The sequence below is a fragment of the Sorangium sp. So ce726 genome (assembly GCF_051521405.1).
GTDB lineage: Bacteria > Myxococcota_A > Polyangia > Polyangiales > Polyangiaceae > Sorangium.
The window spans coordinates 5,890,493-5,947,971 of sequence record NZ_CP150349.1 but is presented as its reverse complement, the minus strand read 5'-3'; the positions used below and the strand labels follow the sequence as shown (position 1 = coordinate 5,947,971).

The 57,479-nt window shown below is 71.7% G+C and carries 46 protein-coding genes (1 of these 46 cut by a window edge); 30 read left to right on the top strand and 16 right to left on the bottom strand.

Annotated features, from left to right (window positions below; genetic code table 11):
* The first annotated feature begins 248 nt into the window (after nt 1-248).
* Nucleotides 249-1,328, top strand: a complete 1,080-nt coding sequence (locus tag WME79_RS22210) for a hypothetical protein (RefSeq protein ID WP_437538710.1) — start codon at nt 249-251, stop codon at nt 1,326-1,328.
* 81 nt (nt 1,329-1,409) lie between these two features.
* Here WME79_RS22210 and WME79_RS22205 read toward each other — a convergent pair whose 3' ends face one another.
* Complete coding sequence (locus WME79_RS22205; RefSeq protein ID WP_437538708.1) at nt 1,410-2,915, bottom strand: serine/threonine-protein kinase; 1,506 nt, start codon at nt 2,913-2,915, stop codon at nt 1,410-1,412.
* A 310-nt stretch (nt 2,916-3,225) separates the two neighbouring features.
* Between WME79_RS22205 and WME79_RS22200 the strand changes: the two genes are divergently transcribed.
* The gene (locus tag WME79_RS22200; RefSeq protein ID WP_437538706.1) at nt 3,226-5,757 is read left to right on the top strand and encodes a hypothetical protein; all 2,532 of its coding nucleotides are present in this window, start codon (nt 3,226-3,228) and stop codon (nt 5,755-5,757) included.
* A 25-nt stretch (nt 5,758-5,782) separates the two neighbouring features.
* Nucleotides 5,783-7,984 (top strand): ATP-binding protein, encoded by a 2,202-nt coding sequence (locus WME79_RS22195; protein ID WP_437538704.1) that lies wholly within the window; start codon nt 5,783-5,785, stop codon nt 7,982-7,984.
* Nucleotides 7,985-8,024: 40 nt separating this feature from the next.
* Here WME79_RS22195 and WME79_RS22190 read toward each other — a convergent pair whose 3' ends face one another.
* The 4 genes from WME79_RS22190 to WME79_RS22175 form a co-directional block, all read right to left on the bottom strand.
* A complete protein-coding gene (locus WME79_RS22190) occupies nt 8,025-9,239 on the bottom strand; it encodes a phosphodiester glycosidase family protein (protein ID WP_437538702.1) in 1,215 nt (404 codons plus the stop codon).
* 135 nt (nt 9,240-9,374) lie between these two features.
* The gene (locus tag WME79_RS22185) at nt 9,375-9,866 is read right to left on the bottom strand and encodes a hypothetical protein (protein WP_012236568.1); all 492 of its coding nucleotides are present in this window, start codon (nt 9,864-9,866) and stop codon (nt 9,375-9,377) included.
* The gene (locus WME79_RS22180) at nt 9,863-10,369 is read right to left on the bottom strand and encodes a hypothetical protein (protein WP_012236567.1); all 507 of its coding nucleotides are present in this window, start codon (nt 10,367-10,369) and stop codon (nt 9,863-9,865) included. Before WME79_RS22180 ends, WME79_RS22185 begins: the two co-directional genes overlap by 4 nt.
* A 244-nt stretch (nt 10,370-10,613) precedes the next feature.
* Nucleotides 10,614-11,396 carry a hypothetical protein gene (locus WME79_RS22175; protein ID WP_437538700.1) on the bottom strand — a complete coding sequence of 261 codons (783 nt, stop codon included), beginning with the start codon at nt 11,394-11,396 and terminating at the stop codon, nt 10,614-10,616.
* Between the two features lie 154 nt (nt 11,397-11,550).
* Between WME79_RS22175 and mutY the strand changes: the two genes are divergently transcribed.
* The gene (gene mutY / locus WME79_RS22170; RefSeq protein ID WP_437538698.1) at nt 11,551-12,864 is read left to right on the top strand and encodes an A/G-specific adenine glycosylase; all 1,314 of its coding nucleotides are present in this window, start codon (nt 11,551-11,553) and stop codon (nt 12,862-12,864) included.
* 381 nt (nt 12,865-13,245) lie between these two features.
* Complete coding sequence (locus tag WME79_RS22165) at nt 13,246-13,401, top strand: hypothetical protein (RefSeq protein WP_020736650.1); 156 nt, start codon at nt 13,246-13,248, stop codon at nt 13,399-13,401.
* Nucleotides 13,402-13,479: 78 nt separating this feature from the next.
* On the opposite strand, the gene WME79_RS22160 is transcribed toward WME79_RS22165, so the two are convergent.
* Entirely contained in the window at nt 13,480-14,043 is a 564-nt protein-coding gene (locus WME79_RS22160; protein ID WP_437538696.1) for a hypothetical protein, read from the bottom strand.
* Nucleotides 14,044-14,232: 189 nt separating this feature from the next.
* Between WME79_RS22160 and WME79_RS22155 the strand changes: the two genes are divergently transcribed.
* The 3 genes from WME79_RS22155 to WME79_RS22145 are packed head-to-tail and all read left to right on the top strand — an operon-like array spanning nt 14,233 to nt 16,345.
* Nucleotides 14,233-14,907, top strand: a complete 675-nt coding sequence (locus WME79_RS22155; RefSeq protein WP_437538694.1) for a hypothetical protein — start codon at nt 14,233-14,235, stop codon at nt 14,905-14,907.
* Entirely contained in the window at nt 14,904-15,314 is a 411-nt protein-coding gene (locus tag WME79_RS22150; RefSeq protein WP_437538692.1) for a hypothetical protein, read from the top strand. The genes WME79_RS22155 and WME79_RS22150 overlap by 4 nt, the downstream gene beginning before the upstream one ends.
* On the top strand, nt 15,311-16,345 hold the full coding sequence (locus tag WME79_RS22145) for a hypothetical protein (protein WP_437538690.1): 1,035 nt from the start codon (nt 15,311-15,313) through the stop codon (nt 16,343-16,345). The genes WME79_RS22150 and WME79_RS22145 overlap by 4 nt, the downstream gene beginning before the upstream one ends.
* A 45-nt stretch (nt 16,346-16,390) precedes the next feature.
* On the opposite strand, the gene WME79_RS22140 is transcribed toward WME79_RS22145, so the two are convergent.
* Nucleotides 16,391-17,803 carry a sulfatase gene (locus tag WME79_RS22140; RefSeq protein ID WP_437538688.1) on the bottom strand — a complete coding sequence of 471 codons (1,413 nt, stop codon included), beginning with the start codon at nt 17,801-17,803 and terminating at the stop codon, nt 16,391-16,393.
* A gap of 248 nt (nt 17,804-18,051) precedes the next feature.
* Here WME79_RS22140 and WME79_RS22135 point away from each other — a divergent pair, with 248 nt between their 5' ends.
* Together WME79_RS22135 and WME79_RS22130 are read left to right on the top strand one after the other, a co-directional pair.
* The gene (locus tag WME79_RS22135; RefSeq protein ID WP_437538686.1) at nt 18,052-19,068 is read left to right on the top strand and encodes a hypothetical protein; all 1,017 of its coding nucleotides are present in this window, start codon (nt 18,052-18,054) and stop codon (nt 19,066-19,068) included.
* A 24-nt stretch (nt 19,069-19,092) separates the two neighbouring features.
* Nucleotides 19,093-21,180: a hypothetical protein gene (locus WME79_RS22130; RefSeq protein WP_437538684.1), complete on the top strand. Its 2,088-nt coding sequence runs from the start codon at nt 19,093-19,095 to the stop codon at nt 21,178-21,180.
* An 87-nt stretch (nt 21,181-21,267) separates the two neighbouring features.
* Here the strand turns inward: WME79_RS22130 and WME79_RS22125 are convergent, their stop codons facing one another.
* Nucleotides 21,268-23,154 (bottom strand): aconitase family protein, encoded by a 1,887-nt coding sequence (locus tag WME79_RS22125; RefSeq protein WP_437538682.1) that lies wholly within the window; start codon nt 23,152-23,154, stop codon nt 21,268-21,270.
* Between the two features lie 599 nt (nt 23,155-23,753).
* Here WME79_RS22125 and WME79_RS22120 point away from each other — a divergent pair.
* From WME79_RS22120 to WME79_RS22100, 5 genes are all read left to right on the top strand, one after another.
* Nucleotides 23,754-24,101, top strand: coding sequence for a roadblock/LC7 domain-containing protein (locus tag WME79_RS22120; protein WP_437538681.1), 348 nt, complete (start codon nt 23,754-23,756; stop codon nt 24,099-24,101).
* Entirely contained in the window at nt 24,098-24,565 is a 468-nt protein-coding gene (locus WME79_RS22115) for a type II 3-dehydroquinate dehydratase (RefSeq protein ID WP_437539907.1), read from the top strand. Before WME79_RS22120 ends, WME79_RS22115 begins: the two co-directional genes overlap by 4 nt.
* 39 nt (nt 24,566-24,604) lie before the next feature.
* Nucleotides 24,605-25,135 carry an acetyl-CoA carboxylase biotin carboxyl carrier protein gene (accB, locus tag WME79_RS22110; protein ID WP_437538679.1) on the top strand — a complete coding sequence of 177 codons (531 nt, stop codon included), beginning with the start codon at nt 24,605-24,607 and terminating at the stop codon, nt 25,133-25,135.
* A 21-nt stretch (nt 25,136-25,156) separates the two neighbouring features.
* Nucleotides 25,157-26,503, top strand: a complete 1,347-nt coding sequence (accC, locus tag WME79_RS22105) for an acetyl-CoA carboxylase biotin carboxylase subunit (RefSeq protein ID WP_437538677.1) — start codon at nt 25,157-25,159, stop codon at nt 26,501-26,503.
* A 317-nt stretch (nt 26,504-26,820) separates the two neighbouring features.
* Nucleotides 26,821-30,660: an FAD-dependent oxidoreductase gene (locus WME79_RS22100; RefSeq protein ID WP_437538675.1), complete on the top strand. Its 3,840-nt coding sequence runs from the start codon at nt 26,821-26,823 to the stop codon at nt 30,658-30,660.
* Between the two features lie 130 nt (nt 30,661-30,790).
* Here the strand turns inward: WME79_RS22100 and yhbY are convergent, their stop codons facing one another.
* The gene (gene yhbY / locus WME79_RS22095; RefSeq protein ID WP_437538673.1) at nt 30,791-31,093 is read right to left on the bottom strand and encodes a ribosome assembly RNA-binding protein YhbY; all 303 of its coding nucleotides are present in this window, start codon (nt 31,091-31,093) and stop codon (nt 30,791-30,793) included.
* A 382-nt stretch (nt 31,094-31,475) separates the two neighbouring features.
* Here yhbY and WME79_RS22090 point away from each other — a divergent pair, with 382 nt between their 5' ends.
* The 3 genes from WME79_RS22090 to meaB all read left to right on the top strand — a co-directional run bounded on the left by WME79_RS22090 (nt 31,476) and on the right by meaB (nt 33,736).
* A complete protein-coding gene (locus WME79_RS22090) occupies nt 31,476-32,270 on the top strand; it encodes an arginyltransferase (RefSeq protein ID WP_437538672.1) in 795 nt (264 codons plus the stop codon).
* A gap of 62 nt (nt 32,271-32,332) precedes the next feature.
* Nucleotides 32,333-32,605, top strand: a complete 273-nt coding sequence (locus WME79_RS22085) for a hypothetical protein (RefSeq protein WP_437538670.1) — start codon at nt 32,333-32,335, stop codon at nt 32,603-32,605.
* Nucleotides 32,606-32,671: 66 nt separating this feature from the next.
* Entirely contained in the window at nt 32,672-33,736 is a 1,065-nt protein-coding gene (gene meaB, locus WME79_RS22080) for a methylmalonyl Co-A mutase-associated GTPase MeaB (protein WP_437538668.1), read from the top strand.
* A gap of 51 nt (nt 33,737-33,787) precedes the next feature.
* On the opposite strand, the gene WME79_RS22075 is transcribed toward meaB, so the two are convergent.
* From WME79_RS22075 to WME79_RS22065, 3 genes are all read right to left on the bottom strand, one after another.
* Nucleotides 33,788-34,069, bottom strand: coding sequence for a hypothetical protein (locus tag WME79_RS22075; RefSeq protein ID WP_437538666.1), 282 nt, complete (start codon nt 34,067-34,069; stop codon nt 33,788-33,790).
* Between the two features lie 157 nt (nt 34,070-34,226).
* Nucleotides 34,227-34,865, bottom strand: a complete 639-nt coding sequence (gene nth / locus WME79_RS22070) for an endonuclease III (RefSeq protein ID WP_437539905.1) — start codon at nt 34,863-34,865, stop codon at nt 34,227-34,229.
* A 304-nt stretch (nt 34,866-35,169) separates the two neighbouring features.
* On the bottom strand, nt 35,170-36,342 hold the full coding sequence (locus WME79_RS22065; RefSeq protein WP_437538664.1) for a Fic family protein: 1,173 nt from the start codon (nt 36,340-36,342) through the stop codon (nt 35,170-35,172).
* Between WME79_RS22065 and WME79_RS22060 the strand changes: the two genes are divergently transcribed.
* Nucleotides 36,323-37,132, top strand: a complete 810-nt coding sequence (locus WME79_RS22060; protein ID WP_437538662.1) for a hypothetical protein — start codon at nt 36,323-36,325, stop codon at nt 37,130-37,132. The two genes, WME79_RS22065 and WME79_RS22060, sit on opposite strands and share 20 nt — an antisense overlap.
* 166 nt (nt 37,133-37,298) lie before the next feature.
* On the opposite strand, the gene WME79_RS22055 is transcribed toward WME79_RS22060, so the two are convergent.
* Nucleotides 37,299-42,596: a tetratricopeptide repeat protein gene (locus WME79_RS22055; RefSeq protein ID WP_437538660.1), complete on the bottom strand. Its 5,298-nt coding sequence runs from the start codon at nt 42,594-42,596 to the stop codon at nt 37,299-37,301.
* Between the two features lie 301 nt (nt 42,597-42,897).
* Between WME79_RS22055 and WME79_RS22050 the strand changes: the two genes are divergently transcribed.
* The 5 genes from WME79_RS22050 (at nt 42,898) to WME79_RS22030 (ending at nt 48,681) form a co-directional block, all read left to right on the top strand.
* Entirely contained in the window at nt 42,898-43,197 is a 300-nt protein-coding gene (locus tag WME79_RS22050) for an FtsB family cell division protein (RefSeq protein ID WP_437300928.1), read from the top strand.
* A gap of 304 nt (nt 43,198-43,501) precedes the next feature.
* Entirely contained in the window at nt 43,502-45,151 is a 1,650-nt protein-coding gene (locus WME79_RS22045) for a hypothetical protein (RefSeq protein ID WP_437538658.1), read from the top strand.
* A 490-nt stretch (nt 45,152-45,641) separates the two neighbouring features.
* Nucleotides 45,642-47,213, top strand: coding sequence for a pre-peptidase C-terminal domain-containing protein (locus WME79_RS22040; protein WP_437538656.1), 1,572 nt, complete (start codon nt 45,642-45,644; stop codon nt 47,211-47,213).
* A gap of 132 nt (nt 47,214-47,345) precedes the next feature.
* Nucleotides 47,346-47,519, top strand: coding sequence for a hypothetical protein (locus WME79_RS22035; protein WP_437538655.1), 174 nt, complete (start codon nt 47,346-47,348; stop codon nt 47,517-47,519).
* A gap of 46 nt (nt 47,520-47,565) precedes the next feature.
* Nucleotides 47,566-48,681: a DUF1566 domain-containing protein gene (locus tag WME79_RS22030; protein ID WP_437538653.1), complete on the top strand. Its 1,116-nt coding sequence runs from the start codon at nt 47,566-47,568 to the stop codon at nt 48,679-48,681.
* A 96-nt stretch (nt 48,682-48,777) separates the two neighbouring features.
* Here the strand turns inward: WME79_RS22030 and WME79_RS22025 are convergent, their stop codons facing one another.
* Nucleotides 48,778-49,656 carry a class I SAM-dependent methyltransferase gene (locus WME79_RS22025; protein WP_437538651.1) on the bottom strand — a complete coding sequence of 293 codons (879 nt, stop codon included), beginning with the start codon at nt 49,654-49,656 and terminating at the stop codon, nt 48,778-48,780.
* A 45-nt stretch (nt 49,657-49,701) separates the two neighbouring features.
* Nucleotides 49,702-51,270, bottom strand: a complete 1,569-nt coding sequence (locus WME79_RS22020) for a protein kinase domain-containing protein (RefSeq protein WP_437538649.1) — start codon at nt 51,268-51,270, stop codon at nt 49,702-49,704.
* Between the two features lie 175 nt (nt 51,271-51,445).
* Here WME79_RS22020 and WME79_RS22015 point away from each other — a divergent pair, with 175 nt between their 5' ends.
* Nucleotides 51,446-51,625: a hypothetical protein gene (locus tag WME79_RS22015; RefSeq protein WP_437538647.1), complete on the top strand. Its 180-nt coding sequence runs from the start codon at nt 51,446-51,448 to the stop codon at nt 51,623-51,625.
* Between the two features lie 27 nt (nt 51,626-51,652).
* On the opposite strand, the gene WME79_RS22010 is transcribed toward WME79_RS22015, so the two are convergent.
* Entirely contained in the window at nt 51,653-54,055 is a 2,403-nt protein-coding gene (locus WME79_RS22010; protein WP_437538645.1) for a DEAD/DEAH box helicase, read from the bottom strand.
* A 596-nt stretch (nt 54,056-54,651) separates the two neighbouring features.
* Between WME79_RS22010 and WME79_RS22005 the strand changes: the two genes are divergently transcribed.
* From WME79_RS22005 to WME79_RS21985, 5 genes are all read left to right on the top strand, one after another.
* Nucleotides 54,652-55,005 (top strand): DUF4398 domain-containing protein, encoded by a 354-nt coding sequence (locus tag WME79_RS22005; RefSeq protein ID WP_437538643.1) that lies wholly within the window; start codon nt 54,652-54,654, stop codon nt 55,003-55,005.
* A 26-nt stretch (nt 55,006-55,031) separates the two neighbouring features.
* The gene (locus WME79_RS22000; protein ID WP_437538641.1) at nt 55,032-55,499 is read left to right on the top strand and encodes a DUF4398 domain-containing protein; all 468 of its coding nucleotides are present in this window, start codon (nt 55,032-55,034) and stop codon (nt 55,497-55,499) included.
* A 176-nt stretch (nt 55,500-55,675) separates the two neighbouring features.
* Nucleotides 55,676-56,359: a signal peptidase II gene (gene lspA, locus WME79_RS21995; RefSeq protein WP_437538639.1), complete on the top strand. Its 684-nt coding sequence runs from the start codon at nt 55,676-55,678 to the stop codon at nt 56,357-56,359.
* Between the two features lie 249 nt (nt 56,360-56,608).
* Nucleotides 56,609-57,289: a signal peptidase II gene (gene lspA, locus WME79_RS21990; RefSeq protein ID WP_437538637.1), complete on the top strand. Its 681-nt coding sequence runs from the start codon at nt 56,609-56,611 to the stop codon at nt 57,287-57,289.
* Between the two features lie 2 nt (nt 57,290-57,291).
* Nucleotides 57,292-57,479 carry the 5' end (the start) of a prolipoprotein diacylglyceryl transferase gene (locus WME79_RS21985; protein WP_437538635.1) on the top strand. The gene runs 751 nt beyond the window's last position, so 188 of the gene's 939 nt are visible here — the first part of the coding sequence; it begins with the start codon at nt 57,292-57,294; its stop codon lies beyond the right edge, outside the window.

Here is a 57,479-nt window from a genome sequence, read left to right as displayed (position 1 = left end):
CGTTCCACGCAGCAGAATGGGTGCCATCGCGCTGTGCGGACGGTTCACAGCGGTCGCGAGACGGAGCGTCAGACGCGGCCGCGCCGCGGGCGCCCTGTGTCGGCGCTTGCGGCGCGGCTCCGAGCGGCTCGCACGACGCGCGCGTTTCTCGCCGGAAAGCCCCGCCTACGCCCGGGCAGCGGCGCCGCGAGGGCTGATTTGTTCCGTTGTCGACGGCGTGTGATAGCGTGGCGCGCGAGGAGGCCTGAGTGCTCTTGAGACGATGCGTTCCGTTCGCTGCGGCGCTGTTCCTGCTGCTCCCGACAGGCGAGGCACTTGCGCAGTCGGACCAGGACAGAGCAGCGGCCCGGTCGCTGGCCACGCAGGGCGCCGAAGCGTTCACGTCCGGCCGCTTCGAGGAGGCGATCGATCTGTTGGGTCGAGCCGAGGCGCTCGTGCACGCTCCGACGCACCTCCTGCTGACCGCGCGCGCACAGGTGCGCCTTGGTCGGCTCGTCGCTGCGAAGGAGACCTACCTGAGGATCGTCCGCGAGGAGCTCCCGCCCACCGCGCCGTCTCCCTTCAAGAGGGCGCAGCAGGATGCGAGGGAGGAGCTCGCCGCGATCGAGCCCAGGATCGCGTCGCTGCGCATCGCGCTGGAGGGCGCCGCCGGCCGGAAGATCGGCGTGAAGCTGGACGGCCAGCCGGTCGCGGACGCGCTGCTCGGCGTGCATCGCCCGATCGATCCGGGGAATCACGTGGTCACCGTGGTTCCGCCGGGCCTCGCGCCGATCGAGCAGGGGGTCACCATCGGCGATGGTGAGCGGAAGGAGCTGAAGATCCCGGTCCCGGAAGGTCCGGCCGTGGTTCCCCCGCCGGGAGGCTCGGTCGAGGGGCAGGGCACCTGGGGCGGCGGGCAGACCGAGGTTCCCCCTGTCGCCCCGCCCGGCACCCCGGAGCGAAAGACGAACGCGGCGATGCTGGGCGGGGGCATCGCGGCCTCGGCGCTCGGGCTCGGCGGTGTCGTGCTGGGCTCGGTGTTCCTGGCCAAGAGCAGCGGGACGCAGAAGGAAGCGAACGATCTCAGCGCCGCGCGTGGGTGCGAATCACAGAGCGGTGTCGGCGCGGAGTGCGGCCCGGTGGTCCAGGCCAAGATCAGGTCGCTCGACTCCGACGCTGCGTCCCAGCAGACGATCGGTGCGGTCGGCCTCATCGGGGGCGGCGTGCTGCTCGCCGGCGGCGTGACGCTGCTCGTCCTGGAGCTGACGTCCAAGCCAGAGCCCTCGAGCTCCGCCTGGATCGCCCCCTACGTAACGCCAACCGGCCTCGGGGTGCGCGGCGCGTTCTGAGCGGTGGGCTCCGCGTGACGCGCGCGGCCTGATACGCTCCCGGTGGCGCGCTCGATCCGCGCGCCCTGCGTGGCGCGGGCGTCAGTAGCCGAAGTCGCCCGGCACCCCCGGCTTTTGCGGCTTCTGGGGCGACGTGCTCGGCTTCGTCGACGGCGTCGTCTGCGGCGGCTTCGTGACGGGCAGCGGCCTCGTCTGGGGAGGCTGTGGGCGCGGTGGGGGCGGCTTCACCTGGGCCGAGGAGGCCGTCGGCGCCGCGACGGGCTCGGCGGTGACGGGCGGAGCGGGCTCTGCGGCCGTCGCGCTCGCGGTGACGATCGGCTCGGACGTCGGGGCGGTCGGCGGCGTGGGAGGAGGGGGCGAGGGCACCGGGAGGGTCGTCGCGCTGACCGCGCTCGGATCCGCGGTCGCCGCGCCCGTCGTCCCGCTGTGTCCAAAGGCGAGCCAGACGGCGACGCCCGCGCCAAACAAGCTGGCCGCCCCGGCGATCGCGGCGAGGAGCGGCATCCTGGACGCCGGGCGCGTCGAGCGGCCCGTGACCCCTGACGAGGCGCCCCACGAGTTCGCAGTCAGCTGCGGTGTCTGGCCCATGCCGGGCACGACCGGCCCATTCTGGCCACCCCACGGCGGCTCGGTGCGGGTGGGCGGAGGTGTGGTCGTATCGGGCTGGGACGGCAGCGACAGCCGGGGGAAGGACGTCCGCCCCGTGGTCAGCAAGGCCAGGCTCGGCCGCGCTGCGGCCCAGGCGAGGAGCGCGTTCTTGAACTCCGCGCAGCTCTGGAAGCGGCTCCCCGGCTCGCGCGCCATCGCCTTCTGGATGATTCCGGAGAACTCGACGTCGAGGTCGGGCACGAGCTGCTGGGGCAGGGGGGCCGGCTCGAGCACGATCTTGAAGAGCAGCTCGTTGAAGGTCGCCGCATCGAACGGCACCTGACCGGTCGTCGCCTGAAAGAGCAGAACGCCCATGGCGTAGATGTCGGTCCGCTGATCCACGGGGCTGGAGCCGCGCGCCTGCTCAGGCGACATGTAGTACGGCGTCCCGACCACCGCGCCCGTGCGCGTCATGCTCATCTCCGAGCCGGCGAGCTGTGAGAACTTCGAGACGCCGAAATCGAGCACCTTCACGAAGTTGCTGAGGCCGGCCTTCGACGGGATGACGAAGATGTTGTCGGGCTTGAGATCGCGGTGGATGATCCCCGCGGCGTGCGCGGCGCCGAGCGCCTCGAGCACCTGCACCATGATCGGGACGGTGATCTCGGGCCCGAGCCGCCCCATCCGCTCGATCTTGGCCCCGAGGGTCTCTCCCTCGAGGTACTCCATGACCATGTACCGCGTGCCGTCCGGCAGCACGCCGAGGTCGAGCACCTCGCAGATGTGATCGGAGCCGATGCGCGCGGCGGCCTGGGCCTCGCGCTCGAAGCGCGCGACGGACTCGGCCTGGCTCGAGATGTTCGCGTGCAGCAGCTTGATGGCGACGCGGCGCCGGATGCGCACGTTCTCGCCTTCGAAGACCGCGCCCATGCCCCCCTGGCCGAGCAGCCGGACGATCCGGTACTTGCCGTCGATGATCTCGCCGACCAACGGGTTCATGACAGCGTTCCCGGTCCGGAGAAGCAAATCACGCCGCCAGGCTAGCACGGTCGCCCGAGGCCGGCCTACGGCCTCGCAGGGCGACGACGGGCGTCGCCTTCACCGGCCGCCGTGCGGCGTGGACGCCCCACAGGGCGTGGACGCCCCACAGGAGGATCGATGGTGTCGGCGCGCGTGCGCGCGCGCCATGGCGTGGCGCGTGGCGCGTGGCGCTTGGCGCGCGCCGACGCCCGACCGCCCGACGACGAACGCCCCGCTCCCGCGATCCCCGGGCCGGCGCAGGGGATCTTCGTGATAACGTCGCCCACGTATGCCGGTTTACGAGCTGTCCGTCGATGGTGCGCTGGTTCGCGAGGCGGAGAAGATCGTCTCCCTCGAGGGCCGCGCGTTCCCGACGCTCGTCATGCGCTGGGAATCGCGCCTCTTCGACCAACCTTGGCTCACGACGCTGGTGCTCGATTACGTGATCGCGTTACCGCCGCTCATCGTCGGGCAGGCGACGTTCAACGAGGTCAGGATTGCCGCTTTCACCGGGGGCGCCGGCACGAAGTTCATGTACTTCGGCACCGAGATGAGCGCGAGCGTGCCTCGCATCGCGCCCGAGATGGAGAACACGATCGCCCCGACCGCGCTCTACCAGGAGTTCCGCCTGGACGAGCAGTCTTGCCCGATCCCCTATCTGAAGCTGATCCAGGTCAGTCCGCGCATCTACGGTGAAGGGCTCCAGAACTACTACTCGCCGCCGATCAAGGTCGAGCGCTACGACGGGGTGGCCTCGCCGGAGCACATCGCGGACTTCTTCCCCAAGGTCGTGGCGAACCTCGATCCGGTGAAGGGGACGACGCTGGTCGATCCCGCGCAGGGCTTCTGGACGGGCGCGCGCTTCCTCGGCGCGACGTCCATCGCCATCCTCCGACAGGGCCGCGTGGTCGGGCTGCACCGCCGCACTGGAAAGACCGACAAGGACCCGATCCCGCCCGAGGTGAAGCGGCGCGATCCCCGGCTCGACGTGCGTGGCGACTGGGTCGCCGTGGACGTCGGCGCGGCGTCCACGGTCGTCGCCGTCCGGAGCGAGCGTGGGGGCGCCGAGTTCGTCCGGATCGGCACCGACGCGCCGCTCCGGGTGTCTGCCGACAACGAGAACCCGAGCGAGGTGGCGTTCGAGGCGCTGGCCCGGACGACGAAGGCCTGGCGCGATCGGGTGATCCTGCCCATGACGCGATGGGGCGACGTGCTCGTCGGGCACGCCGCGCGCGACATGCGCCTCCGGCCGGGCGCCGACGTCCACGAGCGCGCCGCGGCCTCCCTGCCGGCCCTCCCGCTCCTGCGCGAGCGGACCGAGCGCGGCGAGCCGTTCCGCCTCCGGGGCAGGAGCGACCCCGACACGACGGAGGCGCTGAAGAAGCCGGCGCCCCCCATCATCGACGAGGAAGGGATCGGCGCGCACGACCCGTTCGATCCGATCGAGCTCTACGCGTACTACGTCGGCCTGCACCTGAACCAGCGCTCGCGGGGGCTCTCCACGCGCTACGCGATCACGATGCCGACGGGCTGGTCGCCCGAGCGCCGCGAGAGCGTGCTCGTCGCCTTCCGCCGCGGCCTGTTCCGGAGCCTGCCCGCGGGCCTCTGCGAGTACCACGACCTCGACGGCCTGCAGGTCGTCGACGGGGGTCCGTCCGCGATCGCCTATGCGGTCCAGGCGTTCCGGATGTTTGGTATCCAGCCGCGGGACGGCGGCGTCCCGTTCTGCGTCATCGACGCCGGGGCCAGCGAGGCGGGGCTCGCCTTCGGCATCCTGCGGAGCGCGAAGGCGCACGAGGCCGCGCAGGGGCTGGAGCGGATGGTCGAGTACCTCGATCCCACGGCGATCCCCTGGCTCGGGGGCGAGCGGCTCCTCCACCGGATCGCCTACAAGGTGTACTCTTCCAGCCAGGCAGCGATGCGCGATCGCCGGATCCCCTTCGAGCGACCGCCCGAGGAGGAGCCGATCGACGGCGCGGAGGATCTGCTGGCTTCGTCCCCCGATGGGCGCGCCAATGCGTGGGCCCTCAAGGAGCTTCTGCGGCCTCTCCTCGAGGGGGGGCCGAGCGCGACGGTCGCGGAGCGGCTGTCGCTGGTCGGGCTCGATGGAGAGCCGGTCGTCGTGCCGCTCTCGATCGATCGCGGCGCGCTGGGCGGCGCGATCGATGCGTGGTTCCGGGACGGGGTCGAGGTGGTCCGCCGTCTCCTCGAGGGCGCGGTGGCGAAGATCGGGCGGGAGCCGGATCCTTACCAGGGGCTCCGGATCCTGCTCGGCGGGCGCCTCGGGATGAACCAGCGCTTCGCGGAGCTGCTCGCCGGCGTGTTGCCGGCGGGCGTTCAGGTGCACCGCTTCAAGGAGCCGGACAAGGCCAACCTGGGCGCGCCCACCGTGAAGATGGCGGTCGCGCTCGGCGCGCTGTCGCTCCGGTTCGATCGGATCGGGGCCACGCTCCGCGCGGAGAAGCGCGACGCGTTCCGCTACCGCGTCGGGCGCGCCCGCCACGGGCAGCTCGCCGACGTCCTGGATCCGTCCGTCGACTACGACGTCTGGCGGGAGGTCGGCGCTTGCTTGAAGCCCGAGGTCGAGCTCCTGTTCATGGCCGCCGACGACGAGGGGGAGGTCGCCGCGGACGATCCGCGCGTGCGCCGCGCGGTCTGCGCGCTCGGGCGCGGCGCCGTCGGACAGCGGCTCTACGTCCGGGCCGTCGGACCGGCCCGAGCAGAGATCAGCGTGGGGCCGCCCGGCGGTGAGCCGGCCTCCGGCGCCGTCTGCTGGACGGTCCACCTCGAGAGCGGCGCCGCAGAGAAGACCGGCGGCTGAGCACATGGGGGCTCCGCGGCTTCACGTGCCACACGACGATCTCGATCCCGAGGGACAGGTCCACGCCGGGGCAGCGCCAGCCGGCCTGGCCGAGGTCCACCCGACCGAGGCCCGGCAAGCCGAGGCCCGGCTGGCGGCGCACCTCGCGACGACGAGCGCGCTGTGCGGGGCGGCCTCGCTCGCGGAGGCTGCTCCGCGCGTGCTCGCCGCGCTGATCGACCACCTTGGCTGGGACGTCGCCGCGCTCTGGCTCGCGGAGCCGGAGCCGAGCGCCGCGGGCGACGCGCCGCGGTCCGCGGCGAGAGCGAGCGCGCTCCGCTGCGTCGAGGCCCGGTCGGCGGCGCACGTCGATCGCGAGGCGCTCGCGGACGTGCTCCGCCAGGGGTCGACCCTCGCCGCCGAGTCCGATCTCGTCGGCGAGGCGTTCCAGCGTGGCGCGCCCGTGTTCCGCGCCAGCGTGGGCGGCGTCGTCGACGTCGTCGAGCACGCCGCGCGCGCGCCGGGCTGGGAGCGCGCGGCGTGCGCCATCCCGATCCCGTGCGGCCCCCGCGTCGCCGGGGTGATCGAGCTGAGGAGCCGCGCCCCGCACCGCGGCGACGAGCAGCTGCTCCGCGTCCTCGCGTCCGTGGGCAGCCAGATCGGGCAGAGCATCGAGCGGTGGCGCGCCGAGCGGGAGGGCGCGCGCGCCGCGGGCGAGCTCCGCGCGTTATTTCACGCCATCCCCGATCTCTGCTTCCGCCTCGACGCCGACCTGCAGATCGTCGACTACAACCAGCCGCGGCTCTCCGAGCTCCACGTCGCGGCGGAGGCGCCGTCGGGCAAGCGCATGACCGAGGTGCTCCCCCTGGATCTCGGGGAGCGGCTCGAGCGCGCGAGCCAGGAGGCTCACGAGGCGGGCGCCGTGGTCGCGCTCGAGCACGCCGTCGCGAGCGCCGGCGGAGAGCGGCACGTCGAGGCGCGGGTGATGCCGTTCCTAGAGGGGCACGTCCTCGTCCTCGTTCGTGACATCACCGAGCGGCGGCGCACCGAGGAGGCGCTCCGGCAGCGCGAGGAGCGCTCGCGCGAGTCGCAGAAGATGGAGGCGCTCGGGCGGCTCGCCGGCGGCATCGCGCACGACTTCAACAACATGCTCATGGTGATGCTCGGCTACGGCGAGCTCCTCATTCGCCGCCTCGGGCCCGACAGCGCGCTGCGCCGCGACGCCCTCCAGGTCACGAAGGCCGGGGAGCGCGCCGCGGCGCTCACGCGGCAGCTCCTCGCGATGAGCCGCCGCAAGGCGCTTCAGCGCGAGGTGCTCGACATCAACGCGGTGGTGCTCGACATGCAGACGATGCTGCAGCGCCTCATCGGCGAGGACATCGACCTGCAGACGAACGTCGGCCGCGATCTCGGCTCGATCAAGGTCGACAAGAGCCAGCTGGAGCAGGTCGTCCTGAACCTCGTCGTGAACGCGCGCGACGCGATGCCGAGGGGCGGCAAGCTCGTCGTCGAGACCTCCCTGGGCGAGCCTGGCGAGAGCGCAGCGGCGAGGTCCTTCGCGCCAGCGGAGCGAGACGACGACGATGCGCCCGCCGCTGGAGGCCCCCCCTACGTCGTGCTCTCGGTAACCGACAGCGGCAACGGGATGGATCACGACACGCTGTCGCACCTGTTCGAGCCGTTCTTCACGACGAAGGCGCGAGGCAAGGGCACGGGGCTGGGCCTCGCCACGGTGTACGGGATCGTGAGCCAGAGCGGCGGGCTCATCGAGGTCGAGAGCGAGCTCGGGCGCGGCACGACGTTCCGCGTCTACCTCCCGCGCGTCGAGGAGCACGCCGAGGTGACGCCCGCTCGCGCGCGGCCGTCGCCGGCGGGCGGCGACGAGACGGTGCTCGTCGTCGAGGACGACGACGCCGTCCGCAAGCTCATCGTCGATGTGCTCGAGCGGCGCGGCTACGGCGTGCTCTCGGCCGCGAGCGGTGAGGAAGCGCTGGCGATGCTCGCGCGGGAGGGGGAAGACGCGGTCGACCTCCTGCTCACCGATCTCGTGATGCCGGGCATGAACGGCCGCGAGCTCGCCGAGCGCGCCGTCGCGATCCACCCGCGCGCCCGCGTGCTGTACATCTCCGGCTACGCCGAGGACGTCCTCGCGGGCGCCGAGCCCGATCGCGAGCTCGCGCTGCTGCAGAAGCCGTTCACCCCCGAGACCCTCGCGCACCGCCTGCGCGAGCTGCTCGATCGCCGCTAGCTCCGCCCGCCAGAAGTCCGGCCAGGGATGGCCCCGAAGGTCACCGCCCGCCGCGATCGAGGACGTCGCTTTCGGGCGCCGGATCAGCGATCCCGAGCGGCGCCGACGGCCGACGGCGTCGCAGGTAGAAGAAGTCGCGCTGCGCCGGCTCCGCGACGTATTCCTCGGGCTTGAACTGCACGTCCGGGATCAGCGCCGCGCTGGCGCGCGGCCCCGCGCCGTCCGCGCCGCGGCTGTACAGGAGGAAGCGCGGGTAGGCGTGGTTGACGTCGAGCTCCGCCACGTCGTGCGCGCCCGCGGCCTTCATCCCGCGGGCGAGGCTGCGGGCCGTGACCGCCTCGCCGAGCCCGTAGAAGAGCAGCTTGCCCGTCGCGTCGACGCCGAGCGCCGAGCGCCGGATCACCGTCTCGCCGCTCACCGTCGCGCCCCAGTCCCGGTTCGAGTCGTACAGCGCGTGGTGGAGCTCGCCCTGCTCGACCAGGCAAGGCGGCGTCTGCCGGTACGCGGCCATGCGGGCCTCGCCGTCGCGCAGCTCGGGCCAGGTCCGGATCCGCACCGCGCCGCTGCGGTAGAGCGCGATCGTGCACGCCCTGTCGCGCGGCGGCAGGAACGTGTCGCCGTCGAGCATCATCCCGTAGTGGCCGTGCATCGCCTTGAAGCCCCCGTTGAAGGCGGCGACGAGCTCCGCGGCGTGGCCTCCTGGCACGAGCCCAGGGCGCCGCTCTGCCGGGATGTCCGGCGAGAACGGCTCCTTTGTGCCCGCGACAAGCCGGAGGTCGACGCGCCCAAGATCGATCGCCACCACCGCGATGGCCGCGAACACGCGCTTCGGGTCGGGGTGCACGACGCTCTTCCAGAGCACCTGAGCTTCGCCGAGCCGGGCGGCGCTGTCGGCGATCGGCGTCCAGACGCCATCACCCGTGGCCGCGACCTCGGGGAAGGGCGGCTGGAACGAGGCGGGCGACGTGACCGTCTCCGCCTCCGGGCCCTCGGCGCTCTTCACGGCCTCCGCGGCGGTGGCGGGCGGGGGCTCCCAGAAGGTCTTCGGGGGCGCGTGGCGGTAGATGGCCCGGTTCAGCCGATCGGCGACGCCGTAGGCCACGTCCTCGGCCCACGCGACAGGCGCAGGACCGACCACGGCGCGCACGCCGTCGGCGAGGGCCGGGCCGAAGCCGCGGACCTCGTGGATGCCGTACCAGAGCGCCTCGACGGCGATCGCGCAGATCGCCGCGCAACGCAGCGCGCGCTCGGGCAAGCGAGCGCGGGATCGCCGCCTGCGCAGGGACCCGCTCGCAGAAGGGGGCGAAGGGTTGTCCAAGGCGATACCGAGGCTACCCGATCGCGCGGGCAGCCCCAAGTTTCGGGCTTCGAGCGAGCACCGCGGCGCTCGTTATGGCTGCCCGTGCGCCATCGTCCGGGGGCCATCCTTGAACAGGATCTCGATCTTGCCCCGATCGATGACCTTCGCGACCACGCCGTCGCCGAACTTGCTGTGGTGGATCAGCTCGCCCTCACCGAAGGTCAGCGTGACGCGGTACGGCTTGAACGCTCCAGACGGCTGCCCCGCGATGGCGCGCTCCCACGCGAGCGTCTGATCGCGCTCGGCGCGCTGGGCGGCCGTGAGGCGCTCCGCGCCGCCGCCGCGCGGCGAGCTCGACGCCGCCCGCGGTTCGCTGCTGCTCCGAGCGGAGGCGCGCGCCGCCGCGCGGTTCTCCCGTTCGCTCTTCGGCTGGCGGTAGAGGTGGTGCGACATGCACGTCTTGCACTCGACCTTCTTCACCACGTCGCCGACCATCGCGATGATCCGATGGGTAAGATCGAGGCGGCACTTGGTGCACCAGGCGTCGACTTCGCCGCCTGTCCTAAGCTTTTTCGTCGTCACTTCTCCTCACGGCGCCGGTCTCGCCCGGTCTCTTTGCTTCGGTCTTTGACGTTCACCTGAGCGGTGACCTCCGGCTTCGGCAACCCGGTCCTCGGCTCGTCCTGGCTGTCGTCTCTCTTGGCCGCTTCGTTGGGAATGAAGCGGATCTCGGTCTTGATCTCGAAGGAGAGCTTCGTCAGCACCTTCGTGATCTCGTCCGCAAACTGGGTGTGCTCGAGCACATCCCGGATCTCCTTCGCGACGACCCGGTAGAGACCGTTCTTGGTCTCGTCGATCTGGGTATAGAGGTAGTGGAGGACCTCTTTGGGCAGCTTGAGGTCGCCCACGAAGTGTCGGAGGTTCTCGGGCCCCTCGCTGAGCTTGTCGATGCCGCTCTCGACGGCGCGCTCGACCACGCGCTTGAAGATCTCCGGGATAGCGCGCTCGAAGAGGCGTTTCTTCTCGCCTTCGCCTTCCACCTTGTCCCCTTCGTCCTCGCGGAGCGGCTCGGTGTCGTCGGCCATGGCTCGGGCTCCCCTAGCGGGACGGGGCGGCCACGTCAATGCAGGGGTGCGTGCAGGGTGCCGGCGTCGCGCCATGGTCCAAGGATCTGCCGGATTTTGATGACGATGGGGAGCCCCTCGCGCGCGTCCGGCAGCCGGGAGAGCTCGGCCTTTGAGCTCTCGGCAGCGGGCACGGCAGTGACCCGGACGGAAATCATGGCGCAGCGACGTTCGTGGATCGGTCGATGGTCGAGGCGGCGCCAGCTCAGAGCCCCTCGTAGGCGTCCGTCTCGTTGTTCATTTCGTACGTCTCGTCCTCTCCCGCTTCCGCGCCGGCGTCGCCTTGGTGCGCTCGTTTGTAGGATTTCAGCATCCAGATCTCCGCTGCGAACCGGCCACTGCCGCGGCGGGCGCTGATCTCCACGGTGGCGTTGTCGTCCTCGAGCGGGCAGAAGGGCCGATCCGGCTGGACGATCGGCCATGCGTCCTCGGTGCCGTCGCTCGCGATCATCGCCCCGCGGCTGCTCCGCACGGCGACGTCCAGGTTGAGGACCCCCGGTCCGCCGACGGCGAACACCCGGTAGCACGCGCCCCGGACCGCCTGCAGCTTCTCCGTGACGATCGCGCCGCCTTCGGCCACCTGCCCTTCGATCGGCTTCGGCGAGATCCGGCGCATGCCGTTCTCTGGGCCGCAGAGCAGCCCCAGGCGGGTCACGTCCTTCAGCGGATCGCCGCTGATCCTGAAGTTCCCATAGCAGCGCACCCAGGGACCGCCGACGCGCACCGGGAGGACCGGCAGATCGAGATCCGTGCGCGCACCGGCGTCGCCCTCGCCCTGTCCCGCGTCGGCGTCCGCGAGCCCGCCGCTCCCGATCGTGGTGGCGGGGTGCGGCGGCGCTGCCGAGAGCACGACCGCGGGGCCTGGCTTGCCCTCCCAGGGGCGCGGCTCGTCGCGGCACCCAGGCGCGACGAGCCCGAGGACCAGCGCGGCGCAGAGGCGCGCTGCCCGAGGGAGCAGCTGGGGTGGGCAGGGGCGCCGGGACGACACCGCGGTCGGCTCTTGCGCTAGAGTCCCGCGCGATGGAAGCGTTTTCTGAGCACCGCGAGCGGCAGCCGCGCAACCTCAGCGATCCGTGCGACCTCGGCGATCCGCGTGATTCGCGGGGATCGCGTCGACAGCGCAGAGGCAGGGCCTCTCGCGCGTGAGCACGACGTCCCGGCCGCCCGCGCGCAAGCGCGCGGGCGCAGACCAGCAACAACCCGCGCGCAGCGGCGCAGGCGAAGGCCAGCGACCCGCGCGCAGCCGTGCGAGCGCGCGCGAGGATGATCAGGCGCGGCCGCGGTCCCCACGCCGCCGCGCCTCGTCCGGTGAGCAGGGAGCGGGCTCCCCTCCGCCGGCAGCGCCGGATCCGGGCGAGCGCGACCGGGAGATCGCGGCCGCCCTCGGGGCCTGGTTCGGCCGCGTCGCGCGCGACCTGCCGTGGCGGAGGACGCGCGACCCCTACGCGATCTGGCTGAGCGAGGTGATGCTCCAGCAGACCCGCGTCGAGACGGTGATCCCGTACTACGAGCGCTTCCTCGCCCGCTACCCGACGGTCTTCGCCCTGGCCTCCGCCGAGATCGACGACGTGCTCTCGCTCTGGAGCGGCCTCGGTTACTACCGCCGCGCCCGCGTGCTCCACCTCGCCGCGCGCGAGGTCACCGCGCGCCACGACGGCGCGCTCCCTCGCGACGTCCCCGCGCTGCTCGCCCTGCCCGGCGTCGGCGCGTACACAGCGGGCGCGATCGCGAGCATCGCGTACGATCAGCCGGTGCCGCTCGTCGATGGCAACGTCGCCCGGGTGCTCTCCCGCATCGAGGGCATCGACGACGACATCCGCAGCGCCTCGGGCACGCGCAAGCTCTGGTCGACAGCCGAACGCCTCGTGCGGGGCGCGGCGGCCAGCGTCCATCCCGGACGCTTCAACCAGGCCTTGATGGAGCTCGGCGCCACCGTGTGCACGCCCCGGAGTCCCCGATGCGATGCCTGCCCCGTCGACGGCGCGTGCGTGGCGCGCGTCACGGGGCGGCAGGCGGATCTGCCGGTGATCGCCCCGAAACGCGACGTCCCGGCGGTCGCGATGGTCGCCGCGGTGGTGCGGTCAGGCGATCGCGTGCTCTTCGTCCGGCGCGCCGAGGGAGGTCTCTTCGGCGGGCTCTGGGAGCCGCCCATGGTCGAGGCGCGCTCGCTCGCGGACGCCCGCGCGCTCTTCGAGCTGGTGGGCGTCACACGTGACGCGGCGCTCCGCGAGGTCGGCCGCGTGCGCCACATCCTCACGCACCGGCGCCTCGACGTGACGGTGGCGCGCGCCGAGGTGGCGGCCCCCTGGCGCTTCCGGGCAAAGCTTGCCTCCCCCTACGAGAAGGCTGCGTGGCTCGATCCGGGCGCGCTGGATATCGGCGTTTCCAAGCTCGCGCGAAAGGTCCTGTCCGCGGCATCGGCGCCGGACGCCGGAACGGCGCGAAGACCGCGATGACCGCGCGCAGGCGGGCTGAACGCCTGCGCGCTTCGGCCGTCGGAGAGGCCGGAGACGGCTCGAAATCGCGGTGTTGCGGCGCTCCGGGCGCGCCGCGCTCCGCTGCGGGCGGGGAGCGGCGCCGCTTGCGGCTGAGCCGCAGCGACGCAGCGGCGCGGGCCAGGGCGAAAGCCATATGTCGCAGTGGAACGCCGCGGGCTCCGGCGCTACTGCGCCAGCGTCGTGGCATGGAAGGCGCTTGGTGAGATGACGGGCAGGCCCTCTAGCCTCGCGGCGCCGGCGGTGGCCGGAGCTCGATTCAAGCCTGGGAGCTCAAGCGACATGGATGCGCGACGACGGACCACAGAGACGCTGCCCACTGCGAGCGCACCTGTGCGATCCATGACGGTGATGGCGGACGACGGAGCGCTGTACGTGCTGCCGCTGTGCGAGCGGATCGTGCTCGATGTGCTGGCCTACGAGGACGAAGGCCTGCTGGCCTTCATCCGCATCGACGGAGAGGTGGTGGCGGAGCTGCCCGTGCTCGGTCAGGCGTGACCGGGCCAGACCTCGTCGCGCGCCGTGCGTGACGGCGCGCCGCGACCTCGCGCCGTCATGCACGGCGCGCGCTGCCTTTCAGCCCGCGTGCCGCCGCATCCGCTGGGTCACCGGCTGCTCGTCCTCTCCTTCGGCGTCTGGCTCTACGGACTCGACGTCCTCGTCTTCCAGGAGATAGGGCAGATCGCCGTCGTCGTCGTCGTGCGACATCACGACGTCGCTGATGTCCTGGCCCCTCGTCGCGCCTTCCAGGAACTCCGCCCCGAGGTCGCTCGCCAGATCGGCGGCGGCGTCGGCGGCGTCCGGGTTCACCTCGAACTCGGTGCTGCCGGCGTCGTTCGGGTGGTGGTGGTAACCGCGGACCTCGTCGTCGAGCGTCGGGATCACGTCGCTGATCTCGCTGCGCGGGTTCACCTTGCCCCGCAGCGGCGGCGCCGCCGCGGCGTCGAGCATGTCGACGAACGGCTCGTCCAGCTCGCCCGCGCCGGCCCACGTTTCGGCTTCATGGGCCGACTTGCGCGGCCTTCCCGGTTCGCTGCGATCTTCTCGTTCTCGACGCCGCGTCGTGCTGGCGCGCGGCGCGCGCAGCGCCGGCGGCTGTGCGGCGGTGCCTTGCCTGCCTCGGGTGCTTGAATTGCTCACGGTGGTCTCACCATGCAGGGTCCGGTCCGCAGGTGAAGCGGGCGGATACGCAGCGGTGGCGAGCGCCGTGCCGGGGGCGCGCGGCGCCGTCGCCGGGCGGCGATGCCAAGGAGAGGCTCGCGCGGCGCACGGGCGGGACGCAATTGAGCGTGCCAGCGGGCGCTGCCTCGGGGTAGAAAGCTCGTGGCAATGCTGGAACTCCGGACCGGGCTCGCGCTGGTGGCGGTTCTGCTCGGGGCATCCTCGGGGCGCGCTGCCGCCGCCGAGCCTGCCGCAGACCGCGGCGCTGAGGCCGCGGCGTCGCTGCCCGGCGAGGATCGCGACAGCGCTGAGCTCGATGCGTACCGCGCGCTCGCGCGGCCCCCGGGGACGGCGGGGCGGGTCGTGTCGACCGTCGCGATGGGGAAGGGGATCCGGTTCAACAACCCCTACCGCCTGCAGACGCAGCTCGGCGAGACGGCGGAGTCGCTCTCGCTCACCGCGGGGTACCTCGATCTCGGGGTCGCGCTCGCGCTGGGGCCGGCCGACGGCGTCCAGCACGGCGGCGCGCTGCGCTTCTCGGTCGCCGTCGGCGGCGTCCCGCAGGAGTCGCTCACGCCGAGCTACTTCGTCGCGTACCGCGGCCTCACGCGCGTGCTCGGGTACGGGCGGCTCGGCGCGGCGATCCTGATCGAGCCCGACGTGAACGTCGGAGGCGAGCTCGCCCTGGGGCTCGGGTACTCCCTGCTCGCGGGCGTCGCGCTTTCAGGCGAGATCGTCGGGGATCTCTTCTATGGCGCCGCGACGTACGACGCGGCGTACACCGTCTACCCCGTCGTCTCGGCGCAGCTCGGGCTCATGATCGATCACGAGCTCCTGCCATGAGCTTGCCGGAGCGCGAGCGTCGAGGCGGGCGCCCCCGGGCGAAGGAGATCGCCGGCGCGGCGGCGCTGCTGCTCTTCGTGGGCATCGCGCCGGTGGTCGGGGACATCGGCAGCTGCGGGCAGGCGCCGGCGGAGCTCGACCCGTACAAGTTCTTCGCCCTGAAGGCGCAGATCGACTGCGCCCGGTGCGACGAGTGCGGGCTGCGCACGCGCGCCTGCGACGCCGCCTGCGCCTTCGAGGCTGCGCCGGAGCTCCCGGCCGGCTGCTATCCGCTGGTCCACGACGGCGAGGTGTGCCTGCACAAGCTCAAGTTCGCGAGCTGCGACGAGTACCGCGGCCACATGGCCGACGAAGGCGCGTCGACCCCGACGGAGTGCAATTTTTGCCCACTGGAAGAGGCGCCATGAGCGGGCGTGGCGCATTTGCCTGCCGCCGACGCCTTGCGACCTCCGTTCGAATATTCTCGTGCGCGGCACTCGTCGCGGTCCTGTCCGGGTGCGCCTCGAAGCCGGCGCTCCTGGCGAGCTACGACGACTACGCGGCGTACCGGGCGACGCGCGTGTCGAGGACCCTCGAGGGGCGGCTCGCGGCGGCGTCGGTCTACCTGGAGCGCCACCCGAACGGGGCCTTCGCCGGCGAGGTGCGCGCGTACCTCACGCGGGCCGAGCCGATCTATTACGCAGCGAAGCGCAGGACGGCCGCGGGCCTCACCGCGTACCTCGCGACGCTACCCAGGGGCGCGTTCCGCGATGAGGCGACCCACCGGCTGCGCGAGCTCGTCCGCGAGCGCGACGCCGGCGATGTCCTGTCGCGCGCCGCTCAGGAGACGGAAGCACAGCTCGCGACGCAGCGCGCGGAGCGCGCGCGGATCGGCGAGGAGGTCACCGCGTGGCTGCGCCGGTTCCTGGACAGGCGGGCCTGGGGGCGGCCCCTCGCAGAGGCGCCGGCGGAGGTGATCGTCCCGTTCAGCCTGGCGCTGCCGCCTCCCCGGTGCGCGCCCGCCGACGAGCGCGCGGGCCCGGGCGCAGCGGTCTGCGCGAAGCGGATCCCGCTCTGGTTCGTCGTGACGGCCGAGGGCGAGAGCGCGCCGCGGCAGGCGGAGATCGAGGTCGCCGTCCTCGAGGACGCGGCGGGCCGCCCGATCGAGGTCGCGATCCGCGGGCCTGCGCTCTTCACGCGCCTCGAGGAGGCGCGCTCGGCGCGCGAGGTCGCCCCGGACGACGCGATGGGCCGCATCGGCGGCATCGCCCTGGCGGTCGAGCTCGCGCGCAGCGCCTTCGCGGCGCGCGTCTCGAGCGATCCGTCGTGCGGTCGCCAGGCGGTGGCGCCCGTCGTGCTCCACCTCGAGTGCGAAGGCGCTCGCCTCGTGGCGCGCGCCGCGATCGAGCCGGGCGAGGACGACGTCCTGACGCTCACCGTCGCCCCGCCGGCGCGCTAGCGCTGGTCCTCAGCGGTGCTAGCGCGCGGCGCTCCGCCCTGCGCGCTAGCACCGCTTGTTGCTCTTCTTCCCCTTGAGCTTCGCCGTGTTCTTCGGGCACACGTCCTTGATGGCCGCGGAGCGCTCCTTGTAGAGCGCCTTCATCTCCTCGAAGACCGGCGCCTGCGTTCGCTTGAGATCCTTCGTCTCCCCCGGATCCGCGACGACGTCGAAGAGGTCGAACGCGTCGTCGTCGCCGTACGCGATGAGCTTGTACTGCCCGTGGATGAGCGCCCTGCGCCGATCGTTGTCGCTCGTGCGCGGAAGATCGACGATGACGTCGCGCGGCTCCGGCGTCGCGCCGTGGAGCTCGGGCACCAGGCTCTTGCCCGGGAAGGACGGCTCTGCCGGCGCGCCGGTCAGCTCCAGGATCGTCGGCGCCAGGTCGATCGAGCTGCGAGGCACGTCGATCCGGCGCGGGGTGATCCCGGGCGCCTGGATCATCAGCGGCACGTGGGTGAGCACGTCCCACACCTCGAAGCCGTGGCGGAACATCTTGTGCTCGCCGAAGGCCTCGCCGTGGTCCGCGGTCACGATGATCGCCGTGTCCTTGGCCCACGGCTGCTGCGCGACGAAGTCCAGCAGCTTGCCGACGTGCATGTCGGTGAACCTGACCTCCCCATCGTACTTGTCGCGGGCGCGCTTGCCGAAGGTCGGGATCCCCTCGTGCGTCATGTACACGTCGTGCGGATCGAGGAAATGGAAGTACGCGAAGAAGGTGCCCGACGTGTTCGCCTTGTCGGAGAGCATCTTCATCGCGAGCTCGAGGTGCCCCGGGCTCGTGACGTTCCGGTCGGTCGTGTTGTCGGCCGAGAGCCCCGGCACGATCTCGTACACGTCGAACCCCTGACGGAAGCCCGCCTTCTGGTCGAAGTAGAAGTGCGCGTGCGCGCTCATCGTCCGCACCCCGGCCTTCTGCAGGAGCTCCGGGAACATGAGGACGCTGTCGGGGTAGTTGCCGAAGAAGTAGCCGCTGCGATCGACCTCGCTCGGGTACCGGCCGGCGAGGAAGCCGCCGACGCTCATCGAGGTGTACGACGAGATCGCGTAGTGGCGTGTGTAGCTGACCGACTTCTTCTCGAACGCGGTGAGCACGGGCGCGATGTCGCGCTCGTAGCCGTTCCACGGCATGTCCGCGCGCAGGCTGTCGATCGAGACGACGAGGACGTTCAACCTCTCGCGCTGCCCTGTCGGCGCCGCCGCGGCGCCGTCCTTCTTGTCCGTCGCGGCGGTCTTCCCGGCGGTCTCTGCCGTGGCGGCCGGCGCCGCTGCGGCGGGCTCCTGCCGTGCCGCGGGCTCCGGTGTGCGCGCGGGCGGCGGCTGGCCGTCGCCGTCGCGAGAGCAGCCCGCTCCGGCGCTGGCGAGCGCGAGCGCGAGCGCGGCCGCGAGGCGCCGGCGGGCCAGGCGCGGGTGCGCCATGGACGAGAGGGCCGGCGAGGAGGGCGCCTGAGGGCCTTCCGGTTCCCAGGAGCACATAGGTGAAGCGAGCGTGTGCATGGCCGCGTGCATGGCCGCCGTCTTACTCCGACTCGCGCCGCTCCGCCAAAACCGCACACCAAGGGCGAGTTCCGCTATGCTGTCGGGTCATGGCCCCGGTCCCTCGGAACCCTCCGCCGCTGCCGCCCTCGGGCCGATCGCAACCGGGGGGGAGGCCGGCGCCCGAGCCGATGAGGCCGCTCCCGCCCAACGCGCCGCGGCGCGTCGGCGAGCACGTCAGCCAGGCGCTGAAGGACCACATCACCGAGATGGCGCTCGGCCTGCTCGAGGAGCAGATGCAGGCGCGCATCGTCCACTACCGCGCCGATCTCGAGACCAACCCCGAGCTCGACGCGGTCACCGCGCAGGTCGTCGCCCAGCTGAAGGTGATCCAGGCGTCGGCGGGCGCCGCGGATCGCGGGGCGAAGAACCGCGAGGCGATCCGCGACGCGCACGAGAAGACGCTCTGCGCCCTGCTCGAGCGGGTCATCCGCGAGGACGGCATCTCGCTGCTCGTCGAGCGGCGGCTCAAGAAGATCCACAGGAACCTCGCCCGCCTGTTCTTCCAGTCCGAGCTCCACGAGAAGACGCGCGGCCGCGACGGCGCGCCGAAGGTGATCCACCACGGCGAGCAGGCGCTCTTCTACGTGCTGACCCGCTACAAGAACCGGATCGAGGCCGAGCTCGAAGGCTTCGAGTTCGCGTCCGAGGACGCGCGGGAGCAGTCGTTCGAGCTGCTCGCGAAGCTCACGAAGGACATGCAGGACGCCTTCCTCTCGCGCCGATCCAGCGAGCTCCGGCGCATCGTCTCGGTCGTGCACGCCGTGCTCGTCGACTTCTTCAGCGTGCAGCTCGCCCAGAGCCTCGGCGAGATCTCCGCGCGGGTCGTGGAGGACGCGCGCACGTTCGAGGGCAGGGCGTACTCGTACAAGGTGACGAGCGAGGCGTTCCTCCGCTTCCGCGCCGCGTTCGAGCGCCACCTCATGGTGATGCTCGTCGGCTTCGCCGAGGACGAGCTGGTCGCCCAGCTCGCCGACACCGCGGGCGCCGAGCGCGACGAGACGATCCTCTTCATCACCGATCCCCACCTCTTCAGCATGATCTGCGGCGAGGTCTGCGAGGGGCTCTACGAGTTCCTCTGCAACGAGGGCTTTCTCGACCTGCCGCCCGACTGGCGTCGCGCCTCGGCGGCGCCCTCCGACAGCTGACGCAAGCGAAACCCAGGGACATTCATGAGACGGAACGACGTCGCGCGAGCGGGCTCCGGCCTGCTCCTCGCTCTCACGCTGCTCGCCGGCTGCGCGCGCGGCCCCGATGTGGACGCCTCGGGGCTCGCGCTGCGGCGCGTGGTCATCTACAGGAACGGCGTCGCGTATTTCGAGCGCCGAGGGCTCATCGACGCCGATCAGGTGACCTTCCGGGTCCGCAAGGAGAAGGTCGGCGACTTCCTCGCGACGCTCGCGGTCATCGAGGCCGGCGGCAGCAGCGTCCGGAGCGCGTCGTTCCCGGTCGAGGTCGGCGACGGATCCGGCAAGGACGAGGCGCCGCCGGATCCCGGGCCCGAGGTGACGACCTCGCCACCGCCGAAGGACAAGGGCGCGGCGGCGGGGGAGAAGGAGCGCGACGACGAGCATGAGAAGGTGAAGCTCACCCTGGATGGGCGGGAGCACGATCTCGTGGTCGGCTACGTGGCGGAGACGCCGGTGTGGAGGCCGTCGTACCGGCTCGTGATGGGGGCGGGCGGGGCGCAGGGCGCAGCGCCGCGCGCGGACTCGAAGCAGGCGCACCTCCAGGCGTGGGGCATCGTGCAGAACCTCTCGGGCGAGGACTGGAAGGGGGTGAAGCTGTCGCTCGTGGCGGGCGCGCCGCTCGCGTTCCAGGCGACGCTCGACCAGGCGGCGATCCCGCCGCGCCCTGTCGTCAGCGACCAGGGCGAGGTGATCGCGTCCGTGCCGACGAGCGAGACGACGCTGGCCACCGAGGCCGCGCCGCCGCCGCCGCCCGTCGCGCCTGCGCCCGCGGCGCCGGGCGACGACGGCGAGGGGTACGCGTTCGCCGACGAGGCCGAGGCCGAAATGGAGAAGGGCGGCGGCGGCAAGCTGCGGTCCGCGAGGCGGACCGGGGCCGCCTCGGCGCCCGCCCCGAAGCCGAGCGTGAGGCTGAGCGACCGCGAAGACGCGCGCGCCGGCGGGCAACCCGCGGGGTCGCAGTTGAAGCGATCAGCGGCGGCGCCGGCGCCGCCGCCCATGGTGATGAACCCCTCTCCGCCGCGCAACATGAGCGCCCTCGCCGCGGTCGCGATGGAGGCAGGCACGACCCGTTACGACATCCCGTTCCCGGTCGACATCCCCGACAAAAGCGCGACGATGGTGCTGCTCCTGGCCAGGCAGGTCCCGGGCGAGTCGATCTTCCTGTTCGCGCCCGACGGCGGCGTGCCCGCGTCGAGCTCTCATCCGTTCCGGGTGGCGCGCTTCACGAACGACACGAAGGGGCTCCTCGAGCGGGGCCCCATCGCCGTCTTCGAGAACGGCGCGTTCCTGGGGCAGGGCATGGTCGAGCCGCTGCCGCCGGGGGCCACGACGACGGTGCCGTTCGCGCTGGAGCGAGGCCTCGCCGTCGACACGGCGCGCGACGAGAGCGCGGAGGGCGCGCGCCTCGCGAAGATCGAGGGCGGCGCGCTCGAGATCGAGCGCGACTGGGTCACGCACACGAAGTACGCCGTCCGCAACGGCGGCGACCTCGCGGCGAGGACGCTCGTGAAGCACCCCCGTCTGCACGGGACGCGCCTGCACGCGCCCCCGAAGGGCACGGAGGACAACGTCGGCACGGGCAGCGCGCTCGTGCCGATCGACGTGCCGCGCCGGGGGACGGCGGTGCTCGACGTCGACGAGCGGCGGCTCTTCCGGCAGCAGATCGACTGGCTTGACCAGCTCGCCGACGACGCGGTGCAAGGCTACCTGAAGGACCCGCGCGCCGACGCGGCCGTGGCCAAGCAGCTCGGTCAGGCCTGGGACATCCGGGGCAAGCTCCGCCCGGCGATCGACGAGCGCGACAGGATCCTCGCCGAGCAGCAGCGCCTCGAGCAGCAGAGCCACGAGCTCCGCCAGAACCTCAGGGCCATCGAGAAGAACAAGACCGCCGACGAGCTCCGCCGCGACCTCACGGATCGGCTCGCGAAGGCGTCGGCGCGCCTCGACGAGATCACGAAGCGCGTCATCGTCCTCGAGATGCAGATCAACGAGCAGCAGATCCGCTTCCGCGATCTCACGAACGAGATCAAGCTCCTCGCCCCGCTGGCCCCCGTCCGCGCGGCTCCCTGAGCGCTGCTCTCCGGCTCCCCGGTTCCCGGTGGAAGGCGGCTCCCCGCTGCTGTGGGAGGCGGCCTCGCCACCGGGATCTCGGCCCGGCTACCTGGCTGGTTTGCTCGCGCTGGGCGGCTGCCGCACGGTGCCTGCGTGGGTCCAGCTCCGCTCCATACCGGTCGCGAGCCAGGCCACCTCGACGCGCTCGCTCCCGAAGATCGCCGCGACGCGATCGCCCCACTGCGCGGGGGCGGGGAGCTCCACGCTCTTCTGGCCCTTGATGCTGCCGAGGGCCTCCGTGCCGACGAGGAACGTGGCGATCCCCTCGCTCGCGAACGCCGACACCGCGGTGCTCGGGACGAAGGGCGCGACCACCGCGCGCACCGCCGAGAGATCGGTCGCGCGCTCCGCGACCGCCCGCACCTCGTCGAGCGTCGACAGGACGAGCGCCACGCCGCCGGCCGCCTTGCCCTCCACCGGCGCGGCCTGCCCCTGCTGATCCGCGGCGGCCGCCGCGGGCGCCTCGATCGGCGCAGGGGCGGCGCGCCCGCGCGCCCCGACCGCAGCGTGCCCGTTCACCTTCGGCACGCCGGCGAGCACGTCGAGCGTCAGCGGCCCCTTCCATGGCACCGCCGCGGGCGCCGGCGGCGGCTTCTTCGTGCTCACCTGCTCCCCCTTCTTGTCGCGGAGGATCAGCACGTCGTCGGTCGGCAGCGCCCGCGGCACGGTCACCCGCACCGGCCGCTTGAACGACCGCGGATCGCCGACCGCGCCCGTGGCCACGGCGTAGGCCAGGGTCTCTGCCGAGGCCACGACGAACGACGGCGCCCCGGCGATGCGCGGCTCCGGATCCGCGGTGCGCAGCGACAGGCTGCCGGGCGGCGGTGGGTAGATCTCCGACGTGACGACGCGCCTGTCCGGCTCGACGATGCGCGCGCCCGTCGCGACGAGATCGACGAGCGCGCCCGACTGCGCGAGCACCTCGAGCACCTGCCGCGACGGCGGCGCGACGAGCAGGTCGAGCCGCGACGGGACGCGCTTCGACTTGAGCAGCAGCGCCGCCGCGAGCATGTCGCGCAACGTCACGCCGGAGTCGCCCCCGAGGACGACCTGCGCCACGGGCTTGCCGGCGAGATCGCGGACGGGCCGGACGACGCCCTCCTCGTCCATGAGCAGCGGATCGACCGTGCCGAGATCGATCGACACGACCTCCTCGCACGGCGCGCCCGGATCCGGCACGAGCGCGCGGTGGGCCTTCGACCTGCGCTGATCGCGGAGGAAGACCTCCGTCTTCTCGTCGCTCACGAACAGCGCCGCCGCCGCGCCGACCTGCGGCGCGATGCCGCAGAGCACCGCGCGGTCGCCCACGGAGAGGAGCCGCGCGCTCGGCCCGGCGAACTCGAGGATCACCGGCGCGTGGTGCTCGCCTTCGATGCGGCGCACCACCTCGTCGAGGTTCCTGCGGAGCAGCTCGAGGGCGACGTCCCGCGCGCAGACGAAGGGCCGCACCCTGCCCGAGAGGTGGATCTGCACGCTGCGGGGCGGCCGGAGCCACACCGAGCCCGTGGCGAGCGCCTGCCCCAGCTGGCTCGGAGAGACGACGAGCGACAGCATGCCGATGCCGCCGACGGTCGTGAGGCGCGGGTCGTCCGTGAGGGCGAGCCGCGCCGGCGCCGCGAAGCGCTCCAGGTGAACGGGCGCAGGGAAGCCGATGCCGGGCCGCGCGATCGGGATGTTGTAGGTCGGGAACTCGGGCGACACCGAGTGCGGGCTGCCCTCGTCGATATCCGCGAGCGAGCTCGCGTCGGCCACGCAGGTGCCGTCGTAGGCGACGGCGACTTCGACCGGCGTCTTCTTCATGCCCGTGGCGATGGCCTCGGCCAGCGCGCGCGACGGCGCCCTGGAGAGGATCACCTGGTCGACCTTGACCTGGACGAGATCACCGCGCAGCTGAGGATCCGTCGCCCGCCCGGCGAGGATCTTCTGGGGCATCGTGCGGGGGGGATCCCCGGCTCGCGCACGCATAGATGTTGGGCCGTCCTTGTTTTTCTTGATGAGATGGCGGGTACGGCGCACGCCGCTCCCGACCACGTTTGACGTCGGCCCCCCGGCGAGACGCGCCGGTGGGATCCGCCTCCGGACCTTGCCGCGAGGCGAAAGAACGGCCGCACGTTAGCCGCTCGCCTGGACGAGGGTCAAGGCGTGCTTTGGAGCGGGCCCCCAGGGGCGGGAATCGCCCGGCTGGGACCAGGATGCAAGAGGCAAAGCGCCCGCCCGGTCCAACGTTTCGACGCGCTTCGTCCATCGCCATGATCCGCGATGGCAGACGGCCGGTGCGAGGTTTCGCGGCGCTGTGCCCGCTCTCGCTCGCTCCGCTGCCGCGCATCGCCATCAGCGCCGCGCGCGGCCGGCTGTTGTCGACTCGGCTGCGAGCGGCCGGTCGCCATCGGCTCGGCACGCGCACGGCCGAGCAGGTCGGGCGACGATGATGAGCGCCGGCTCTCCCGGGCTGCGGCGCGAGATGCCGGGCCAGGTTCGTTTGTTTTCCCGATCCTGCCGCGCTTGGGTAATCTCGGCGCATGTTCCAGGCCGTGCTGAAGGAAGTCGTAGAGAACACCGAGGGCGGCATCGCGACCCTTCTCATGGATTTCGAGGGGATCCCGGTCGACAGCTACTCGAAGCCGGGCGCCGCGTTCGACATCACCACCATCGGCGCGGAGTTCAGCGTCGTGTTGAAGTCGATCCAGCGCGCCGCCGAGATGCTCGACGCGGGCAACGCCGCCGAGATCGCGATCCAGGCGGAGAAGGTCACGACCTTGATCCGCGTCGTGAACAACTCGTACTTCGTGGCCTTCTCGATGACGCCCGACGCGAACATCGGCAAGGCCCGGTACCTCTTGCGCACCAAGGTGCCGGCGCTGTTGAAGGAGCTCGCCTGAGCGGCTTCAGCGTCTCGGTCATCTCCGGGCCGAACCTCGATCGCCTGGGCAAGCGCGAGCCAGCGATCTACGGCACGGCCACGCTGGATGACATCCACCGCGCCGTCGAGGAGGCCGCGAAGGCCCAGGGCGCCTCCGTGTCGTGCATGCAGTCGAACTGCGAGGGAGAGCTCGTGACCGCGATCAGCCACGCTGGCGATCGCGGCTTCCACGGCATCCTCCTCAACGCCGGTGCCTACACGCACACCTCCATCGCGCTCTATGACGCGATCCGCGCGAGCGCGCTTCCTACCGTCGAAGTGCACATCTCCAACCCGGACGGCCGTGAGCCGTTCCGACGTCGCTCCCGCATCGCGCCTGCGTGCATGGCGCGCGTCGCGGGTTTCGGTCCGAGCTCGTACGTCCTTGGGCTGATCGGGCTGCTCGGGCATCTGGAGAAGCTGCGATCCGACGAAAGAGGTTGAACATGCGCCGTCACTCTGGTTGAAAGGCGGCAAACATCGATGGCCGAACGTCCTTCCATGAACATCAACCTCAAGCAGTTGCGGGCGCTGGTACGCATCTTAGAGAAGCGCAACGTGAACGACTTCGAGTTCGAGGACGAACACGTTCGCATTCGCCTTACGCGCGGAGGCGTCATCCCGCAGGGCGCGGCGCCGCATCTCGCGCCCGCCGCCTTCCAGATCCACAGCGCGCCGGTCGCGCCGCCGGCGGCGCCGCCCGCGGTGGCACCTGCGCCGGCTGCACCGCCCGCGGCCCCCGCCGCGCCCGCGGCGGCGGCGAGCGACGAGGGGATCTCCTATGTGACGTCGCCGTTCGTCGGCACGTTCTACCGATCGCCGTCGCCCGATGCGCCCCCGTTCGTCGATGTGGGCAGCGCGATCCGCGTGGGTCAGGCGCTCTGCATCATCGAGGCGATGAAGCTGATGAACGAGATCGAGGCGGACTCTCCGGGCACGATCGTCGAGATCCTCGTCGACAACGGCAAGCCGGTCGAGTTCGGGCAGCGTCTCTTCAAGGTGCGGGGCAGCTAGCGCTGCCCGGGCGAGGGTGCCGTGTTCCAGAAGATCCTGATCGCCAATCGCGGCGAGATCGCGATGCGTGTCATCCGCGCCTGCCGCCTGCTCGGCATCCGCACGGTAGCCATCCACTCCGAGGCGGACGCCGCGGCGCTGCACGTCCGGTTCGCGGACGAGGCCGTGTGCGTCGGTCCGGCTGAGGCGTCGAAGAGCTACCTCAACATCCCGCAGATCATCGCGGCGGCGGAGGTCACGGGCGCCGACGCGATCCATCCAGGCTACGGGTTCCTCTCGGAGAACGCGAAGTTCGCCGAGCTTTGCAAGAAGTGCCGCCTCACCTTCATCGGGCCGACCGCGGAGGCGATGCGGACCTGGGGCGACAAGGTGTCCGCGCGCGAGGTCGCCAAGCGCTTCGGCATCCCCATGCTCACCGGCACGGGCGTGCTCAAGAGCGCGGCGGACGCGGCCGAGCAGGCCGAGCGCGTCGGCTATCCGGTGATCCTGAAGGCCTCCGGCGGCGGCGGCGGCAGGGGCATGCGCATCGTCCGCGAGGCCGGCGAGGTGCAGCGCTCGTTCGAGATCGCGACGCAGGAGGCCCTGAGCGGCTTCAAGAACCCGGACGTCTACCTCGAGCGCTACGTCGAGGCGCCGCGCCACATCGAGTTCCAGGTGCTCGCGGATCAGCACGGGGGCGTGTGGACGCTCGGCGAGCGCGAGTGCTCGCTCCAGCGCCGGCACCAGAAGGTGATGGAGGAGTCGCCCAGCCCGGCGATGGACAACGAGAAGCGCTCCCGGATGGGCGACATCCTCCGGGCAGCGATCCTCGAGACCGGCTACACCGGCCTGGGCACGCTCGAGTTCCTGATGGATGAGCGAGGCGATCTCTACTTCATGGAGATGAACACCCGCGTGCAGGTCGAGCACCCGGTCACCGAGATGGTGACAGGCGTTGACCTGGTCGCGCAGCAGATCCTCGCCGCTGCAGGCGAGCGCCTCTCGCTGCCCGACACGCGGCCCTGGAGCTTCCGGGGCCACGCCATCGAGTGCCGGATCAACGCCGAGGATGCGCGCTCGTTCGTGCCGTGGCCGGGCCTCATCACGGAGTACCACTCGCCCGGCGGCGTCGGGATCCGCGTCGATTCCGGCGTGTACGGCGGTTTCCGCGTTCCCAGCTCCTACGATTCGCTGGTGGCCAAGGTGATCGCGCACGGCGCGAACCGGGCCGAGGCGATCGCCAGGCTCCGGTGCGCGCTCGACGAGTTCATCATCGGCGGCATCCGCACGAACATCCCGCTGCACCAGGCGCTGCTGCGAGATCCGGAGGTCGTCGCGGGCAACATCTCGACGCACACGATCGAGCGCGTCGTCTCGCAAGGGTTCTGACGCGACGCGCTGCCGGCCGCGTCGACGCCAGCGCCTCGAGGAGCCCGAGCGGGCCGGCATCCTGCGGATGGCCGCGGCGCGGTGACTCCACGGCAGTTGCTCGTGGAAGCGAACGGTGCTCGATCGAGAACGCCGTGGAGCGCGCAGCCGTTGCGCGTTCGCCGCGCTGACAGACGCAATCCGGTTGCGATAATTGTTGCCGGAGCAACAGGTCGAAGGTGCGGCCCGGTGCTACATTGCGTTGCTCTCAAGGCCGCGTGGGCAGGCCATCGTTGGGCGAGCGAACCCCCTTGAAATAGAAAGCATTTGCCGCGGGTATGGAACCGAACGCTGGAGTGCAGGCCGACTTCTCTTCATGGGTGCAGGCGACCTCCGATGCCTCTGAGCTCGAGCTCGGGCTCCCTGGTTTCGGCTACGCCGACCTCTTCGACCCTGCGAAGCTCGCCGAGCTGACGGAGCGCTTCGAGGAGTATTTCCACGCGGTGGACGAGGGCGCCTACGTGCGCTTCGACGCGTACCGGGCCTCGCTGCGCGCGGCGCAGGCGGAGGCCTCCGGCGCCGAGGGCGGCGGCGCGGGCCGGCCCGCGCTCACGCCGGAGCAGGTCTCCGAGGCGCTCCTCGCGGCGGCGCCCCACGTCGGCCGCTTCGTGGCGATGCTCTTCCGGGTCGAGCGGGAGACGCAGGCGCAGATCGACGCGACCCTCGAGCGGAGCGCGCTCTGGGACTTCAAGCGCGAGTTCTCGAAGAAGCGACTGTTCAAGCCGAACCCGGGGAAGGCGTGGCGGGGCACGCACATCGAGGCGGCGCACGCGGCGCGGCGGTCGCTCGCGGCCATGGGCGCGGCTGTGAGCGCGCTCGACGGCGGCTCCGCCGCAGAGGAGCTCGCGATCGCGCGCGCGACGCTCGCCCTGATCGAGGTCGACGAGATCGCCCGCAAGGCCGCGAAGGCCGGCGGCGCGAAGTGGACGGACGAGCTTCGCGAGCGGGCGGCGAAGGTGCGCGCGGCGCTGCGGGAGGACCCGGCGCTCGCCGAGCGCGTGGCGCCGGCGGTGGCGGTCGCTGGCGCGGAGCCGACGGAGACCGAGGACGGGGCGGTCGTGGCGCTCGCGCTCGACGCCGTCGAGGCGTGGCTCGCGGCGCGCCGCGCGGACGAGCACGATCCGGCGCGGCGGTGGCCGACGCTGAAGGCGCCGCGCACGTTCGATTACCAGGAGCTCGTCCAGCTGCAGAGGAAGGGCGCGAACGGCAGCCCGGGCTCCGCCGAGCTCCTCGTCGGCCCAGAGCACGAGCGAAGGGACCGCGACGGCTTCGCGCTGACGGACCGCCGCGCGCCGCCCCGCGAGGTCGAGAGCCAGGTCGACTACTGCCTCTTCTGCCACGATCGCGACAAGGACTCGTGCTCGAAGGGCCTGCGCGACAACAAGACCGGGGCGATCAAGGCGAACCCGCTCGGCGTCGATCTGAACGGCTGCCCGCTCGACGAGAAGATCAGCGAGATGCACACCATGCGGGGGCGGGGCGAGTCGATCGCCGCGCTCGCGCTCGTCTGCGTCGACAACCCGATGTGCCCCGGCACCGGTCACCGCATCTGCAACGACTGCATGAAGGCGTGCGTCTTCCAGAAGCAGGAGCCGGTGGACATCCCGCAGATCGAGACCGCGGTGCTCACGGACGTGCTGTCGCTCCCGTGGGGCCTAGAGATCTACGGGTTCCTCACGCGCTGGAACCCGCTCGACGCGCTGCGGCCGCACGCGCTCCCGTACAACGGCAAGAACGTGCTGGTCGTCGGCCTCGGCCCGGCCGGCTACACGCTGTCGCACCACCTCACGCGGCAGGGCTTCGCGTGCGTGGCGATCGACGGGCTGAAGATCGAGCCGCTGCCGGTTGAGCTCACGGGCGACGAGTCGCGCCTGCCGCGTCCGGTGAAGGATTTCAAGCGGCTCTACACCGAGCTCGACGAGCGCGTCCTCCTCGGCTTCGGTGGGGTGAGCGAGTACGGGATCACGGTGCGTTGGGACAAGAACTTCCTCACCGTCCTGTACGTCACGCTCGCCCGGCAGCGGCTGCTCCGGATCTACGGTGGCGTGCGGTTCGGCGGGACGATCGACCTCGACGACGCCTTCCGGCTCGGGTTCCACCACGTCGCGATCGCGGCGGGCGCGGGGCGTCCGACGATCATCCCGCTCAAGAACAACCTCGCGCGCGGCATCCGCAAGGCGTCGGACTTCCTGATGGCGCTGCAGCTCGCCGGGGCCTACAAGCGCTCGGCGCTCGCGAACCTCCAGGTGCGCCTGCCGGCGGTGGTGATCGGCGGCGGCCTCACGGCGATCGACACCGCGACGGAGCTCGCCGCGTACTACGTCGTGCAGGCCGAGAAGACGGCCGACCGGCTCGACGCGCTGGTCGCGGAGCGCGGAGAGGCCGCCGTCCTCGCGATGTTCGACGAGGAGGAGCGGGAGTTCCTGGCCGAGCAGCGGCGCCACGCGGAGGAGATCCGCGACGAGCGCGCGCGCGCCGCGCGCGAGGGGCGCCCGCCGCGCTTCCAGGGCCTGATCGACGCGTGGGGAGGCGTCTCGCTGGTCTACCGGAAGCGGCTCATCGACTCGCCAGCGTACCGGCTGAACCACGAGGAGGTCGCCAAGTCGCTCGAGGAAGGGATCCGCTACGTCGAGAACCTCGCCCCGGTCGAGGCGGTGCTCGACGAGCGTGGGTGCGTCTCCTCGCTCGTCTTCGACCGGCAGGAGATCGTCGACGGCAAGTGGCGGAGCGCGGGGCAGGCGGTCTCGATCCCCGCCCGCACCGTGTGCGTCGCGGCCGGGACGAGCCCCAACGTCACCTACGAGAAGGAGCGCCCGGGCTCGTTCGTGTTCGACAAGTGGCGGCAGTTCTTCCAGCCGCACCGCGCCTACGTCGATGAGGGCGGCGCGCTCAAGGTGGAGCCGGCCAAGCCGAGGGAAGGCTTCTTCACGAGCTACAACGACGGCGAGCACGCGGTGAGCTTTTACGGCGACAACCACCCCCACTACGCGGGGAGCGTCGTGAAGGCGATGGCGAGCGCCAAGGACGCGTACCCGTCCGTCGTCGCGCTGTTCCGCCACGACATCGCCCGGCTCGGCGAGGAGCCGCAGGCCGCGCGCGACGCGCGGCGGCGCGACCTGTTCGCCCGCCTCGATCACGACCTCGGCGCGGTCGTCGAGCGGGTCCAGCGGCTCACGCCGACGATCATCGAGGTGGTCGTGCGCGCGCCCGCGGCGGCGCGGAAGTTCGAGCCCGGGCAGTTCTACCGGCTGCAGAACTACGAGGTGAGCTCGCCCGTGATCCGCGGCACGCGGCTCGCGATGGAGGGCCTCGCGCTCACGGGCGCGTGGGTCGACAAGGAGAAGGGCCTGCTGTCGCTCATCGCGCTCGAGATGGGCGCGTCCTCCCGCCTGCTCGCCGCGCTGCGCCCGGGAGAGGAGGTCGTCGTGATGGGGCCGACCGGGACGCCCACGGACATCCCCGAGGGGGAGACCGTGCTGCTCGCTGGCGGCGGGCTCGGCAACGCCGTCCTGTTCTCGATCGCGAAGGCCCTGAAGGCGCGCGGCGACCGCGTGATCTACTTCGCCGGCTACCGCCGGGGCGAGGATCTCTTCAAGCAGGACGAGATCGAGGTGGCGACCGACCAGGTCGTCTGGTGCACGGACGGCGGCGCGGAGATCCCCCCGCGGCGCGCGACCGATCACCACTTCCGCGGCAACATCGTCCAGGCGATGAGGGCCTACGCCGAGCGCCAGCTCGGCGGCGAGCTGGCGGCCCTCTCGGAGGTCCGGCGCATCATCGCGATCGGCTCGGACAAGATGATGAACGCCGTGCGCGAGGCGCGGCACGGCGTGCTGGCGCCGCACCTGGATCCGAAGCACGTGGGCATCGCGAGCATCAACTCACCGATGCAGTGCATGATGAAGGAGGTCTGCGCGCAGTGCCTCCAGCGGCACGTGGACCCGGAGACGGGCAAGGAGACGCTGGTCTTCTCGTGCTTCAACCAGGACCAGCTCATCGACCACGTCGACTTCAAGAACCTCGCCGCGAGGCTCCGGGCCAACACGGTGCAGGAGAAGCTGTCGAACGCCTGGCTCGATCACCTGCTGGCCGAGCGCCCCACGCTCCGGCACGTGTGACGCCGGCTCGGGGGCCTCGGCGATCCGAGGCCTCGCCGCCGCGGGACGCGGGAAGGCGGCCTCGGCGGCGTCTCGTCAACTCGAGGCGCCCGAGGCCGCGCATGGGGTGGGCGCGAGCGGCCGCCCGCGGTCAGCCGCCGGCGGGCAGCTTGATCTTCGGCTCCTTGGGGTGGCGCCGGTACAGCAGGATCGTCCGCCCCAGGGTCTGCGCGAGGGCGGCGCGGAGCCGCTCGGAGAGGGCGTCGGCGACGTCGTCCAGCTCGTCCGGGCACTCGGTGCCCAGGCGTATCTTCACGAGCTCGTGCCGCTCCAGGGCGGCGTCGACGGCCGCGACGACGCCGTCGGTCAAGCCGGCCTTGCCGAGCTGCACGACCGGGTCGAGGTGATGCCCCAGCGCGCGGAGGTGGCGGCGCTGCTTTCCTGTCAGATCCAAAGCGTTCGGCCTTTCTTGAGGCGGTCGCGCGATTTGGGCGCTCGATGTGATCGAGGGGACGTCCCTGTCGCGCTCGCGCGCGCGGTCATACTGGCCTCCGGGCCAAGCGAAAAGGGCGCGCCGCGCGGGCTCTTCGCGCAGCGCGTGAATCGCTGAAGCACCAGCGCCGGTAAACCGGAGCATGTAGCATACATGGGTAGCACGTGGGTTTGTATGGGTAGATGTGCGATGAACGTAAACGCCAGCGTGGCGCAAGCGGGCCGAGCTCACCAGGGGCCCGAGGCGCTCTGGGTTTTGCTTGACGTGGCCGTGCAACAGGCATCCCCTTGATCTAGCGGCCGGCAGCTCGACGGGGGGCTCGAGCGCTCGGATCGACACCGACATGGGCTCATCGAGCGAGCGAGATGCGGTAGCGGGGCAGGACGCCGAGCTCCCTCGGCTGGATGAGGGAGCGGACCCGATCGAGCTCACGGTCCATGACGAGGTGAGCCCCTGTCCGTACCTGCCCGAAGCCGAAGCGCGGATGCCGCTGCGCGTACCCATCCGTCCGCTCACGCGTGCGGAGTTCGATCAGCGGCTCGTCGCGGGCAACCGTCGCCACGGCAAGCTGCTCTACCGCACCCAGTGCCCCTCCTGCCGTGCGTGCGAGCCGATCCGGATCGTCGTTCGTGACTTCGTCCCCGGCCGCACCCAGCGCCGGGTGCTTCGCCGAGGAGAGCGGGTGGTGGACGTCGAGATCGGTCCGCCCGTCACCACGCGAGAGAAGATCATCCTGTACAACCGGCACAAGCACGGCCGGGGGTTGATGCGCGACGACGGTCCGCTCGGCGCCGAGGGGTACGAGGCGTTCCTCGTGGACAGCTGCTGCGAGACGTTCGAAATGCGCTATCGCGTCGGCGGCCGTCTCGTCGGGGTCGCCGTCGTGGATCGGGGGCAGGATTCGCTGTCTGCGGTCTACTCCTTCTATGAACCCGAGCTGGAGCCGCTGAGCCCCGGTGTCTTCTCGATCCTGAAGCAGCTCGAGCTGTGCCGTTCCTGGGGCCTCCGGTACCTGTACCTCGGCCTGTACGTCGAGCGCTGCTCGCGGCTGGTCTACAAGGCCCAGTACCTGCCGCACGAGCGGCTCATCGATGGCCGCTGGCGGCGCTTCGAGCGGCAGCCGCGTGCGGCGCCATGACAGGAGCACGCCGCTGGATTTCGCGAGCGCGCCGCTCGGCGTCTCGTGGCAAGGACGTACCCATGTGGAATCGCGCTCTCGCGTTCACCTCGTGCGCTGTGCTCTGGGCTCTGCTCGTCGTCGCGTGCGGCGAAACGAGGCCGATCTTCGACACCGCCGCCGGCGGCGCCGGGGGAGCCGGCTCGTCGGCGGGCGGGGAGGGCGGAGCAGGCGGCGGGTCGTCCGGTGACGGCGGTGCGGCGGGCGGCGGCGATGGCACGGCCGGCGGTGGCGGCACGGCCGGTGGTGGCGGAACCGCGGGCGGTGGCGGCACGGCCGGCGGCGGGGGAGGGTAGGTAGGCCGGCGCGGCGTTGCCCGCGGGCCGGTTGTGTTCCGGCATCGCCGGGCCTAAGCCGCTCGCGTGCATCCGCTCGCAGACAAGGTCCTCGCCCGCGACACGCGCGCGACGGCGCGGGCCTGCCGGCTCGTCGACGACCGCGTCGGCGACTATGCCGCGATCCTGAAGGATCTCTTCCCTCATACCGGCCGCGCCTGGGTCCTCGGCGTGACGGGGAACCCGGGAGCAGGCAAGAGCACGCTCACGGATCGGCTGATCAGCGTGTTCCGGGGGCAGGGGCGCCGGGTCGCCGTGGTGGCGGTCGATCCCACGAGCCCGTTCACCGGCGGCGCGATCCTCGGCGATCGCATCCGCATGCAGGCCCACTTCGGCGACCCCGACGTGTTCATCCGGTCGCTGGCGACCCGGGGTGCGCTCGGCGGGCTTTCGCGCTCGGTGGTTGACGTCGTGCGGGTGCTCGACGCCTGGGGCGCGGACGTCGTGGTGGTCGAGACCGTCGGCGTCGGGCAGGACGAGCTCGAGATCACCCGCATGGCGCACACCACCTTGGTCGTCGCCGCGCCAGGGATGGGCGACGAGGTGCAGGCGATCAAGGCGGGCATCCTGGAGTGCGCCGACGTCTTCGCCGTGAACAAGGCCGACCGGGACGGGGCCGACGCGGCGGTGCGCGATCTGGAGCTCATGATCGCGCTCGGCGGCGAGGTGGCGGCGGCCTCCGGACGGGCGCGCGGGCACAGCGCCGCGGCGCTCCACGCCCGCGCGCAGGGGGCGCCATCTCCTGGCGGCGCGCCCGTCGAAGGGCCGTGGGAGCCCGGGATCGCGCGGACCGTGGCCACACGGAACGAGGGCGTGGCGGCGCTCGTGGACAAGCTGGAGGGGCACCGGGCGTGGCTGTTCGGGACCGAGGCTGGCGCTGCGCGCCGTGAAGAGCGCCTGCGCGAGGCGATGCACGTGCAGCTCCGCGACGCGCTCACCGACGCCGCGGTCGCCGCGCTCGGTCCCGCGCTCGAGGCCGCGGTGCATGCCGTCGCGCGGCGCGAGGTCGACCCCTACACGGCCTCGGAGCAGCTCGTCGCGGCCTTCCGCAGTGCTGGCGCCATCACACTTGGCGCCGCCGTCGGGACCTGAGCCGGCGGCGACGAGGCCGGGCGGCCGGCGCCGGTCGGGCGCGCGGCGGCGCTAGTCGATGCAGCGATCCAGCTCGTCTTTCTCGAATTTACAGGACGTACTCCACTTATCGTCGCCGTTGCAGATCCCGGTGTCGTCCTCGCACTCCAGGAGAGCGTCGTACTGGTCGACACAGCCGCGGCGGTCGGCGTCTACGTACCTGTCATCGTAGCGATCGATGCAGTCGCCGTACTCGCGGTCGCTGCACCCCTCGCAGTCGCACTTGTAGTCGCAGAGATCGTCCTCCAGAGGGCTGCACGCCGCGGTGAAGAGGCAGGCAAGGGTGAGGATCATGTGCGAAGCCTTCATTGGCCCAAGGTTATCCCGCGTCCTCGGCTCCAGCGCGATAAACAGCTCGCCGGCTGCCGAGCGACGATGAGCCGCGCTCGCCTGCTTTCCACATTCCGTCGGTGCGCTCGACACCCAGCTTGTCGCGCAGAGCGACTGACGCTCACGGCGTGGCGCCGCGGCGCCGCGGCGGCTTGCGTCCCACGTTCTCTGCGCGGAATGCGCTCGGGCACGCGTCGCTGATCCCGCAGCCTCCGCACGCTGGCTTCCTCGCGAAGCAGATCCGGCGGCCGTGGAAGATCAGCGTGTGGGACAGCATATCCCAGTCGCTCCGCGGGAAGAGCGCCACGAGGTCGCGCTCGATTTGCTCTGGCTTGTCGTTGGTCGTCCATCCGAGCCGCTGCGACAGGCGCTGCACATGGGTATCGACCACGACGCCCTCCGGTGCTCCAAACGCGACGCCGAGCACCACATTCGCCGTCTTGCGCCCGACTCCAGGCAGCTTCACGAGCTCGGCGAGCGTCCTCGGCACCTCGCCGCCGTGCCGCTCGATGAGGCCTCGCGCGAGCCCCACGATGTTCTTCGCCTTCTGGTTGAACATGCCCATCCCGAGCCGCTTGAGGAGCGCGCCCACCTCGGCTGCATCGGCGCTGGCGAGCGCGCGGGCGTCGGGATACGCGCCGAACAGGTGGGGGGTCACCTTGTTGACCAGCACGTCCGTCGTCTGAGCGCTGAGCACCGTCGCGACGAGGAGCTCGAACGAGGATCTGTGATCCAGTTCGCAGTGGGCGTCCGGGTGCAGCGCGCGCAGCCGCGCGAATGTGGCCTGAGGCGTGCTCGGCGCTGCGCGCGCCGGCCTCGGCCTAGCCTCGGCGTCGACCGCTGCCGCCTTCTTGGGCCTCGGCGCGCGCGTCTTCGCCGCCTTGGAGGCACCCCTCGCCGCCTTGGAGGCACCCCCGGGAGCCGCCTTGTTCGGCCGCTTCGCCGGTGCAGCGACGCCCTCGTCTCGAGGTTGGCCTGAAGGATGGACAGCGACGGGCGCGGGCGGTCGGCGCGCGCCTCGCCCGGTCAGGACGAGGTCTCGCGCGCGACCGCCCTCTGCTGTCTCAGCTGACGAAGGCGCGCTTCCGCGTCTCATGCTCATCGAGGAGCTTCTCGACGCTCGCGAGCGCGTTTTCGACCGACTCTTGCACCATTTGCAGCACCGTCGTCGCCGAGCCCTTCAGCGCCTCGTAGTAGCGCTGCCGCTCGGTCGAGTGGATGATCGACGGAGGCAGGCCCGTGCGGAGCAGCAGCATGTTCATGAACAGCCTCGCGACCTTGCCGCTGTCGTTCGGGAACGGATAGACCCGCAGCAGATCGTAGTGCGCGCGCGCAGCGATCCGGATGCCGTTCCGCGTCTTCCGCGTCTCGGGGTCGTTCAGCCAGTCGATGATCTGACGCACCTTGTAGGCGATCTTGTCCGGCGGAGCGTACTCGTGGAAGTAGAGCCGGTGCTGGGGGATGTCCTTGCGGTATTTCACCGTCTTGAGATCCCCCTCCTCCGGGTGGAGGATCAGGTACAGCTTCTTCATGCAGTCGAGCGTGAGCGGGGCCCGCTTGTTCTCGCCCTGCTCGCGCACGTACGCGATGGCCTCCTTGTGCCGCCGGATGTCATCGTACGTCGGCTGAAGGCTCGAGTCCGTCACGAGAGGCGCCGGGCCGGCGAGGGCCGCGCGCAGCTCGTCGAACGTGTAGACCACCCCTTCGAGCGCGCTGTCGTGGTAAATCCACGACATATCGAGGCTGTCGATGTAGCGCCGCCGGAAGTCCTCCGACTGCGCGTTCAACCGCTGCTCGATGATCGCGCTGCGCTCCTCGATGGTGGCTCGCCGAGGCGGCGGCAGCATCGGCAGCGGCAGGGTGACGACCCGCGGCGCCTCCCGGAGCGGAACGCGACCCGGACGGCGCTCGATCGAGGCCCCCGCGCTCTTCCCCTTCGCCCCGCCCGGCCGCACGCTCTTCTTGTCGGCGACCGGCTTGTCGCTCGTGCGTGACGGCCTGTCGCTCGCCCGGCGCGGTCGCTCGGCCTCGCTCGGCGCGGCCTGCTCCCTGACGTCCTTGAGCTTCAGCTTCTCCTTGAGCTTCAGCTTCTTCTCGAGCTTCGGCTCGTCGTCGAGCCTCAGCTTCAGCTTCTTGCGGAGCTTCGTCGGCTCCGCCGCCGGCGCCGCGAGCACCCGCTCGGAGCGCGCCGCGATCTTTCTCTTGACGAGCCTCGGCTTGGCGGCCTTGACCCGCACGAGCCTCGGCTTCGTGGCCTTGACCCGCGCGACCTTCGTCTTCGCGGCCTTCGCCTTCCGCGCCCGCCCGGCGACCGCCCTCGTCTTCGCGGTCCTGGCCTTCGCGGCCCTCGGCTTTGCGACCCTGGCGCGGGTCACCCTGGCCTTTGTGGCCTTGGTCCTCGCCGTCTTCGCCCGCGTCGCCTTGGCCTTCGCCGCCCTCGCCTTGACCTTCGTCGCCCTGGCTTTCGCCCTGGCCTTGGTGGTCCTGAGCTTGGCGGCGGTGCGCGTCGACCTGGCCTTCGTCCTGGCCGCGGCCTTCTTCGCCTTGGATGCGCTCGTTCGCTTCGCGGCCGCGCGGGTGGCCTTTTTCGCCCTCCCGACCGCCGCTTTCTTCCTCGCGCCCGTACGGGTTGCCCGCGCCGGTGTGCGCGCCGCCTTGCGCCGCGCCGGGGCCGCCGACTTGCGGGCGGTCGCCCGTTTTGTCGTGGTTTTCCGTCGCTTTGCCGCCTTCACGGCAGCGGTGCGTCGCGCAGCAGGACGAGAGGACGCGGCCTTCCGCTTCGGCTTGCGCGCGGCCGAGCGGGCGGCAGGCTTTGCCTTCCGCGTCCGCGCTGTCGAGGCTGCTCGCCTCGAACCTGCCGCGCTGGCCTTGGTCGCTCTCTTCCGGTCTTTTTTCGAAGTTTTTCGGGTCTTCTTTGCCGCCATGGGCGTGCTTTCACACAATCGCTCAGGCTGCCCGCTGCCACGCTGCGGCGAGCTAACATACGATCGAAAGGGCCTAATGCCGGCCAGCAGCCTAGCAATTTGAGGATTTATCCGTCAACCAGTCCGGTGCGGAAGTGGGCAGGAAGCGACATCCCGCAGCTGGATCTTCGATGATCCAGTTGACCTGCCCTGCCAGATTGCGCCCGCGGCGGTCGCGGCGGGCGTAGCTCGAGGCCGGGGGCGAGCGCTACGCGGCCGACGGCCGGCCCTCAGCTGTCGATGTTGATGCCGAGCCGCTGCCGGATCGCGAAGTACTCCTCGCTGGCCGCGTAGAGCGTGAGCTCCTTGAGCCTCTCCTTGTGGGGCACGGCGGCGCTCGCCTCGTCGGTCGCCTTGATCATCTCCTGCGCCAGCTCGAGGTCGTTGGCGAGGAGGAACCCCGCGCGGTCGGCCGTCAGGTCGACGCCGGACACCCAGCGCTTCAGGTCGATGGCGCCGGCCTGGAGCAGCTTCGTCACGGCGCTCGCGAGCTGATCGCGCGCCGGCCCGACGAGGATGGGCTCCAGGACCGCCAGGTCGTCCATCACCGGACCCTCCAGCTCCTTCGTGATCGGGAACGTGGGCGAGATCAGCTTGATCGCCGCGAACAGCCAGGCGCGCAGGCCGGTGCCCGTCGGCACCAGGTGCCGGAGGTACATGCCCGGCCGGTAGTAGGTGAGGTGCCGGGCGGCGATGAACGCGGCGGCCTGCGTGGGCAGGTCCATCTGGAGCGCCGCGGCGCCGAGCACGATCGCCGGGACGTGCGCGTGGAGGAACGAGACGCCGCCGCCGTCGTTCGGATCCTGGAACGTGAGCGGCGGCGAGAGGCCCAGGACACCCGCCGCGTAGTAGAGCGTCTGCGACATCGGGTAGGGGTGGCGCGAGAGATCGAGCTGGTAGGCGAGCTGGTAACCGAGCTCCTCCAGCGGCTGCCCGTTCTTCCTGAGCACGGCCGGCTCGATGACGCCGAAGACCGCGGTCAGGAGCGGATCCGCGTCGGGATGGACGAGCGCGGTCGCCCACGCGTCGTCGTCGAGCGGCTGCTGCGCCGCCGCGGCCGTGTCGGGGCGCAGGCGCCGGAAGAAGCGCTCCTCGTCCGGCTCGGCGGCGCTCAGGCAGCAGAGCACCTGGCACAGACAGAAGGCCGCGTCGGCGCGCTTCGCCTCGGTGTACATCTTCCGGAGCAGCCGGTACGCGTCCGGCTTGTACGGGTTGCGCCGCAGGACAGGGGCCTGCGCGGCCACCGCCTTGTCCAGGTACTCCGCCGGGTTGCTGGCGTAGAGGTTCACCAGGAGCTCGTTCCGTTCCTCGCTGTCAGGATCGAGCGTCTGCGCCGCCTCGTAGGCGTCGATCGCCTCGCTCATCCAGCCGAGCTTGTCCTTGTAGAGGGCGCCCAGCCGGTCGAACGTCTCGAGCATCTTCGCCGTGTCGTTCCCCTCGGTCGCCCGGTCGAGCTCGACCTTGAGCAGGCGCTCCACCTCCTCGTGGTCGCCCTTCTCACCGCGGAGCTCGATCGCCTCCGCGAGCGCCCGGGTGAGCGACGGGTCGAGCGCCAGCACCTCGTCGTAGAAGCTGGCGGCCCGGTCGAGATCGCCGAGCTGCCGCGCGCTCACGATCGCCGCCGTGTGCAGGTACTTCGCCTTCTGTCGGCTGTCGTCGATCTTGGCGGCGAGCTTGAGGACGATGTCGACGAGCTTCGACCAGTCCTTCTCCTCGCTGTAGAGCTGCATCAGCTTGGTGAGGATCTTCCGGTCGTCCGGGCGCTCGTCCAGCGCCGCCACGTAGCTCTTCGCTGCGCGCGCCCGGTCGTGGAGGTGCGCCGCGAGCAGGTCGCCGATCTCGAGCAGGAGCGCGCTCCGCTCCTCGCCGGTCACCACGTCGAGCCGCCGGTGCTTGACGCGCACGACCTCCTCCCAGTCCCCCTTGGCCTCGAGGACCCTGGCGAGCAGGGCGAGCGGGGCAGGGGACTCCGGGAGGAGATCGGCGGCGCCGTTCAGCGCGGTCACCGCGCCGTCCGGATCGCCGGCCGCGAGCCTCGCCTCGCCGAGCCCGAGGAGCGCCTCCGCTCGATCGCGCTCCGGCAGGCCGGCGCCGAAGCGGTCCACGAGGCGGCCGTAGAGCTCCGCGGCCTCCTGAGCCCTGCCCGCGTCGAGGTTGACCCTGGCGGCCCGCGAGAGCGCCGCCGGGTCGTCTGGCGCGAGCGCGAGCAGCGCCTTCACCGTGCCGATCGCCTTGCCGCTCGACCCGCTCTTGCCGAGCGCGTCGACATAGCGGAGGAGCAGCTTGAGCCCTTGCTCCTTCGGCAGGACGTCGACCCGGCTCGCCAGGAGCTCGTAGTGCCGCGCCGCCTCGAGGAAGCGGCCCGCCTCGAACGCGAGATCGCCCGAGATCATGAGCCCGAGCATGCCCGTCGGATCGAGGTCGACCGCCCTCGTCGCCGCCTCCGCGGCGCGCCCGTCGTCCTTGAGGCGCTCCCGGAGGAGCAGCGCCATCTCGCCGTACAGGCGGCCCTTGGCGAGGTTGCCCTCCGCGGCCTCGGCCTCGCGCGCGATGAGCTCGACGGCGCTCGTCGCGTCGCCCCGGGCGAGGTAGGCCGCGCGCAGCGCCGAGGACGCGCCCGCGTTCTGCGGCTGCGCGTCGAGGGCCATCTTGTAGCGCTCGATCGCCCCGTCCCGATCCCCCTTCTCCTCGAGCAGCTTCGCCGCGCGGATCCAGAGATCGGCCCTGCTCTCCGCGGTCTTGGCCGTCGCCGCGAGCGACTCGATCGCGCTCAGCGCCGCCGCGGCGTCGCCCGTCGCGGCCCGCACGTGCGCGAGCGACTCCAGGGCCCCGGCGTGGTGGGGAGCGATCGCGAGCACCCGCTCGTAGGCCTTGCGGGCGCGCTCGGGCGAGCCGACCTGATCGAGGAGCACGCGCCCCATCGCGAGCAGCAGCTCCTCCCGGCGCTTGTCGTCGGGCACGATGCCGAGGTGCCGCTCGTAGAGCGACACCACGTCCTCCCAGCGCTCGAGGGCGCGGTAGTGCCGCCCGAGCGCGGCGATCGAGCCCTCGTGCGCGCTGTCGATCCCGAGGATCGCCTCGAGGGCCTCGGCCGCCTTCGCGTGGTCGAGGAACTCCTCGTCGTGGATGCCGGCGATCCGCTCGTAGAGGTTGATCTTCTGGCGCGGCGTCGCGCTGACGTCGATCTGTCGCGCCAGGTTCTGGAGGAGCGCCGTGTAGCTGCCGGCGCGGCTGTGGATGCGATCGAGCCCGCGCAGGGCGGTCAGGCTGGCCGGATCGAGCTCGAGCGCCGCCTCGTAGCGCCGCGTCGCCTCGCCCAGGTCGCCGAGCCGGTCCTCGTAGAGCTCGGCGAGCTTGCACATCGTGTCGACGCGCTCCTCGCCCCGCTGCGCCTCCGCGCGCCGCTCGAGGATCTTGGCGTAGCCCGCGTGATCCTCGGCGCGCCGGTAGATCCTGAGCAGCGCCTCGCACGTCCTCGTGTGCCCGGGGTCCTCGGTGAAGATCTGCTCGTACAGGTCGCGCGCGCGGCCCGCGTCGCTCAGCTTCGTCTCGAGGAGCTCGGCCGCCGCGGCGCGGAGGTCGCGCGCCTCCCCCGGGGTCGCGGCGCGGTCGGCCCGCGAGAGCAGCACCTGGACGAGCTCCTGCCACTGCTGGGCGCGGCGGTAGACCTGCGAGAGCCCCTCCAGCGCCTCCTCGTTCGCGGGGTCGAGCCCGAGCACGAACTGGAAGCACGGGATCCCGAGGTCCGCCCGCGCGACCTTCTCCGCATACCAGGGCCCGAGCCGGTTGAAGAGCGCGAGCTTCGCCTCGGCCGGCATCGCCTCGTCGGTGCTCGCCTGGCTCAGGATCTGGAGCGCCTCGGACCAGATCTTCATGTCGTTTCCGGCCGCGCGCTCCAGGTCGACGGCGTACGCGTCCTGCTCCGGATCCTGGGCGAGCGCCTGGGCGAAGGCGAACACCCCCTGGTCCTTGTCGTCGAGCTCCCGCACGTAGAGGTGCCCGATCTCGTTGAGCGCCCGGGCGCGCTCACCGGCGGTCTCGGCGCGCTCGCTCCGCTGGAGGAGCATCTCCACGAGCTCCTCGTGCTTGCCTAGCGCCTTGCGGAGCTCCTCGAGCGCGCTGAAGGCGATGTCGTCGCCCGGGGCGAGCTCGAGGAGGCGCAGGTAGACCGCCTCCGCCTTGTCGTGCAGCCGCCCCTTCTCGTAGATCCTGGCCGCCCGGAAGTGCAGGAGCTTCTTCGCCGCGACCGCCTGGTCGTCGCCCTGGCGGGGCGCTGAGCCCGCGTCGATCTGCTCCGAGGCCATCAGGAGCGCCTCGGCCACGCGCCCCGGGTCCGCTCCCCGATCGGCGGCCGCCTCGACGGCGAGCGCGAGCTCCGTGTCCGCCGGGCTCGCGACGAGCCGATCGATGAGGTCGTTCAGCTGCGCGCCCTCGATCGACGCCTCCTTCTGCTGCGGCTTGCCCAGCGGCTCGATCGCGTCGAGCACCGCGCGCGTCCCCCTCGGCCGGGCGTCCTGCGCTTTCGCGAGCAGGCGCCCCGAGAGCTCGTCGACGTCCTTGCCCACCCAGCCGCGCGGCGCGACCGCGCTCGGCGGCGGCGGCGGCTCGATGAGGTGCGCGACAGCGATGTCGACCGCGGCGGCGCCCGAGAACACGGGCTTGCCCGTGAGGAGCTCGAAGAGCAGCGCGCCGAAGGCGTAGAGATCGCTCGCGGGGCCGACGCTCTCGCCGCGCAGCTGCTCGGGGCTGGCCGCCTCGACGAGCTCAGGGCTGGACCACCCGGCGCCGAGCCGGTCGCCGCCGACGTCGATCAGGACCGGGAGCGGCTCCCCGTCCTCGCCGCGGGCCACGACGACGTTCTCGAGCTTGAGCGCGCCGTGGACGAGGCGCTGCTCGTGGAGCGCGGCGAGGCCGCCGAGGATCCCCCGAAGCAGCGGCTTCGCCTCGTTGATGTGGAGCGGCCCCGAGCGCGCGAGGCGCGCCGAGAGCGGCAGCCCGTCGACGTGCGTGTACGCCACGAACGCCCGGCCGCCCACGATCCCCGCGTCGACACCGCTCGCCAGGTTCTCGTGGTGCACCTGCGCGGCCAGGCGGACGTGGGTGAGGTACCTGCGCACCGCCCGGCTGTCCCGGGTCGCCTCGCGCCGGAGCACCTTGAGCGTCCGCGGCTCGGTCCCCCGGGTCGCCGCGTAGACCACGGCCCGGGGGCCCTCGCCGATTTTTCTCGTGACGATGTAGTCGCCGAACGTCTCGCCGGGCCCGATCTCCTCGGTCAGGCCGAGCCCATGGCCGCCGAGGGCGCGGACGCGCGCGTCCACCTCTGCGCGTGAGGCGATGACGGCATCGATCAACGCATCGATGGCGTCGAGCTCCACGCAATGATCCGTGAGGGCGCGCGCGAAGGAGGCCTTGGAGGCGCTGCCCCCTATCTCGGCCGGGCTGAAGCCGAGGAGGTCGGACGACAGGGCCATCATTTCATCGAGCGAAAAGAGGCGCTCGAGCTCGCCTCGAACGATATCAATGGACATGGGACTCCTCGGGCCGAGCCCTCGTGCCGGCGTTGCGCGCGCAGCGGACCTACCGGACGGCGGGGGACGTGGGTCATGCTAGCGAAGCTTGGGGCTCCATGCGACATCCGACGATCGCCTGTTTTGCAGGGCGCTTCCGCGGCGCACCGCGCGACGGCGTCGCTCGACGTGGGCGCAATCGACGTGGCGCGCGGGGTCGTGCTCACCGCGCCTGCCCGACCGAGAGGCCGGGTAAAAGGTAACGCGGAGTTGCAGGAACCCTGGAGGAAAGTTGACAGGAGCGCGGAGGACGTGCGAGCGGGTGTCTGTGCGTCGAATAGCGCAGTTCCTGGAGCGGACCCTCCCCATCGCGGTGCTCATCGTCGCCGTCGTGGGCGCACCGATCATGATCTTCTCGCCGCAGGGGCTGCCTCGCCTGCGGGAGCTCGAGAGAGAGCTCGCCGACGTCGAGGAGGAGAATGCCGAGCTCGGGCGGCAAATCGAGGCGCTCCGCGGCAAGGTGGCGCGCCTGCGCGACGACCCGACGGCCGTGGAGAGGATCGCGCGCGACAACCTGGGTCTCGTGCGGCAGAGCGAGGTGGTCTTCCAGTTCTCCCGCTGAGGACTCCGGGTCTCTCGACCCTCCCCAGGCCTGTTGTCATATCGGCCACAGGGCACCGCCGCGGGAGCGCTCGACGTGAGGACGTGAGCCAGCGCTCGACGTGAGGACGTGAGCCAGCGCTCGGCGCGAGCGCATGAGCCCGCTTGGCTCGCTCCCTCGCCCAGCGCGCGCCACCCCGCCGCCTGCGCTGGCGAGGGAGCGCGCCCGCTGCTCTCTCGCCGCCCGTCCAGAAGGCACAGCCTCCGTCGTGACCGGATGCGGGGCGCTGCACGCTGGCAGCGTCCTTTCTGGTATTGTGCAGCGAGTGTCGCTAGACCTGGGCCGCCTCCTCATCGCCGCCGGCGCCGTCTCCAAGGCTGAGGTCGAAGCCGCCCTCTTCGTGGCGGTCCTGCGGGGCATCCCGTTCCCCCGCGCCCTCATCGACCGCGCAGCCATCAGCGAGCGCGCCCTCGAGGAGGAGCTCGATCGCCACGGTGGCCTCGCGCTCCGGCAGGTCGTCGGCGCCCGCGATCTCGTCGCGCGCTTGCCGCGCGCCATGTGCCGCCGCCTCGGCGCCGTCCCGATCCGCATCGATCCCGGCGTCGGCACCATCGACGTCGCGGCGGCCGATCCGCTCGATCGTCACATCGCCGACGAGTTCAGCTTTCACCTCGGCGCGCCGGTGCGCATCTTCCGCGCGCCGATCACGGCGGTCGAGGAGGCCATCCGCGCCCTCGATCTCGACGAGCGGGAGCAGGTCCCCTCCCGCGCGCGGCGCGCGACCCCGGCGTTTCCGCACGGGGCGCCCCAGTCGACCATCCCGCCGCCGCCGTCGTCTGAGGTGCCCATCCCGTTGATCCGCCGCGCCTCGGTGCCCTCGTTCGATGAGGCGAGCCTGGAGGCGAGCCTGGTCGAGTCGCCGAGCGGCAAGCATGGCCACCGCGGAGCGGCGCACAACGGTCACGCTCAGCGCGCGGACGCGCCGGCGGCCCACGAGGACGCGATCCTGCCGCTCCGCCACTCCAAGGCGGCCCCTGGCGCGCGCGGCTCTCCGTCGGGCGCTCGCCGCTCAGCGGACGCTGAACGCGGCGCGGGCGGGAGGGCGACCGGGCGTCAGGCGGCCCTGCGCGCGCCAGCGGTCGAGCCGCCGGCTGTCTCCTTTCCGCCGCCTCCGCCCGTGGAGATCTCGCCGCCCTTCAAGCTGCTCGCCTCGATCATGCCCCAGGCCTCGCCTGGCCCCGACCGCGCGCCGGACAGCGCCGGGCGGGAGCCGGCCCCCTCGACGCGACGCCTCGGCCGGCTGCCGCTCGACGCGCCCTCCGGCCTCGCGCCGCTCTCGCGCCGCCGCTCCGTCGATGCGGAGGTCCCGTCGCCTGGAAGCGGCAAGGCTCGCCCCGAGAGCGCCGCGCCGCCGTCGAGCAGGCGCTCCGGGAGGCTCCCGGCGCTGCCCCCCGCGCCCGAGCTAGAGCTCGCCGATCCCCTCGACGACGATCCGCCGCCGCAGCCCTTCGTCGATCTGAGCGACGTCATCGACGCGCTGTACCTCGCGCGCACCCGCGACGACGTCATCCGGCTCGCGCTCCGGGGGCTGCGGCTGTTCGCCGGGCGTGTCGCCATCTTCGCCGCGCACCGCGGGGTCTTTCGTGGGTTCGCGTGCAACGCGGAGTTCGGCGACCAGGAGGCGCTGCGCAAGCTCTCCCTCCCGATGGATCAGCCGAGCGTGCTCGCCACGGCCGTGGCGACCCACCTCTACGTCGGCCCGATCCCCGGCACCCCGACCCACGCGCCGCTGCTCGACGTCATGGTCAACCCGAGCCTCGACGTCGCCGCCGTCGCCGTGCAGGTCGTCGGCCGGCCCGCGATGATCCTGGTCGCCGATCGGATCCTCGACACCTCGAGCGGCTCGCGCCGGATGGTCGAGCTCGCGCGCGCCGTCGGCGAGGCCTTCAGCCGGATCCTGTCGGCGCGCGGGTGAGCGTCCGGCGCGACGCGCGCTGTGCGCCGTCCTGACGCCACCCTGAACGAGCACGCCGCGCTCGGCTGAACGAGCACGCCGTGCTCGGCGCTCGCGCGCTGTCCGCTGCCGCGCGCTCGCAGCTGCGCCCCCACGCGCCGCGTTGCAGCCGTCGCGTTGCATGCGTGCGCTCCGCGCCTTTCATCGACGCAACGAGAGGCAGGAGGATCCCGATGCCGCCGTGGTGCAAGTACGCGTCGCTCGAGCTCAAGATGTGTTGTTTTCCAGTGTATCTGTCCGACACGATCTGTTCGCTTCGCGTGTGACAGGAATTTTCCTGTGACAAGCGAACCATGTCCGCTCTCTTCGAAATTTTTTACAATCCTGAACCCTTTTTATGAACGGCGGTCAGATTTGGCTATCCGACTGAGGGTCAAATCAGGTTAAGGCATTTGGGTCTCATCGAGTTCGCGTGGACAGCGTGATTCGCCTCCCCCGAAAGGAGCTCCAAATGCACCCTGCAAAGCCGCAAGAGAGCAATGTGATCGCCCGTAAGCTCGTTCTGGTGATCGCTGGTTTGACCGCTGCCGCGGCCGGTTGTTCGGCAGACGTCGGCGGCGCTGACACCGAGGAAGTCGGCACGAATCAGCTGGGATTTGAGCGATTCGAGCGGACGGTGTTCCGCGAGCCTGACACGGGCATCTACATTGTTAACGGGGACACGCCGGTCGTAGATATCAAGCATCTGCGCGAGTTCTGGGAAGCGCATGTGCGCGATGGTGCGCTGATCGTCAACCAGGAAGGGGGGGAAGACGTCATCTGGACGGCGGAGCAGCGGCACAACCTCTCCTACTGCGTGAGCAAGAGATTCGGGGACAAGTACGCGACGGTGGTGACGGCGATGGCGGATGCCGTCAAGGCGTGGGAGGACGTCACGGACGTCGACTTCATCCATGTCGAATCTGCCGACGCGAACTGCACATCGAGCACCAGCGAGGTCCTGTTCGACGTGAACCCCGTCAACACCGGCGGCCAGTACCTGGCGCGCGCCTTCTTCCCCGGCCAGTCGAGGTACTCGCGGAACGTGCTGATCGACGGGAACGCTTTCGACAGCACGCGGCCCACGCTCACCGGCATTCTCCGCCACGAGCTAGGGCACACCCTTGGCTTCCGTCACGAGCACACCCGTCCTGAGTCGGGCACCTGCTTCGAGGACGACAACTGGCGTGCCCTCACCGAGTACGACGGCGCGTCCGTCATGCACTATCCCCAGTGCAACGGCACCGGCGACAGCACGCTCGTCCTCACGGAGAAGGACATTGCGGGCGTCCAGTCGCTCTACGGCACGCCGGGTGGAGACGGCGGTGATGGCGGTGATGGCGGAGGCGGCGGAGAGCCGCCGACCGGAGAGCCGCCGACCGGAGAGCCGCCGACCGGGGAGCCGACCACCGAGCACTTCAGCGGCCGCCTCGCGCGGGGAGCCTTCGATGCGGTCGGGCCCGCGGAGGGGTTCGAGGTCGTGCCCGGGACGACCCTCACTGTCGTCATGACCGGGACCGGAGACCCCGATCTCTTCGTGAAGTTCGGCGATGCGCCGACGGCGAGAGCGTTCGATTGCCGGCCCTACCTCAGCGACGCCAACGAGACCTGCACGCTCGATGTGCCCGAGGGCCAGACGAGGGCCTTCGTCAAGGTGCACGGCTTCACGGCCTCGACCTACGACATCGAGGTGCGCTACTCCGCGCCGAAGGCGCCCGGAAGCCAGCCCGGAGGCGGCGGCACCGAGACGTCGACGAGCTTCGACGGCAGCGTCTCGCGGCGCGAGACGGCGTCCCACGGGCCGATCTCGGTGGTCCCTGGCACGACCTTCCGGGCCGTGATGAGCGGCACCGGGGATCCCGATCTCTACGTGCGGTTCGGCGAGCAGCCCACCCTGAGCGCCTTCGACTGCAGGCCTTACCTCGACGGCGCGGACGAGACGTGCGAGCTGACGGTCCCGGAAGGGCAGTCGGAGGCCTTCCTCCTCGTGCAGGGATACGCGGAGAGCACGTACACGGTGAAGGTCGACTACACGACGCCGTGACGCGGCGGCCCCTCGGTCCGCAAAGGCGGAGAGGGCGTCAGACGCAACCTGCGTAGAAGAAATCGACGCGGCGGAGAGGCACCGAGGTGCACGGGCTCATACCCACTCTCTGCCGCGCGTCGTTCTTCCATCATGCTCGCTTGGCCTCTCATGGGCCGACCGGCCCGCGCGGGCGGCGCGAACGCCGCCGAGGCGGGCCCGGGCGCGGGCAACCGCGCGCGCGGGGGGAGCGAAGCGGCGGGCGGCAGCGATGCGAGCCTGCAGCGCGAGGCGCCTGCGAGGAAGTCGACCCCCGCGCCCCGGTGAATGATAGGCTGCTGGCCGGATCCTCTCCTGGCGCCGCCGCTTGCCCATGCCGAACGAGACCCCTCACGCCCTTCGCTTCACCTGGCTGTTGGCCGCGTTGCTCGTGGAGTTCGTCACGCTCGCCGGATGCATCGGAGAGCCATTTCAGATCGGCAGCGGCACCGTGGGCTCGACCGGCGGTGGCGGCAGCGAACCGATCGGCGGCGGCGGCAGCGAGCCGATCGGCGGCGGGGGCGCCGGGGGAGGGACGGGCGGTGGCGGAGGGCCGCCGCCCGTGCCGGTGACATGGCCGGACTCGCCGACGACGCGCTGCTCGAACGGGACCACCGTGCTGGAGGCGTGCCCAGGGCCTTCGGCGCCCTTCTTCGGACAGGACGGGAACTACGAGATCGCCGTCCCCTCCTACACAGAAGCCGACGGCGCTGTGGAAGACTCGGTGACCGGGCTCACCTGGGAAAAGGTGGCGGAGAACGGGATGTTCACGCTGGTCGGCGCGCAGGAGCACTGCGCGGCGCTCAGCGCTCAGGGCATAGGCGGCCTGTCGGACTGGCGCCTGCCGACGCGGATCGAGCTCGTCTCCATCGTGGATTTCGGCCACACCACGGCGTTCCCCGACATCTTCTTCACGTCCACCCAGGACAGTTTTTACTGGTCCGCGACCGACGTCGCCGCAGACAGCTCGTTCGCCTGGGGTGTGCTGGCCAGCGATGCGTCCCTCGGCTTCTTCCCGAAGGACGACACGGCCGGCGCCCGGGCGCTGTGCGTCGGAGGCGTGAAGGGGATCGCGCCGGCAGATCTCTCGCTCGGCGAGGACTGGGTGCTCGATCGCTCGACGGGGCTCGTCTGGCAGCGCCACGCCTCCCAGACCCGGTTCATCTGGAGCGACGCGCTCGCGCACTGCGAAGAGCTCGACCTCGCCGCGAAGAGCGACTGGCGGCTGCCGAGCGCGAAGGAGCTGCTCTCGATCGTCGATGATCGGCGGTCCGGGCCGGCGATCGACCTCGAGGCCTTCCCGGGGACGCCGTCCGACGTCTTCTGGTCGTCGACGCCCGCCATCGGCAGCGCGGAGAAGGCCGTCCTCGTCAACTTCACGAACGGCGCATCGCAGGACCACACGGTCCGCGATCGGCGGCTCGCGCGCTGCGTTCGCTCCGACGGGTGAGCGCCGCCCACGCCCCGAGGGGCGGCTCCGATGGCGGACGGCGTGCGCCGTCGCCGCCCACCCGCTGCCAGCGATGAGCCCGGCCGCCGCGGCGGCTCAGCCCCCGGGCTTGACGAACTTCAGGACGAAGCGGTCGCTCGTGCCCCGCTTGTCGCCTGCCACCATCGGCGAGGCGTTCCAGTCGCGCGTGTCCGCGGCGCTCCGGAGGAAGGTCGCCTCGGCCGCGAGCCGGAAGCCGGCCTGCTCGATCTCCTCGCGCACGATCTTCTCCTCGATGCGGTGGAGCGTCTTCACCTCGGTGACGCCCGTCCCAGCGCGCCCGGCATGATCGACGATCGCGAACACGCCGCCGGGCTTGAGCGCGCGGAAGACCGCGCGGTTCATCGCGGCCCGGTCCGCCTCCATCCACACGGTGTCGTGGTAGAAGAGCACGAGGAACACGGCGTCGAGATCCCGCGCCTCGGGCGGCAACGGGTCGGTGAGCTCGCGATCGACCCGGACCACCGGCTTCATCACGGGCTTCTTGAGCCGCTCGCTCCACGGCTTCTCGGCGAAGCGCTCGAGGACGAAGCGGTTGTTCTGCGCATAGACGACCCCTCCCGGCCCGACCGCCCGCGCCAGGAGCTCGGCCGAGTAGCCGCCCCCCGCCGCGAGCTCCGCGACCTTCATCCCCGGCTGGATGCCGAAAAATGCGAGCATCTCCGCAGGCTTACGGCCGGCATCGAGCGCCCGGTCGGCGTCCGCGCGATCGGCGGCGTCGATGACGGCGCGCACGGCAGCAGGCACCTCGACCGAGGTGACCTGCGACGGCGCCGAGGCGGCCGCGTCGGCCGGGGCGGGGGCCGTCGCAGCGGGCGGCGCGTCGGGCTGAGCCGGAGGTGCAGCCGTCGGAGGCGGCGGAGCTGCGGGCGGCGCGGCGCTACAGCCGGCGAGCGCGGTCAGGGCGAGGGCGAGGAGAACGTGAGGGCGTCGCATGCCGCGCTGCTAACCGAGCGGACCGAGCGCCGCAAGCGAGGTGGCTCACGGGGTGTTCGCGGCCGGCGCGGTGGCGGGGGCGGAGACCGTGGCCGGCGCGGTGGCGGGGGCGGAGACCGCGGCCGGCGCAGCGCCCTCGGCGGGGTTCGCAGGGGAAGGAGCTCTTCGCAAGGGCAACAGCGCGGCATGCACGGCGGCGGCGATCTGCGGCTGCACTGCCCGAACGGTGCGCTGCACGGCCGCGGGGGAGGCCGCGCTCGGTCCGTCGCGGCTGACGCGCACGCTGGCGATCGCGATCCCCGCCAGCGCGGCGCAGGCGATCGCCCCCGCGAGCAGGCGCTGCCGCGTCGCCCCGGCCGGCGGGAGGACCGCGCCCGGCGCCGAGGACGGCGGCCGCGCCTCGTCGCGCGGCCTCGGCGCCAAGGAGACCGCCCCCCTCAGGCTCGACGCCAGGAGCGGATCGATCGCGCTCTCCTCGCCGGACGCCGGCGCCACGGCGTGGAACCCGCCGCTCACCGGGGCGCTCGACGGCGCCGGGAGCGCCGCGTCGATGGCATCGAGCGCATCGAGCGCCTCGGCGTCGGCGCCGGGCACCTGCGACGATGGGCCGGGGCGCCGCGTCGCGCGCAGGGTGAAGGGGCTGTCCGCGTCGGCGCGCGTCAGCTCGCCCCCCTCCAGGTCGTCTTCGTCCTCGGGGAGCTCGGGCGTGTGGGGGCCCGGCGGACGCGACTCCGGCGACTCCTTCAGCGCCGCGGTCACGAGCGCCCCGAGGTCCTCCGGCGTGCCGATCTCGTGGCCTGCCTCGCGCAGCGCCTCGATCGCCTCCAGCATCGCGCGCGCGTCGGCGAAGCGGTCGTCCCGGCGCGGTGCGAGCGCGCGCGTGAGGATCGCCTCCAGCGCGGGGCTCACCTCGGGGCGCAGCTCGCTCGCCCGCATCATCTGCCCCTCGCGCGCCGCCGCCATCCGCGTGGCGGCGCTGCTGCCGGCGAAGGGCCGCGTCCCGGTGAGCATCTGAAAGAGGACCACCCCGAGGGCGAACAGGTCGGCGCGCGCGTCGACGCGCTCGCCATCGAACTGCTCGGGCGGCATGTAGCTCGGCTTCCCGACCAGGTCGCGCCTGGCGGCGTCCCCCACGTCGCCCCGCGTGGCGATCGCCACGCCGAAGTCCGCGATCTTCACGACGCCGCTCAGCGAGATGAGCACGTTTCCAGGGCTCACGTCGCGGTGCACCATCAGCCGCCCCTCGGCGGCCGAGCGCTCGTGCGCGTAGCCCAGCCCCTCGAGCACCTGGGCGGCGACGAAGAGCGCGATCGGCACCGGCACGGACTCCCCGCGCGCCCAGAGCCCCTTGCAGAGTCGCCCGAGATCCGTCCCGGACACGAGCTCGAGCACAAGGTAGAAGTCGCCCGCTTCGTCGACGCCGAAGTCGAGCACCTCATCGATGTTGGGGTGCTTGAGGCGGGTCATCATGCTCGCCTCGGCGATGAAGAGCTGCCTGAGATCGTCGCTGCCGGCGTGCATCGGGACGATTCGCTTGATGGCGACCGGGACCTCCTCGCCGTCCGGCCCGAGCGCGACCGCGCGAAACACCTCGCCCATCCCGCCGCGCGCCATCCGCGGTCCAATGGCGTAACGCCCCAGAACTACCCCCCTCGATGGCGCGCTCTCCACGGTGCCCCGACTCTAGATTGCACCGAGGGGCGGGGTAAAGGGGCGACAGCATTCGATCTCAGAGATGCTGCGGTCGATTGCACAAATCGACTCGTGGTGTTCCCCTCTACGCTGAAACATGGCTGTCACGATCGCCAGATCGGGCGGCGGCGACACGTCCACGACGCGCGTCCATCCCGAGCACGGCAGGGGCCAGGGGGCGCAGAGCGAGGTGGATGTCGCTGGATCTGCGTGGGTCTGGTACACGTCCGCTCAGGACATGCTGCGCGCGGCCGGCTTCGCTGCGAAGCGGAGTTAGCACCCGCCAGGGCGACCGCCGCCGAGCTCACGCCTGGTGGAGCAAGATCGCGAGGAGCCCGAGCGCCGCGCGCTTGCGCTTGGCGTCGATGGTCTCCGTGGCGCCGACGCAGAGCGGACAGCCGGCCTCGTCGCAGCGGCACCCGGTGATGAGCTGCCGCGTGCGCGCGAGGAGCTCGTCGCGCTGCTCGTAGATGCGCTCGGAGAGCCCGACGCCGCCAGGCACGTTGTCGAACAGGAACAGCGTCGGATCGAAGACCCCGGCGCCCTCTCCGCCGGCCGGGGCCTCCCGCGCCTCGCTCCCGTCCTCGAGCGTCTGGCCGATGTCGCGCGGATCGCACATGAGCGAGAGCGTCGCGACCGTCTCCAGCGCCCGCGCGATCCCGCGCAGGCCGTCGATGGCGGTCGCGCGGCCGAGGCCGAGCTCCTCGCAGAGCGGCTCGGGCACGGTGAGCCAGAACGAGGTCGTGTGCATCTGGATGTCGGGCAACCGCACGTCGCCATATCCCGTGTTCTCGTGCGTGTAGAACTTGATCTTCTTGTAACCGACCACCTTCTCCACGATGCTCACCTCGCCGAACGCGGCGGTCGCCCGGCCGAGCGGGGCGGCCGCGCTCTCGTCGAGGATGCTCACCTTCCGGTGGGTGAGCGCGGTCGTGAAATAGTCGGGGACGACCTTCGTCACGAAGGCTTTGTGGTTCTCGTAATCGAGCCGCTCGACCTGGTACTGCTCGCCGTCGTGCTGGTAGATGGCCTGTTCGTGGAGCATCGTCGGCGCCGCGCGCCAGTCGAGCTCCGCGAGCGTCTTGCCAAGGGCCTTGTCGATGATGACGAAGTTGTCCCAGCCCACCGAGCGCAGGCTCACGTGGTTCGCCGGATACGCGTCGGTCGCCCAGTGGAAGCGATCGTTCGACTCGTGCACGACCCCGTTGTCCTGCAGGAAGCGCAGCGCCGCCACGGTGTCGTCCGGCGGCATCGCCGCGTAGGGCTCCCCCTTGAGGAACGGCAGCTCGAACGCCGCGCACTTGAGGTGCTGCACAAGGATCTCGGTGTTCTGAGGATCGATCCGGGCCGACTCGGCCCCGCGCTCCAGGAGGTACCCCGGGTTCCTCGCGAGGTACTGGTCGAGCGCCGCGCTGGTGGCGCACAGGACCGCGATGCTCGTCTTGCCGCGCCGGCCCGCCCGGCCGAAGCGCTGCCATGTCTCGGCGACCGATCCGGGGTAGCCGGCGCAGATCACCGCGTCGAGCTCGCCGATGTCGATGCCGAGCTCGAGGGCGTTCGTGGCCACGACGCACAGGATCTCGCCCTCGCGCAGCCCCCGCTCGACCCGCCGGCGCGTCTCCGGGAGGTAGCCGCCGCGGTACGCCATGATCGCGTCCTCCGCCCCGATCTCCCTGCCGACGCCCTCGCGCAGGTACTTCAGCATGATCTCGACCGAGTTGCGCGACTGGCCGAACACCAGCGTCGGCACGCGGGCGCGGGCGAGATCCCCGGCGAGGCGCACCGCGCTCTTCAGGGTGCTGGCGCGCACCCCGAGCTCCGCGTTCACCACCGGCGGGTTGTACAGGAAGAAGCGCCGCGGCCCCCGCGGGGCGCCGGACTCGTCGATGAGCTCGAGCTCGTCCTCGGCGACGCCCAGCAGGCGCGCGGCGTGCGCCCGCGGGTTGCCGATCGTCGCTGTCGCGCAGAGGAAGGTCGGGCTCGAACCGTGGAACGCGGCGACCCGGCGTAGCCGGGCGAGGACGTGGGCGACGTGTGACCCGAACACGCCGCGGTAGGTATGGAGCTCGTCCAGCACGACGTAGCGCAGGCGCTGGAACGTCCGCGCCCAGTGCGCGTGGTGCGGCAGGATCCCCGCGTGGAGCATGTCGGGGTTGGTCATCACGATGGGGCTGCGCTCGCGCGCCGCCCGCCGGGCGTCGCCCGGCGTGTCCCCGTCGTACACGATCGCCGGGATCGTGAGCCCCGCCTCGCGGATGAGCGCGTGCAGGCCGGCCTCCTGGTCCCGGGCGAGCGCCTTGGTGGGGTACAGGTAGATCGCGCTGCCGCCCTGGCCCGACGCGGCGCCCTCGGCGAGCGCGTCGAGCACCGGGAGATGGAAGCAGAGGCTCTTGCCGCTCGCGGTGGGCGTGGCGACGACCACGTGCCGCCCCGCCCGCGCCGGCTCCGCCGCGGCGCGCGGGCCTGCGGGCGTCGCGCGGGCCGCCGCGAAGGCCCGCGCCTGGTGGTCGTAGAGCCGGGAGATGCCGCGCCGCTCCAGGGCGCCGCGGAGCGCTGGCGAGAGCGCGTCGGGCATCGGTGAGGTGCGCGCGTCGGCCGGCGGAAGCTCACGATCCGCGGTGAAACAAGGGCGGACGTAGCCGGAGGCAAGCCACGACGAGATGACGGTCTCGACGCCGGTCTCGATCTTCCAGGGGGGCGACGGCATGACGCAGGTATACTAAACAGATGCGCCGTGTCACTCAACCGGATCGGGCGCGATGCACACGTCGGCCGGCGTGGCGCTGCGCTGGCCTGCGCGGCCGGGATCTCGGAGGGCGGCGCGCGGGTGAAGGACCGCCGCGGCAGGCGCGGCGGATCGGCGCGGCAGGCGGGCGTGGCGGACCGGCACGGAACGCGGTCGCGGCGGGCCGCCGCGGCAGGCGGGCGTACAGCGGAGAGAGGGCCTCTCCCGTCCTCGAACGAGATCCGGTGTCCTGGGCTCTCCTGTGGTCCAGTTACCGCAGGTGACGCACACGGGCCCTTCGGCGGATGGCTCGTTTGCGCGCAACGGATGGGAAGCGCGGATACGGCGCGTGAGGTGATGTCTCAGTGCCGTCGTGATTCCTTCTGCACCGACGGACGCAGGGCGGCGCCTCTCGCGGGCGCGCTCAGGTGGCGCCCGGAGGCCGTCGGCCCTGGTGTGCTGGTTGCCTGAGGACGAGCCGATCGACGACGGAGATCCGGAGTCGATGATTCCATCCGCTCTTTCACCCGCCTTCTCCGGGCGACCTCTCGTCCGGGGCTGGCAACGAGGTGTCGCACATGAAAAACGCAGTGTTCCTGACGCTCTTCGGCGCGTCGGTGGCGGGGTGCGCCGCGTACGCTCCAAGCTTCAGCGAGCGGCTCGGCGCGTCGGAGGCGATGATTCGAGCCGCCGAGGAGGTCGGAGCCGACGAGGACCCGCGGGCGGAAGCCCACCTCCGCCTCGCCCGGGAGCAGGTGCAGCGGGCGACGAGGCTGTCGGCCGACGGCGTGCCCGATCGGGCGCAACGCATGCTCCTGCGCGCGCAGGCGGACGCGGAGCTCGCGCTCGTCCTCACGCGCGAGGCGCAGGCTCAGGCCCGCACGCACGAGGCGCTCGAGGGGGTCGGATCCATCCAGCGGCAGCTCCGCTAGGGCTCGCGGAGAGGAGGCGCAGAATCATGCGAACCAATCACGGGACGGTGGCCATTCTGCTCGTCGGCGGTCTCCTGGGGTGCGCGAGCGCGCCGCTCCCGCCGAAGGAGCTCATCGAGGCGAGGAAGAGCTACGAGCGCGCCCGGACGAGCGCGGCGGCAGAGCTCGCGCCCGCGGACCTGCGCGGCGCCACCGAGGCGATGGAGCGCGCGGAGCAGGCGTTCGCCGGGGGGAGCGAGCTCGCCGAGGCGAGGGATCTCGCGTACCTCGCGGGGCGCCGGGCGCAGCTGGCCGAGTCGCTGGGGCGCACGGCGGCCACGGAGCGGCAGCGCGGCGCGGCCCTCCAGGCGTACGGCGAGGTGCACCTCGCGCTGCGAAGGAGGGGGGCGCCGGCGGTCGACCCGGCCAGCCCGGCCGATCCTCCCAGACAGGAAAAGGCGCCGACGCGATCGCGCGCCCCGGAGCGTCCGGTGGTGATCTTGAACCGGAGGTGAACCGGCGCGGGGATCGGCGGAGGAGGCGCGGGCGAGAGCGGACGACGGAGCCGGAAGGCGCGAGAGGGAAGAACGAAAGGACGGACGAACGGAAGAACGGAAGACAACCGCCGCCGGGCATAGCTCCGCTCGAGGCTGTTTGCTCCGTGCCACGCCATCGCGTAGAAGCGAAGACGATGTCCTCGGACGCACCGCAAGCGTCGCCCGCCGCGCACCTTCCCGACGACCTCCCCAGCGAGGAGCGCGCCTCGCTCCGCTTCCTGGCCGTCGTGGCGCTCGTCTCGTGCGCCGCCGACCTGGTGACGAAGGGGTGGGCGCACGCGCGCCTCACCGGGTTCGACCCGAAGCGGTCGGGCGCGAAGGTCCTCACGATCATCCCGGACCACCTCGATTTCATCTTCGCGCAGAACCCCGGCGGCGCCTGGAGCTTCCTGCGCGGCCTCCCGGACGGCCTGCGGCGGCCGTTCTTCCTGTTCGTCTCCGCCGCGGCGATGGTCTTCATCTTCTCGATCTACCGGCGCGTCCACCGGGACCAGACGGGGATGAAGTGGGGGCTCGCGCTGGCGCTCGGCGGCGCGATGGGCAACCTGGTCGACCGGATCCGCTACGGCTGGGTCATCGACTTCATCGACGTGTACGTGATCCGCGGCGGTCGGGAGTTTCACTGGCCGACGTTCAACGTGGCGGACATCGCGATCGTCGCGGGGGTCATCCTGATGTCCAAGGACATGATCGTCGCGACCCGCAGGGCGAGCGCGCCGTATCCAGACGCTCGCGGCGCCTTGGAGGGCCCGGCAGGCGGCGACCCCACCCCTCCGCTATCGACGGAAGCGCCTCCGCCTGTGCCGCCGGCCAGCTGAAGGACGCAAGCGGGCGGCTCGACCGGAGCAGACGGCGCGGCGCGCGACGCGGGCGACGCGGCGCGCGCAAGTCACGTAAGACGCGCAAGACGTGAAAGACGCGCGCGGCGGCGCCTGCGGAGGGAAGCCTTTGCCGGAGCGCTCGGTTTGTCGTAGAGGAACGCGCTCCGCATGACTGAAGACGCGACGCCGCGAGACGCTGCCGTTGAGACCGAAGGTGCCCATGCGGAGTCGCATCGCTCCGCGCCCGTGAACGCGCCGGCCGGCGAGCCGCTCGCCTCCGCTGGCGAACGCGACAACGAGGGGAGCGGCTCCTCGCAGGAGGGGGACGCCGACGACGTGGTCGCGCCGACGAAGCCCGCCTACCGGCCGTCGTACGTGTTCCTGATCGCCGTCTCGGCCATCACCCTGGCCGCCGATCTGGGCACGAAATGGTGGGCCAAGGACCGGCTGGAGCCGCAGGCGCTCACGGACCTCACCGCCGCGCCGCGGCCGCTTTCGTTCCGGAAGATCGAGGTGATCAAGGATCACCTGAACCTGATCTTCGCGAAGAACCACGGCGGGGCGTGGGGCATCCTTGGCGACGAGAGCGAGGCGATCCGCCGCCCGTTCTTCCTGCTGGTCTCGCTCGCGGCGATCGTCTTCATCGTCTCGCTGTACCGCAAGCTCCACCCTTCCCAGATCGCGCTCCGGTGGGGGCTGCCGCTCGTGCTCGGCGGTGCGCTCGGGAACCTGGTCGACCGCATCCGTTACGGGTACGTCATCGATTTCATCCAGGTCCGGCTGACCTCGACGTTCGTGTGGCCGACGTTCAACGTGGCGGACATCGCGATCGTCGTGGGCGTTGGGCTGATGGCGATCGACATGTTCTCCCCCCACCGCCCCGAGCTCGCAGGAAAGGCGTCCGGCGCGAAGGCGTCCGCGGGCTGACCATGCGGCCCGAGCTGTTCCGCCTGCTCGACGTAGCGTTCCCTGCCTACTTCCTGCTGCTGCTGACCGGCTTCCTCTTCGCGACGGCCATCGGCGCGCTGTGGGCGCGGCGGATCGGCGAGAATCCGGATGTGGTCGTCGACCTGGGGCTCGCCTGCCTGCTCGCGGGCGTCGTCGGCGGCAGGCTCCT

Coding starts and splice junctions, on each gene's coding strand:
- WME79_RS22205 (WP_437538708.1), bottom strand. CDS start 2,915: ATGAACCCGTTGGTCGGCGAGATCATCGACGGCAAGTACCGGATCGTC.
- WME79_RS22200 (WP_437538706.1), top strand. CDS start 3,226: ATGCCGGTTTACGAGCTGTCCGTCGATGGTGCGCTGGTTCGCGAGGCG.
- WME79_RS22180 (WP_012236567.1), bottom strand. CDS start 10,369: ATGGCCGACGACACCGAGCCGCTCCGCGAGGACGAAGGGGACAAGGTG.
- WME79_RS22165 (WP_020736650.1), top strand. CDS start 13,246: ATGACGGTGATGGCGGACGACGGAGCGCTGTACGTGCTGCCGCTGTGC.
- WME79_RS22155 (WP_437538694.1), top strand. CDS start 14,233: ATGCTGGAACTCCGGACCGGGCTCGCGCTGGTGGCGGTTCTGCTCGGG.
- WME79_RS22150 (WP_437538692.1), top strand. CDS start 14,904: ATGAGCTTGCCGGAGCGCGAGCGTCGAGGCGGGCGCCCCCGGGCGAAG.
- WME79_RS22145 (WP_437538690.1), top strand. CDS start 15,311: ATGAGCGGGCGTGGCGCATTTGCCTGCCGCCGACGCCTTGCGACCTCC.
- WME79_RS22140 (WP_437538688.1), bottom strand. CDS start 17,803: ATGGCGCACCCGCGCCTGGCCCGCCGGCGCCTCGCGGCCGCGCTCGCG.
- WME79_RS22135 (WP_437538686.1), top strand. CDS start 18,052: ATGAGGCCGCTCCCGCCCAACGCGCCGCGGCGCGTCGGCGAGCACGTC.
- WME79_RS22130 (WP_437538684.1), top strand. CDS start 19,093: ATGAGACGGAACGACGTCGCGCGAGCGGGCTCCGGCCTGCTCCTCGCT.
- WME79_RS22125 (WP_437538682.1), bottom strand. CDS start 23,154: ATGCCCCAGAAGATCCTCGCCGGGCGGGCGACGGATCCTCAGCTGCGC.
- accB (WP_437538679.1), top strand. CDS start 24,605: ATGGCCGAACGTCCTTCCATGAACATCAACCTCAAGCAGTTGCGGGCG.
- WME79_RS22100 (WP_437538675.1), top strand. CDS start 26,821: ATGGAACCGAACGCTGGAGTGCAGGCCGACTTCTCTTCATGGGTGCAG.
- WME79_RS22090 (WP_437538672.1), top strand. CDS start 31,476: ATGGGCTCATCGAGCGAGCGAGATGCGGTAGCGGGGCAGGACGCCGAG.
- WME79_RS22085 (WP_437538670.1), top strand. CDS start 32,333: ATGTGGAATCGCGCTCTCGCGTTCACCTCGTGCGCTGTGCTCTGGGCT.
- WME79_RS22075 (WP_437538666.1), bottom strand. CDS start 34,069: ATGATCCTCACCCTTGCCTGCCTCTTCACCGCGGCGTGCAGCCCTCTG.
- WME79_RS22055 (WP_437538660.1), bottom strand. CDS start 42,596: ATGTCCATTGATATCGTTCGAGGCGAGCTCGAGCGCCTCTTTTCGCTC.
- WME79_RS22040 (WP_437538656.1), top strand. CDS start 45,642: ATGCACCCTGCAAAGCCGCAAGAGAGCAATGTGATCGCCCGTAAGCTC.
- WME79_RS22035 (WP_437538655.1), top strand. CDS start 47,346: ATGCTCGCTTGGCCTCTCATGGGCCGACCGGCCCGCGCGGGCGGCGCG.
- WME79_RS22030 (WP_437538653.1), top strand. CDS start 47,566: ATGCCGAACGAGACCCCTCACGCCCTTCGCTTCACCTGGCTGTTGGCC.
- WME79_RS22025 (WP_437538651.1), bottom strand. CDS start 49,656: ATGCGACGCCCTCACGTTCTCCTCGCCCTCGCCCTGACCGCGCTCGCC.
- WME79_RS22020 (WP_437538649.1), bottom strand. CDS start 51,270: ATGGCGCGCGGCGGGATGGGCGAGGTGTTTCGCGCGGTCGCGCTCGGG.
- WME79_RS22015 (WP_437538647.1), top strand. CDS start 51,446: ATGGCTGTCACGATCGCCAGATCGGGCGGCGGCGACACGTCCACGACG.
- WME79_RS22010 (WP_437538645.1), bottom strand. CDS start 54,055: ATGCCGTCGCCCCCCTGGAAGATCGAGACCGGCGTCGAGACCGTCATC.
- WME79_RS22005 (WP_437538643.1), top strand. CDS start 54,652: ATGAAAAACGCAGTGTTCCTGACGCTCTTCGGCGCGTCGGTGGCGGGG.
- WME79_RS22000 (WP_437538641.1), top strand. CDS start 55,032: ATGCGAACCAATCACGGGACGGTGGCCATTCTGCTCGTCGGCGGTCTC.
- lspA (WP_437538639.1), top strand. CDS start 55,676: ATGTCCTCGGACGCACCGCAAGCGTCGCCCGCCGCGCACCTTCCCGAC.